The organism is Alishewanella jeotgali KCTC 22429, from assembly GCF_000245735.1.
Lineage (GTDB): Bacteria > Pseudomonadota > Gammaproteobacteria > Enterobacterales > Alteromonadaceae > Alishewanella > Alishewanella jeotgali.
Genome location: NZ_AHTH01000023.1, coordinates 57,672 through 115,342, shown reverse-complemented (window position 1 = coordinate 115,342; position 57,671 = coordinate 57,672). Strand labels below are relative to the sequence as shown.

Here is a 57,671-nt window from a genome sequence, read left to right as displayed (position 1 = left end):
CTGACTGGCTAGCTCATACCAAGATTAATCGTTGCCGGTTAGCCAGATCTCACCGGCACTATTATATGTATCTGCAGCAATCGCGGCCTCTGCTACATCTTCCCAATAAAAGCTATCGGCCTGTACTTGCTGCAAAAAATCCGCGGCGCTCAGTGTCGCAGGTATCGGAATAAAGCAGCGGACTTTTAGTCCCGCCACCAGGCAACTAAAGCTGATAGCCGCTGCGTTGCTGGCAATCGCAAAGTCATTGTTGAAAATTAACTGTTGGTTCATCGCCCGAGCTCCGCGCTTAACGCCTGCAGTACCGGCGCAACCTCCGGTAGCTTGCCACGCCAAATTCGAAATGCTTCCGCTGCTTGCCCGACCAACATACCCAGGCCATCAGCAATCTTTGGTACGCCCTGCTGCTGACACCAAACTAAGAACGGGGTCGGCGTCTTACCGTACAACATATCATAAGCCAACTCACAGCAGGCCAGGTGCTGCGCAGCTATCTCAGGACGTGCACCGGTTAAACCGGATGAGGTGGCATTAATGATCAGTTGATACGCAAGGTCTGGGATCGCCGTTAAGGCACAAGCTATGACCTTTCCCGGGAAACTCGCTGCGATAGCTTGCGCTTTTTCGACTGTACGGTTGGCGAGGATCACCTCACTCGCACCGGCCGCCAATAGCGGACCTATTACACCACGACTGGCCCCACCGGCGCCCAGTAACAGCACCCGCTTTGCCTTTAGCGTTATGCCAAGCCGCTGCAGATCCGTCACCAGACCAATACCATCGGTATTATCGCCCCATAGTTGGCCACTTGCGTCAAAGTATAGAGTATTGACGGCACCGGCTGCGCTGGCTCTTGCGGTTAACTGTTCAGCCAGCTGAAATGCTTGTTCTTTAAAAGGCACGGTAACATTGCCGCCCTTTCCGCCAGCTGCCACAAAAGCGCGCCAGTGTTCGGCAAAGTCGTCGACTGGTGCTAGAATGGCCTCGTATTGCATCGACTCTGCCGTTTGCTGTGCGAACAGGCGGTGGATAAAGGGTGATTTTGAATGCCCTATCGGATTTCCAAACACAGCGTAACGGTCCACTTTATTTATGCCTTTTAAAAAGTTAGTCCAAATGTTCAGTAAAAAAACCTGCAATCAGGATAATACGGCACATCCGACACCCGGGCAAACCCCTTACCAGCTAATGGGAGGGGAAACGGCAGTGCGGGCGCTGGCAAATCGCTTTTACGATATTATGGCAACCGCACCGGAAGCCAAAGAGTTGTACGCCATCCACCCACTGCCGCTGGATGGTATCCGGCAAAAGTTTTTTGAGTTCTTATCCGGCTGGCTTGGCGGCCCGGCCCTGTTCGAGCAGAAATATGGCCATCCGCGGCTGCGTGCCCGCCACCTACCCTTTACAGTCAATCAGCAACTCAGAGATCAGTGGATGTTCTGTATGGAGCAGGCGTTAGATGAGGTGGTAGAAAACAAAATGCTGCGTGATGGTATTCGCCAGTCGATTGGGCAACTGGCGAGCCATATGATTAACTGTTAGTTGGTCAAAATTTGCAGCCAATCCTGCGGTTTTAAATAGCGTTCGTAGAGTAAGGCTTCCGGGCTGCCCGGCTCCGGCTGATAACCATATTGCCAACGTACCAGTGGCGGCATCGACATTAAAATCGACTCGGTACGGCCACCACTTTGTAAGCCAAACAGGGTGCCACGGTCATATACCAGATTAAATTCGACGTAACGGCCACGCCGGTATAGCTGGAACTGCCGCTCGCGCTCGCCATAGGGGATGTCTTTGCGCTTAGCCACTATAGGTAAGTAAGCCTGGCAGAACGCCTCGCCGACCGCTCGCATTAAGGCAAAGCTTTGCTCAAAACCCGGTGCATTAAGATCATCGAAAAATAAACCGCCAACACCACGGGTTTCACCACGATGTTTTAAATAAAAGTAGTCATCACACCATTTTTTATAGTTTGGATAGTAATCAGCCCCAAAGGGCTCCACAGCCTGTTTCGCCGTTTGATGCCAATGCACGACATCTTCTTCAAACGGATAATACGGCGTCAGGTCAAAGCCCCCGCCGAACCACCACACCGGCTCCGCGCCTTCCTTTTCGGCAATAAAAAACCTGACATTGGCATGCGTGGTTGGCAGATAAGGGTTATGCGGGTGGATCACCAAGGATACGCCGCAGGCATTGAAATTACGCCCTGCCAGCTCCGGTCGGTGCGCTGTGGCCGAGGCAGGCATCTGCGCGCCAAAGACGTGCGAGTAATTCACCCCTGCCTGCTCAAAAACCTGACCGCCAGTAAGAACCCGGCTGCGACCTCCGCCGCCTTCCGCGCGCTGCCAGGCATCTTCGACAAAGGCCGCACCACCGTCAGCCTGCTGTAATTGTTGGCAAATCTGATCCTGCAGCGCCATTAAGAATGCCTGCACCTGCGCTAACTGGGTTTGATAGGGTTGCATCAATACTCCTGACTGTCTGAGTCAGCGGGCTGCCTGGCAGCGCTGCTGTACTAAAAATTTTCTTCAGTTGCCGATGACGGGTATAATACCGCTTTACGGCCCGATGTTCATTACGTACAGAGAAGGAAACCACTATGCAGGTTGGTATTATCATGGGTTCAACGTCTGATTGGCCTACCATGAAACTCGCAGCAGATATGCTGGACCGGTTTGGTATTGCCTACGAAACCCGGGTGGTTTCCGCACACCGTACCCCACAGCTACTGGCAGAGTATGCCAGCTCAGCCGCCAGCCGGGGTTTAAAAGTGATTATTGCCGGTGCCGGCGGCGCGGCACACCTGCCGGGTATGGCCGCTGCTTTTACCAGCCTGCCGGTACTGGGTGTGCCGGTACAATCGAAAGCCTTAAAAGGCATTGATTCGCTGCTATCAATAGTCCAGATGCCCAAAGGTGTTGCAGTCGGCACCCTGGCCATCGGCGAAGCCGGTGCTGCCAATGCTGGCTTGCTAGCGGCGCAAATTCTTGCCACCTCAGACGCGGCCTTAATGCAGCAAATTGATGCCTTCCGCGCCGCCCAAACCGAAAGCGTATTAAGCCAAGCGGATCCAGCACAGGTTGCACTATGAAAGTATTAGTTTTAGGCGCCGGGCAGCTGGCCCGGATGATGGCGCTGGCCGGTGCGCCGCTGAATATCAGCATCAGTGCTTATGATGTGAATAGTGACAACATCGTGCATCCATTGACCCAGCAATTACTGGGTAACGGTTTGGCGCAAGCGCTGGCCGATGCCGATGTCGTAACGGCTGAATTTGAGCATATTCCACTGCCGGTGTTAGCACAATGCCAGCAAAGCGGTAAGTTTTTACCCGGTGCGCAGGCCATTCAGGTTGGCGGTGATCGCCGGCTGGAAAAAAGCCTGTTACAAACCGCGGGTGTCGCAACCAGTGCCTTTACTGTGATCAATAACGAAACGGACTTTAACGCCGCTATCGCGCAATTGGGTTTGCCACTGGTGTTTAAAAGTGCGCTGGCCGGCTACGATGGCAAGGGACAGTGGCGGTTAAAAGACGCGGCAGCCGCGCCGGCATTATGGCAAGAATTGGCGGCTTTCTTAGCAGCGGATCCCCAGCAGGCTATAGTTGCCGAGCAGTTTATTCGTTTTGACCGTGAAGTCTCACTGGTCGGTGCCCGTAACCGCCATGGCGAGATCAAGGTTTATCCTTTGACAGAGAACCACCATGTTAATGGCGTACTCAGTGTGTCGCTGGCTCGCCCGGTTGAAACCGCACTACAACAGCAAGCGGAACAAATGTTTACCGCCGTCGCCGAGCAGCTGGACTATGTTGGGGTGTTGGCTATCGAGTTCTTCGATGTACAGGGTAAGCTGCTGGTCAATGAACTGGCACCGCGGGTGCATAACTCCGGCCACTGGACACAGCAAGGCGCTGACTGCTGCCAGTTTGCGAATCATTTACGGGCTGTGTGTGGTTTGCCATTGGGCAGTACGGCTTTGATCCGGCCTACGCTGATGGTTAATATCCTTGGCGAAGATCAGGTCCCGAAAAGTATCCTCGAACTACCGGCGCTGGGCTTACACTGGTACGGTAAAACCAAGCGCGCCGGGCGTAAAATGGGACATATTAATTTATCTGCCAACAGCACCGCAGAGTTAAAGGCCCGCTTCGCCCAGCTGATTGACCTGCTACCCGCCGCCACCTTTCCCGAACTGGAACAGATGCTACAGCAGCTATAGCCGAGAGCACCAGATGGTGCTCTAGTCAGCCTTTGCCGGCTGCTTTTTCTGACAAGCTTTAGCGGCACAATACAGGCCGCTTTTCTTTTGCAGCAACAGTGGAAACTGACAGAACTGACAAGTTCCAAGCTGCGGCGCATCATTAACCAGAAAGCGGCAATCCGGATAACGGTTACAGCCCCAAAAGGTTTTACCAAACTTGCTCAGCCGCTCTGTTAACTGACCTTGCTGGCACTGCGGACAGGCAATGCTGCTACTGGCTGACGCTTCTTCGTGTACCACAAAATGACAATCCGGGTAACGGGTACAACCGATAAACATGCCATAACGGCCGTGCTTCACCGCCAGCGGTGCGGCACATTCAGGGCAGGGTTCATCCTGCAGGATCTTGACCACCGTATTATCATGCTGATGTAGTGGCTTCAGATAGTCGCAGGCCGGATAACTGCTGCAACCCAGAAAGGGGCCGCTTTTACCGGAGCGAATAACTAAAGGCTGCCCGCATTGCGGGCAGGGTTCGGCGTGCTGTGGTAACTGAAACAGCGGGTTATGATCAGACATCCGTCTATATGATCTCTAGATAAGCTTAAAGTGGTGCCTTAGCTCAATGCAGCGGGCCGTCCACTTCGTCAAAGATTAAATCTTCCATCTGGGCGTAGGCAGTTTCTTTACCTGGTACATTGAACAGCACCATCAGCACCACCCACTTTAAATCTTCCAGACTGATACTGGCAGCATCCAAATCCATCACCCGATCGATCACCATTTCCCGGGTGGTCGCATCCAGCACATTGATTTGCTCCAAAAACATCAGGAAACCCTGACCGGCAGTATCGATTTTCCGATATTCTTCTGCCGTATAGATACGGGTCGCAGTACTGACCGCCTTGGTCAGATAGGGCTTGATATGATTTTCCTGCAACGCTGACAGGCGATCCAGCCACTTCAGAGCGCGGAAAATATCATCATCGTGAAAACCGGCTTTACTGAGCTCTTTGGTCAGATCCGCATGGTTCACATAAACATCGGCTTCGTTGTGGATGTAATTTTCGAACAGATAAACGAGGATATCAAACATCTTCAGGCACTCCTCACTCTTATGTAACCACCGGGGACTACTGCTACCCTGCCTGCAAGTTCTAGTTGCAGCAAGGCAATGGATACGTCTGTTACTGACATGCCGGAGCGTTCTGCCAACTGATCAGTGGCAATAGGCTCATCTCCTACGTTAGCTAACAACTGCTGTTCAGACAAGCTGATTTCAGGATTTTTTTCCGTTTTGGCTAAACCGTTATCGGCAAACAGCGCCCGCTCTTCCAGGATATCGGCCACGCAGGTAACAAGTTTAGCGCCCTGTTGGATCAGATAATGGCAACCAGCGGCCTGGGTATTAAACAAAGCGCCCGGCACGGCAAAGACTTCGCGGTTGTACTGCACCGCCAGATGGGCACTGATTAAGGAACCACTGCGCAGCGCCGCCTCCACCACCAGGGTACCGGTACTTAGCCCGACGACAATGCGGTTACGCTGCGGAAAAAACTCTGCCCGGGCACGTACATCCGGAAAATACTCACTGACTAAGGCACCTTGCTGTACTATTCTGCCGGCCAGCGCCCGATTTCCTACCGGATAGATTTGCCGCAGGCCATGACCCAGCACCGCTATGGTCTTGCCACCCGCTTCCAGTGCTCCCAGATGACTCTCACTATCAATTCCCTGCGCCATGCCGCTGGTAATCACCATCCCCTGCGTACTGAGTTCAGCCGCAAACTGGCGGGCAATTTGCCGGCCACCCGGCGTCGGTGAGCGACTGCCGACCATCGCAATTTGTGCCTGTTGTAACAGCTCAGCATCGCCCTTCACAAAGAGCACAGCCGGTGGATGCGGCGTTTCTTTTAACAGCAGAGGATAACGGGGATCATCGAAGCAAAGTAAGTGATGCTGTGGGCTTTCAGCTTGCCACTGCAGCGCTTGTTCGACCCAGGGTTGGCTTTGATAACAAAGCAGCTGGGCTTGTTTCGCTGTTAAGCCCAGTTGTTGCAGGGTGCTGGCCGGCAGCCTGATTAAGGCTGCCAGTTCCAGATGTTGGCACAGCTGTCGAATGCGATGGCCATCTAAGCCATGTACAACGGCTGTGGCCAGCCAGTGTTGTAGCAGTTCCATTTTGTCGCATCATCCCTGAACTACCGTTTACAGGTTGGTAATAATGTCTCCAACCCGGATCGGTTTATCGGTTTGCGTCACCACAGCGAAACTGACGTTATCTGATGTTTTAAACACCATCAGCTCGCCCACTTTTTCTTTTGGCATCTTTAGCACTTCACCGCCAAAGTCGCGCATCACTTTTTGTAATCTGGAGGCATCCTCCAGATATACCGGCTTACCACTACCGTCAACCACAGTCGGCGATTGCCGGTAAATACCCAGCATATGGCCGGCACGCAGCGCGCTCTGGCCCAGATTCAGCACCACCACATCCATCCGCGCAAACTCCCGCAAATCTGACGAGCTGGCAATAATCTTGCCGCTGACCGCCTGCTCGGGTTTCGTCATCACAAACTGAGCCGGTAGGGCCTGCTGATCATAAGCCGGGATCACCTTATCCCCCTGCCGGATTTCGCGGGTCACCGACAACACCCGCATGGCAGCCGGTTCAAAACTTGTGCCCTCGCTGCCCGCCTGGCCTGATCGGAAAGCACGGGTAGTCGCAATCAAACGGGTTTCGTAACCCAGTACTTCGCCACTATCCGGGTCGACATAAGCACGGCCCGGCCGGTAAACTGCGTAGGCCGCACCCTCTACCAGTTCACCTTTCACATAAAGTGTATTGGTCTCATTGGCACTCTTCGCTGCCGAGTTGCTGCCAAGAATATAAGGCAAGGCATCGATTTGCTGTTGTGACATCGCCTGATCGTAACTGAGAAACGGCCGGATAATCCCCAGCGGTAAGGTAGCAATAGCGTCAGGGTTCTTGTGAATTGTCCGCCCCTGAGGTGTTAACCGCATAGCTCTTTTACTGCTAAGCCCCAAACGCGGCCGCCCTTCACTATCAAAGGTGAGAGACAACACGTCGCCGGGATAGATCAGGTGTGGATTATCCACCTGCGGATTCATTTGCCAGAGTTCTGGCCAACGCCAGGGTTGATTCAGATATAAACCCGAGATATCCCAGAGGGTATCTCCCGGCTTTACCACATAGGTTGCAGGCGCATCTGGGCGCACTTGCAATACATCCGCTGTTACCGCCGCAGAAAACCAGCATAACAAGGCCGCCAGTGTCAGTGTTATTTTTTTCAGCATGCCCGCATCCTTAACCCTATACTCATTTTTATTAATTACACGCTAAGCTGTTATTAAAGCGCAATAATGGCTAAAATTAAAACATACCACAGCGAACTAATTAAAGCATATTTTGTAGGTGTTATGGCAGTTTTAAAAGTATTACATTTTCCCGATGAGCGTTTACGCACCATTGCTAAGCCAGTGGCGGAAGTTAACGCCGAAATTCGTCAGCTGGTCAAAGACATGCTAGAGACCATGTATGACGAAAATGGCATTGGTCTGGCCGCAACTCAGGTTAACGTCCACCTGCGGGTGGTGGTGATTGATTTGTCGGAAGAGCGCAATCAACCGCAGGTCTTTATCAACCCGGAAATCATCGCCCATGATGGCGAGACCAGTTATGAAGAAGGCTGTTTATCGGTACCGCAGAACTATGCTTCGGTATCGCGGGCGAAAAATGTCACGGTAAAGGCGCAGGATATCGACGGTAACTGGTTTGAGTTACAAGCCGACGGCTTATTGGCGATCTGTTTGCAGCATGAACTGGATCATTTAATCGGTAAGCTGTTTATCGATTATTTGTCGCCGCTAAAACGTGATCGGATCCGCAAGAAACTGGAAAAAGAAGCCAAACTGGCTGAGCGCCACGCGCTTTAAACAGGATTTAATGTGACCACGCCTTTACGTATTATCTTTGCCGGTACGCCGGATTTTGCTGCCTGTCATTTACAGGCTTTATTAACTGGCCCACACCAGGTGGTGGCGGTTTATACCCAACCTGATCGCCCGGCGGGACGTGGCCAAAAGCTGCAGCCAAGCCCGGTCAAACAACTTGCTCTACAACATGATATTCCGGTTTATCAACCTAAATCGCTGAAAAAAGCTGCAGCGCAACAACAGCTGGCAGCAATAGACGCCGATTTGATGGTTGTCGTTGCCTACGGCCTGATCCTGCCTAAAGCGGTGTTAGACATGCCAAGACTGGGCTGTATTAACGTGCACGGTTCGTTATTACCGCGCTGGCGGGGTGCAGCGCCAATCCAGCGCGCACTCTGGGCTGGCGACAGTGAAACCGGCATCACCATTATGCAGATGGATGAAGGTTTAGATACCGGCGCTATGCTCAGCAAAGTCAGTTGCCCGATTTTAGCTACGGACACCAGCGCCAGCCTGTATCAAAAGTTGGCGCAGCTGGGGCCGCAAGCGCTGTTAGCCGCCGTGGCGGATTTACCGGCACTGCAACAGCAGGCCGAGGCACAAAATGAGCAACTGGCGAACTATGCCGAAAAACTCAGCAAAGATGAAGCCCGGCTCGACTTTAACAAAGACGCCGCCGCACTGGAGCGTGAAATACGCGCCTTTAATCCCTGGCCAGTCAGTTACCTGGAGCTGCCACAAGGCACGGTAAAGGTCTGGCAGGCTCAGGTCGCCAGCAGCCTGTCAGGACCAGTGGGTAGCATTTTAAAAGCCGATAAAACCGGCATCTATATTGGCTGTCAGCAGCAGGTGCTACAGATCACCCAGTTACAGCCACCGGGTAAAAAACCGATGAGTGCAGCTGATTTTCTGAATGGCCGGGCCGAGTGGCTGACCGTGGGCCAGCAATTATGAGTGCTCAGTTACGCGCCCTGGCAGCAGAGATCTGTTATCAGGTGATTGATCAGGGCAAGTCGTTATCCGATGCCCTGCCGAAAGGCCAGCAAAAACTGGCGTTTGCACCGGACAAAGCCCTGCTGCAGGAAATTTGTTTTGGCGTGATGCGCCAGCTACCGCAGCTGGAAACCGTCTGTCAGCAACTGATGGATAAGCCACTGATTAAACAGCTAAGGCCGCTACAGTTTCTGATCTATGTCGGCATCTATCAGCTCAAATTTTTACGCATCCCAGACCATGCCGCCATCAGCGAAACTGTAGAGGCGGCCAGATTATTAAAGGGTCAGAACCTGACCAAGCTGATTAATGCCGTGCTGCGTAATGTGCAGCGCAAGCCGGAGCTGTTTGATTTTAGCCAGGCCAGCAGCGCGGTGCAGTTTAACCATCCGGGCTGGCTGATCAGCGAGCTGCAACAAGCCTACCCACAGCAGTGGCAGGCGGTGTTAACGGCAAACCAGCAAAAGGCGCCACTGTGGCTTAGAGTTAACCAACAGCAAATCAGTGCCGCTGACTACCTGCAGGCATTACAACAGGCCGGTATCAGCGCCAGCCAGCCTTTTGCCTATTTGCCAGTGGCGATCAAGCTGGACCAGGCTTGTGATATCACCACCCTGCCAGGTTATGCCGCAGGCTGGTTTTCAGTACAGGACGCTGCGGCGCAGCATGCCGCGCTCTTTCTGGCGCCAGAGCCCGGTGAGCAGGTATTGGATGCCTGCAGTGCGCCCGGCGGTAAAAGCTGTCATTTGCTGGAGCAAACACCTGGCTTACAGCTAACAGCGCTGGATCGTGATGCCCAGCGTTTACAGCGGGTAACGGAAAATTTGCAGCGTTTGCAGCTGCAGGCACGGGTGGTAGCAGCCGATGTGCTGGATACCGCCAGTTGGTGGCAAGGTGAGTTATTTGACCGGATTTTACTGGATGTGCCCTGCTCTGCAACCGGGGTGATCCGCCGCCATCCGGATATCCGCTGGCTACGCAAAAAAACCGATATCGCGCCACTAACCGAATTACAGCAGCAGATCCTGCAGTGTGCCTGGCGCCTACTTAAACCCGGCGGCACCCTGCTCTATGCCACCTGTAGCGTGTTACCGGCCGAAAACAGCGCTCAGCTGACACAGTTTCTGGCGCAGCAAAACGACGCCAGCTTGCTGCCGTTGCCGGAACTGGGCAGCAGCAGCTGGCAGATTTTACCGGGAGAGCAGGATATGGACGGCTTTTTCTATGCCTTGCTACATAAAGCGGCCTAACAGAGTACCAGTATGAAAATTATCATTCTCGGCGCCGGACAAGTGGGTGCAACCCTGGCAGAAAACCTGGTGGGCGAGCAAAACGACATTACTATTGTCGATACCAACCTCGATAAGCTGCGGGCATTACAAGACCGCTTTGACTTACAGGTGGTGTTTGGTCATGGCTCGCATCCGGATATTTTACGTAAAGCCGGCGCTGAAGATGCGGATATGGTGGTTGCAGTAACCAGCAGCGATGAAGTGAATATCGTGGCCTGTCAGGTGGCATACAGTATGTTTAATACGCCGCTGAAAATTGCCCGCATCCGTACCAACCAGTATCTGAAATACCGCGATGAGCTGTTTCATAAAGACGATATGCCGGTAGACCACTTTATTGCGCCGGAAGCCCTGGTTACCAACTATATCCGCCGCCTGATTGACTATCCGGGCGCCCTGCAGGTGGTAGAGTTTGCTGAAGGCAAAGTCAGCCTGGTGGCAGTACGGGCTTATTATGGTGGCTTATTGGTCGGGCACGCCCTGTCGGCATTAAAAGAACATATGCCGCATATTGAAACCCGGGTAGCGGCCATTTATCGTCGCGGCACGGCGATTAAGCCTTTAGGCACCACCATTATCGAAGCCGACGACGAAGTGTTTTTCGTCGCGGCAACCAAACATATCCGGGCGGTGATGAGCGAGCTGCAAAAACTGGAGCGCAGCTACCGCCGCATTATGATTGCCGGCGGCGGCAATGTCGGCTTTGGTTTGGCACGGGCGCTGGAGAAAACCCACAGTGTGAAACTGATCGAGCGTGGCAAAGAACGGGCTGAATTTTTATCCAGCGGATTGGATAATACGGTGGTTTATGTTGGTGACGCCTCGGATCCCGAATTGCTGGAAGAAGAAAATATCGAGCAAATCGATGTCTTTATCGCGGTAACTAACGATGATGAAGCCAATATTATGTCGGCAATGTTGGCCAAGCGGATGGGTGCGCAGAAAACCATGGTGCTGATTAAACGTGGCGCCTATGTCGATCTGTTACAAGGTGGCGAAGTCGATATCGCCATCTCCCCGCAACAAGCCACCATCTCGGCACTGCTGACCCATATCCGCCGTGGCGATATTGTTAACGTTTACTCTCTGCGCCGTGGTGCTGCCGAAGCCATCGAGGCGATAGCGCATGGCGACAGCAGCACCAGTAAGGTTGTTGGCAAAACCATAGGCGAGATCCGGCTGCCGCCCGGTACAACGATCGGCGCCATAGTGCGTGGTGACGAGGTGTTGATCGCTCACGATAATACGCGGATTGAAACCGACGACCACATTATCCTGTTTATGGTGGATAAAAAGCATATCGTTGAAGTGGAAAAGCTATTCCAGGTCAGCGCTATCTTTATTTAGGGTGTCTAATCTTTCCAAAATGCCGGCGTAAAGAGTACCAGCAAGGTAAAGATCTCCAGCCGGCCAAACACCATGGCAATAATCAGGATCCACTTGCTGGCATCCGGAATATTGCCAAAATGGGCCGCCACTTCACCCAGGCCTGGCCCCAGGTTATTCAGACAAGCCGCTGTAGCCGAAAAGGCGGTAATATTATCCAGCCCGGTAAAGATCAGCGCCAGCATAATCACCACAAATACCAGCGCATAAGCAGCAAAAAAGCCCCAAACCGCCTGTACAATACGATCTTCAACCGGCCGCCGGCCAAGTTTAATGGCATAGATAGCCCGTGGATGCACCAGCCGGTTTAACTCGCGCACCCCTTGCTTAAACAGCAGTAATACCCGAACCACCTTCATCCCGCCGCCGGTCGAACCGGCGCAGCCGCCGATAAAACTGGAGAAAATCAGTAAGATCGGTAAAAACAATGGCCAGGCAGCAAAGCCGTCGGTAGCAAAGCCTGCCGTGGTGGAAATCGACACTGCCTGAAAGGCGGCATGGTTCAGTGCTGTCAGAGCGTCCGGATAAACACTGGTGTGTAATAACACCAGAAAACAAATCAAAATCAGCGCCGCCTGAATGCCAAGAAAGGTTTTAAACTCCGGATCGCGGAAATAGGTCGTGACACTCTTACCTCGGATAGCAGCAAAGTGCAGCGGAAAGTTCACCGCACTGATCAACAGAAACACAATACAGATGGTATTAATCAAGCCACTGTCAAAATGACCAATGCTGGCGTCATAGGTTGAAAAGCCGCCGATAGCTACTGTTGAGAAAGCATGACAAATCGCATCAAACCAGGACATCCCCGCTACATAAAACGCCAACGCACAGGCCAACGTTAGCGCCAGGTAGATATACCACAGATGTTTGGCGGTATCGGCAATCCGCGGCGTCATCTTGTTATCTTTTACCGGCCCAGGCGTTTCCGCGCGGTACAGCTGCATACCACCGACACCTAACAGCGGCAGAATCGCAACCGCCAATACGATGATCCCCATACCACCTAACCATTGCAGCTGCTGCCGGTAGTAAAGAATTGCCTTTGGCAGTAGTTCAATGCCGGTTAATACCGTCGCACCGGTAGTCGTCAGGCCGGAAAAAGCCTCAAACATTGCCGAGGCCAGGTTCATATTGGGCCGCTCTGCCAGTACCAGCGGGATGCCCCCTACCGCACCCAGCACGATCCAGAACAACACCACGATCAGGAAGCCGTCACGGACCTTTAACTCAGCCCGATATTGCCGGTTTGGATACCAGATTAAAAAACCACTGAACAAACAGAGAATAAAAGACAGGATAAAGGGCACACCGGCACCATCCTGGTACCAGTATGCGACCAGTGCCGGCGGCACCATGGTGATGCTGAAAATGGCAATCAGCATCCCCAGGATCCGGATTATCGAACGATATTGCATAGGGTCCTTAATGCGCCCTTGCCACTGCTTATGGCAGCTGCAGCTCGCGGGTCATATTTTCATTACGTTCGCGATGGACAATAATATTGTCCTCAATCCGGATACCACCGTAAACACGGAATTGGTCAACCTTTTGCCAGTTGAGCTGTTTTGCCTCTGGTGTTGCCTGCAGATCGGCCAGCAACGACTCGATAAAATACAGCCCTGGCTCAATGGTAAACACCATTCCTGGCTCAATCAGGCGGGTACAACGTAAAAACGGATGCTCAGCCGGCGCCGCAACATGGGTGCCGCGCTCATCGGCCATAAAGCCACCGACATCATGCACCTGTAACCCCAAATGGTGCCCAACACCATGCGGGAAGAAAGTCCGGCTAATGGCAGTTTCAACAAGGCTGTCAACACTGCCGCGCACAAAATCAAAGTCCAATAACACCTGCGCCAGTAAACGGTGTGTCAACAGCTGTAGCTCAGTATATTTGATACCGGGTTTAATAGTATCAACCACCTGCAGATGCACGGTATTCACCGCCTTAATCAGCTCGGCAAATTCGTCTTGCCGGTTAAAGCTGTAGGTACGGGTAATATCCGCGGCATAGCCATGACAGGAAGCGCCGGCATCAATCAAAAACGACTTATGCTGCGCCGGCTTAGCACGCTCCAGTGCGGTGTAATGTAAAATGGCCGCATGTTCATTCAGGGCGATGATATTGCCGTAAGGCACTTCATTTTCGCCCTGACCTACTGCTGAGAGATAGGCCAGCTGGATCTCAAATTCACTGCCACCAGCGTAAAAGGCATCAGCGGCAGCGCGGTGCCCGGCTACGGCCAGTCGGTTTGCTTCGCGCATCGAAGCCAGCTCATAAGCCGTTTTATAGGCCCGATGATAATGCAGATAGTTTAGTACCGGCTCCGGGTTAATTTCGGTAAAACCCAAAGCGCGGGCTACTTCCAGATACTCCCCGATATAAGCCAAGCGGGCCTTATCATAAGGCAGCAAACTTTCTACCATATTGGCTTTTTCCAGCAGCTGAATATCAAAGTATTCAGCCCAGAAATCTGTCGGTACCGGCGGTACCTTATGCCAGAAATCCTTTGGCCGGTAAAAAATCAGTTTCGGCTTATTAACGCCGTCTACCAACAACCAGCAATGCGGATTATCAACCACCGGCAACCAGGCTTTAAAATGCGGATTGACCTGAAACGGATAGTCCATATCGTCCAGAAACTTACGCTTGGCCTGGCCAGAATGAATAACCAGCGCATCCAGATTTTCGCGCGCCAGCACGTTTCGGGTCCGTTGCTGCAGTTCCTGCACATGCGCCTGATACAGTTGAGGATAATTCGGGTTCATAAATACCTTATGCATTGCTGTAAAGGGAAAACCGATAATAGCATCATTTAGCTGTGCTCCCAATCTGCATGGCGACTAACGGCAGGAACACATCGTTCGGTTCATTTAAACGAATATTATAGATCTGATAATACGCCATTACCGCCTTCACATACTCGCGGGTTTCACGAAACGGAATGGTTTCTACCCAGACATCGACCGGCACGGCCCGGTCACGCGGGATCCACTGTCTGACCCGGCTGTAGCCAGCATTATAAGCTGCCGTGGCCATAATCAGGTTGCCGTCGTTACGGCGCATCAGGTAGTTCAGATAGTCAGTACCAAAATCAATATTGGTGACCGGGTTATACAGCTGGCTCACCTGTACTTTCTTTTTGGCAATATAATTGGCCGTATCCGGCATAATTTGCATAAGACCACGGGCACCAACCGGCGAGTTCGCATCCGGCATAAAGGAACTCTCGCGGCGGGCAATGGCCATGGCCCAGCCGGAGTCCACCTGCGCATTCTTGGCAAAGCGTTGAATTTCTTCTTTAAAGGCCAGAGGGAACCGCAGCTCCACATCATCCCAGTAACCGGCATCGGCCAGTGTAAAAATGGCCCTTTCATGCCACTCTATGTCATTGGCTAACTTGGCCGCCGCCAGTTTCTGCTGGCCATTGGCAGAGCGCTGCAAGAAATTCCACTCCCGCCGCGCTTCGGTTAAACGGCCCAGCGCCAACCATTCCTTGGCCCGTTGTACTGCCGGATGCTGTTGGATCAAAGTTAAATCCTCTGCACTCACGGGTACCGGGTTATGCGCCAGACTGGGCGGCAACCCCAGCTTGGCTGCGGCCATAAAACCATAAAAATGCCGCCGCTGTGCTAACTCACGGAAGATACTGTCGGCTTCAGCCTGCTTACCCTGCTCTTCCAGCGCCCGGGCCCGCCAGTAACGCCAGTTAATATCCGCGGCCAGCTCCGCTGGAAAATTCTCAATCACCTGCTGTACCCGAGGCCAATCCAGCTCACGCAGGGCATGCCCAACCTGCCACTGCGCCAGGGTGCTATCCAATTGTTCCGGTGCGAGTTTGCGCATCCAGTCCGTTGCCCGGCTATCGCCGCGGTGCGCCAGGGCAATCGCAAACTGGCGCTGCACGTCCAACCGCTGCGCTGCAGTGAAATAAGGGTCACTGGTGAAACGCTGCCAGGTTTGTAATGCTAAATCAGGCGAGCGCCATACCAGACGTTTTAAACCGTAGGTCAGAATATCGCGCTCCACTACGTGACGGCCGGGGAAAAAACGTGGCCGGCTGATCACCTGCGGGTCCTGACGAACCTGCTGCCACAGATCAGCCAGATATTGCCGGTCGGCCGGTAACAGGGTTTTCAGATAACGGATCAGGCCAACGTCGCCACCATCTGCGGCTAGCTGGATGCGGCGCAGCACAATTTCCGGCTGTAATTGTCCGGCCTGACGCCACTGGCTGAATAAAGGGTCGCAGGCTTTAGGTTGTGACTTACCTACAGTCCAGAGTGACGTCGTTTCCTGCCAGATGGCGGTCTTGGCGGCAGGCTCGGCTTTCAGGCGTTGTAACAGGGCAATGCAGCTCAGTTCTGCATCATTCGAGCCGGGAAAATGCTGTAAAAAACGCTCGGCCTGCTGGCTATTTGCTAAACTCATCAACCAGGGTCGGCGTAACGGCCAATCCAGCGGCGAACCCTGATGCTGTTGCAAAAAACCAGCTATCTCATCGTGGGCACTAAGGCGTCGCTGCAACCAGCGCTGTTGCAGGTAGGGACGTAACGGATAATCGCTTAATTCGGTCAGCCAGCTTTCAATCTGGGGTACCGGCGCCGATCCCAGCTGCCGCTCGGCCTGTAAAAACAGCTGGCGCTGCTGTTGCAGCACAGCAAGATCCGCGGTGCTGGCCAATAACCAGCCCGGTAGCAGGGTACAACATAAAACAAGCAGGCGTTTCACAACAAGGCTCCAAAATGCTAACTAACTATCGGATGAGAAAATAGGTAGGGTCCTTCAGACTTTGCACCTATCCGGAATTCAAACACCTGTTTAAATAACTATTGATATTTTCATTAAAGCACGACACACTGGATGGGATAACCTCATCGTACCAGTTGCGAATAACCCTATATAGCAAACGCGACCAAGGAGCATATTTATGATTTACCAAAGTAACAGCATCCAGGTGGAGTATCTGAAACCTGGCATTGCCAGGTTTACGTTTAACGCCCAAGGTTCGGTCAACAAATTTGATCAACAGACGCTGGCCGATTGTAAGGCAGCGCTGGCCAAGCTGCACGCGGATCCTGAATTAAAAGGCGTGCTGTTTGTCAGCGGCAAAGACAACTTTATTGTCGGCGCCGATATTACCGAGTTCTTACCCGTATTCGAGCGTCCGGAAGCCGAACTGGTTCCCTGGATTAAAACCGCTTCTGATGTGTTTGATTACTGTGAAGATTTACCTGTGCCTTCGGTGGTCGCGATTAAAGGTTTTGCACTGGGCGGTGGCTGTGAGTGGACCCTGGCCTGTGATTATCGGGTGGCGGATACCACAACCCGTATCGGTTTACCGGAAGTCAAACTGGGCTTGATGCCAGGTTTCGGCGGTACTGTGCGTTTACCGCGCATTATCGGTGCCGATAATGCGATGGAGTGGATCACCACCGGCAAAGAGCGCGGCGCAGAGCAAGCACAGAAAGAAGGCTTAATTGATGCGGTGGTGGCACCGGAAAAACTGGAAGCGGCAGCCCTGAGCATGCTGGAAGATGCCATCGCCGGCAAGCTGAACTGGCAGAAAAAGCGTGCGGTGAAACTGCAACCGCTGAAACTTAACAAGACCGAAGCCACCATGAGCTTTAACACCGCCAAAGGTATGGTGTTCGCTACCGCCGGTAAACACTACCCGGCACCCATGGTAGCCGTGCAGACTATTGAAGCTGCTGCAACTTTAGGCCGTGACGCCGCCGTCGCACTGGAAAACAGCGGCTTTGCCAAACTGGCAAAAACCGATGCCGCAACAGCGCAAATTGGTCTGTTCCTGAATGATCAGGTGATTAAGGGGAAAGCCAAAAAAGCCGCAAAAGTCGCAACCAAGGCGGTGAAAAAAGCGGCTGTACTGGGTGCCGGCATTATGGGTGGCGGCATTGCCTACCAATCCGCGTTAAAGGGTGTACCGGTAGTGATGAAAGACATTGCCGATAAAGCGCTGGAATTGGGGATGGGCGAAGCCACCAAGCTGCTGGCCAAACAGGTGGAGCGCAACAAGCTGGATGCAGTCGGTATGGCGAAAGTGATCTCTGCTATTACACCGACATTAAGCAACGAGCAGGTGAAAGGCGTCGATATCGTGGTGGAAGCCGTGGTCGAAAACCCGAAAATCAAGGGCGCAGTATTAAAAGAGGTTGAAGCCTTGCTGGCCGATGATGCCATCCTGACATCAAATACCTCAACCATCTCAATCAATCAGCTGGCAGCGAATCTGAGCCGGCCACAGAATTTCTGTGGTATGCACTTCTTTAACCCGGTACCGAAGATGCCACTGGTAGAGGTGATCCGCGGTAAAGACACCAGTGAAGAAACCGTAGCCGCTGTCGTCGCTTACGCGGCGAAAATGGGCAAGTCACCGATCGTCGTTAACAATTGTCCGGGCTTCTTTGTCAACCGGGTACTGTTCCCCTACTTCGCCGGTTTTAGCAAACTGGTGTTAGACGGCGCCGACTTCGCTCAGGTTGATAAGGTGATGGAAAAGCAGTTTGGCTGGCCGATGGGCCCGGCGTATCTGCTGGACGTCGTCGGTTTAGATACCGCTTATCACTGCACGGACGTGATGGCAGCCGGCTTCCCAACCCGGATGGCCAAACTGGACAATGATCCTGTTGCCGCCATGTATCAGGCTAACCGTTACGGTCAGAAAAATGGCCTCGGTTTCTATGCTTACAGCAAAGATGCCAAAGGCAAGCCGAAAAAGGATATTGATGCCGCCAGCCTTAACTTACTGTCCGGTATTGCTGCCGCCAAACAGGACTTCAGTGCCGAGGACATTATTGCCCGCCTGATGGTACCCATGATTAATGAAACAATCCGCTGTCTGGAAGAAGGCATTGTTGCCAGTGCGGCCGAAGCGGATATGGGTCTGGTTTATGGCCTGGGCTTCCCTCCGTTCCGTGGTGGTCCACTGCGTTATGTCGATACCCTGGGTCTGGCTAACTTTGTCGCACTGGCCGACAAGTACGCCCACCTGGGCGAGATTTACCAGGTAACCGAACAAACCCGCGCCATGGCCGCTAATGGCCAGCGTTTCTTCCCGGTTTAAGCGCAGGAGCAGCAGAATATGAAAAACGCCGTTATTGTAGATTGTATCCGTACCCCGATGGGCCGCTCTAAAGCTGGCATGTACCGCAATGTTCGCGCTGAACAGCTGTCAGCCCATGTTATGGCCAGCCTGCTGGAGCGCAACCCGGCTTTAAACCCGGCAGATATTGATGATGTGATCTGGGGCTGTGTGCAGCAAACGCTGGAACAAGGCTTTAATATCGCCCGCAATGCTTCTTTACTGGCGGGTATCCCGCACTCAGTACCGGGTGTCACCGTAAACCGCCTCTGCGGCTCTTCAATGCAGGCATTGCATGATGCCGTGCGCGCCATCCAAACCGGTATGGGTGAGGTCTATCTGATTGGTGGCGTCGAGCATATGGGTCATGTACCAATGAACCACGGCGTCGACTTCCACCCTGGCTTAGCCACCTCAGTGGCCAAGGCCGCCGGTATGATGGGCCTGACCGCCGAATTACTGGGCAAGCTGCATGGCATCAGCCGGCAGCAGCAGGATGAGTTTGGTGCCCGCTCGCATCGCCTGGCGCACGAAGCCACCCTGCAGGGCCGCTTTAAAAATGAAATTATTCCGACTGAAGGCCATGACGCCGATGGCGTACTGCGCCTGTTCGATTACGACGAAGTGATCCGCCCGGAAACCACGGTTGAAGCACTAAGCCAGCTGCGGCCGGTATTTGACCCGGCTAACGGTACTGTGACCGCAGGCACCTCTTCCGCCTTATCCGATGGCGCCTCAGGTATGCTGGTGATGAGCGAAGACAAAGCGAAGGCGCTCGGTTTACCGATCCGCGCTTATGTCCGTGGTATGGGTGTGGCTGGTTGTGATCCGTCTATTATGGGTTATGGCCCGGTGCCAGCCTCGAAGAAAGCGTTAAAGGCTGCCGGTATCAGCATTGCCGATATCGATTATGCCGAGCTGAACGAAGCCTTCGCGGCACAAGCCTTGCCGGTTATGAAAGACCTGGGTCTGCTGGAAGTAGCTGAGCAGAAAGTGAACCTGAACGGTGGCGCCATTGCTTTAGGCCACCCACTGGGCTGCTCCGGCTCACGCATCAGCACCACGCTGATTAATGTGATGGAAGCTAAGGGCGGTAAGTTTGGCCTGGCAACCATGTGTATCGGCTTAGGCCAGGGTATCGCTACGGTGTTTGAACGGCCATAAGCTGGCAGCAAAGCTGCGAATCGCGTAAAATAGGGGCCGTTTTTACGGCCCTTATTTACTAAATATATGGGGTCAGAGTACTCTGACCCCATTTTTGCGGAGCAGAGATGAGACAGTTATTTAGCAGCGCAAATCACACCCTTGATGCCTTAGGTATGCGCTGCCCCGAGCCGGTAATGATGATACGGCTGCAAATCCGTAAAATGCAGTTGGGTGAAACCTTATTAATTATTGCCGACGATCCGGCCACCACCCGTGATATTCCTGCCTTTTGCCGTTTTATGGATCATGAGTTAGTGGGCAGCGATACCACTGAACTGCCGTATCGGTATCTGGTAAAGAAAGTGAGTGCCTAACAAACTCCGGACTGCCTGTAAAACGCCATGACAATAGCCGCTTCGGTTTAAACCGGAGCGGATTTATTAACACGTTCTTTTGCTAATCTAGCCCCCCTGCAGCAAAGCTTTCACCACGGCTTCCGCTACATCCGCAATACGGCATTGCTGCTGCATTGCACTTTGCTGTAACTGGCGATAGGCCTGTTCTTCGCTGAGTTTTTTATACTGCATCAGCAGCAGCTTGGCGCGGTCGATCCGTTTTTGCTCGGTAATAGCGCGGCGGGCGTCACATAACTCCGCCTGGATCTGGCGGATATGCTGCGCCTGCTCCGACAACAGCTGATAAAACGAGCGGCCGGGTGCCGTGATGCCGTGCTCGTTGGTCGTTTGCGGTACAACCGAGGCGCCATATAAACCCGGCATGCTGGGATCGATTAATAAAGTTAAACCTGAACCGGCTGGCAAGGCAGTCAGCTCGGTTAGCTTATGCCGGTGCTGCTGCAACTGCTGTTGAGCGGCAGTTACAGTAGCAGCGGTGAGTTGCTGCAAATCAGCTGTCAGCAATGCCATTAACTGGTGCATCGCGTCCATACGATCGGTAGCAAACTGATACCAAAGATCACTGACTGCCGGCACCAGCGTTGCCGTGCCCGGTAGCTGCTGCAGCATAGTTCTCAGTTGTTGCAGCTGTTTAGCTGCGGCGCTTTGCTCCAGCTGTTGCCACTGCTGCTGTTGTGCGCTGCTGGCAAATTCCAGAAAAACAGCAGCGCTGTGTTGCTGGGCCTGTTGCAGTAATAATAAACGCTCAGCCAGCTCTGTACTTACCTTACCGGAGGCAAACCCCATAGCACCCCATGCCCTTTCCTGGCCGGCATATTCTTTGGTTTGCAGTAGGTTAAACAAGGCAACCAGTACGCGGGTAATGCTGGCGTCACAGGCCAGATCAGCCGACTCCAACACCACCGCCAGCCAGGCGGCAATCAAGCGGCTATAGGCTTCGGTGGCTTGTAAGGGGGTTATTTTTTGCTGGTGTATTTGTTCGCGCAGTTCCGCCAGATGATCCATGCCCTGCAATGCCAGTGCAATACCGCTGAGTAAACGGCTGCTGTTACACGGCTGCGGTGCGTGTAAATACTGCTGCTCAAGTGCTGTGCGTAATTGCAGCTCTGCGCTGGTGCTGTGCTGCAATTGCTGCTGGCGTTGGCGGGCAAACAGCTCACAGCCTGAAGCGAGAAAAATATTGCTGATGCCCCGCTCGCGCTGCAGCTGATGCACCAGTTCGCTAATGCTGGTTACCAGCTGACAGTTAGCCGAAAGCTGTAACAGGGCTTTTATTTCTGCCTGTTTTGCAGCCAGCAAAAACTGTGCGGTCGAAGGGTTCATACATTACACAATAGAATGGTCAGTGCTAAGTTCTAGCAATGCCTGTTCCATACCCGCTTTTTGCCTGTGCCAGCTACTGCCAGCCTTGCGTTTCAGCCTGCATAAGCGCTAGCTAATAACAACACCAATACCGGCAAGCGCCCCAAATCAGTGCAAAAAATGCGCTACTATGCACAACTATGGCCCTTAGCACTGCCGCCACGGCAAAGGCATATTATTAAAAACCAAGACAAATTAGACGATTAAGCGAAAATTTCAGGCTGGCATCAAAGTTGCCTAGTTAAATGCGGCGGAGGTGTTAAGCACCTCCGGACAAAAAACAGTTTCAGGACAAAGGCGTCCCGTGATCAGCTGATAACACAGCATGATCCGGACGCCTTTTTTGTTGTGCAAAAAACAGCAGCTGAATAACTAAACATAACGGAAAAAGGTGAACCCATGGCTTATTTAGTTCCAGCCGAGTTTGTGACCAAAATGGTCGATGCCGGCGAAGCAAAAATTTTTATGTCTACCCGCGATACCCTGATCCGCTCTTATATGGCGGGCGCGATTCTGGCATTGGCGGCGGTATTTGCGATAACTGTTGCCGTGCAAACGGGCTCCTTTTTAGTGGGCTCTATGTTGTTCCCGGTCGGTTTTATTATGTTGTACCTGATGGGCTTTGATTTGCTGACCGGTGTTTTTGTACTGACACCGCTGGCCTTACTGGACCGCCGCCCCGGTGTTACGGTAAAGGGGGTGCTACGCAACTGGGGGCTGGTATTTATCGGTAACTTTGTTGGCGCTTTAACAGTGGCAGCCATGATGGCGTTTGTGCTAACGATGGGCTTTAATACCGAGCCGGGGGCTGTGGCTGACAAACTGGCAGATGTCGGTGAGGCGCGCACCTTAGGTTATGCCGAACATGGCACTGCGGGCTGGCTGACCATTTTTCTGGGTGGCATGTTATGTAACTGGATGGTGTCGATGGGGGTGGTTGGCGCGATGATCTCCACCCATGTCAGCGGCAAAGCCATTGCCATGTGGATGCCAATTATGTTGTTCTTTTTTATGGGTTTTGAGCACTCGGTGGTGAATATGTTTTTATTTCCTTTCGCCATGATGATGGGCGGTGATTTCTCCATTATGGATTATATGATCTGGAACGAAATACCTACGGCGCTTGGCAATCTGGTTGGCGGTTTGGCTTTTACCGGCCTGACGCTGTACAGCACGCACTATAAAACTGCGCCTAAACGTAATCTGGTGACGACCGCAGCAAGCCGCAACACTGCAGATCTGGCCAAAGTCTGACCATGTCATTGCAAGTATCCATCGGCCAGTACAGTAGTGCAGGTTGCAAAACGCTGAACCAGGATTGGTTTGGCGCTTGCCTGCCCACAGAACCACAGCTGAGTAACAAAGGCATAGTGCTGGCGGTGGCCGATGGTATCAGCACCAGTACCGTTAGCCAGATTGCCAGCGAAACCGCAGTGAAAAGCTTTCTCAGCGACTACTACTGTACCAGCGATGCCTGGTCGGTGCCGCATGCCGCCTTGCAGGTGTTAAAGGCCAGCCATAACTGGTTATATGCACAAAACCGCAATGGCCCTTTTGCTGCCGATCCGGATAAAGGTTATGTCTGCACTTTTAGTGCGCTGATCCTAAAGCAACGCCATGCACATTTGCTGCATGTTGGTGACAGCCGGATTTATCTGTGGCGTAACCGGCAACTGGAACAACTGACGCGGGATCACCGGGTATGGCGTGGCAGCAGCAGTTTTTTAAGCCAGGCGCTTGGAGCCGGCGCAGTGCTGGAACCCGATTACCACAGCCTGCCATTGCTGGCAGGGGATGTATTTCTGCTGGCGACAGATGGCTTATTTGAAGTGTTACCACAGCCGCAGCTAATGGCGTTACTTGGACCAGAACAAGCAGATTTATCAACGCTGGCACAGCAACTGGCCGACGCCGCTTTAGCCGCTGGCAGCAAAGATAATATTACGCTGCAACTGGTGCGTATTAACGCCCTGCCGGCAGACAGCAGTTTACCGGCTTGTATCGATCAGCAACTGCCATTGCCACCGCTATTGCAACAAGGCGATACCCTTGACGGCCTGCAGATAATACGGCCACTGCAACAAAGCAGCCGCAGCCATGTGTATCTGGTGCAGGACAGCGAAACAGCAAAACTGCTGGTGCTAAAAGCACCGTCGATTGATTTGGCCGAACAGCCCGATTATCTGGAGCGGCTGTTGCGCGAAGAATGGATAGCAAAACGGGTTAACAGTGCTTATGTATTGCGCCCGGCCAGCATCAACAGACCACGCACAGCGCTGTATACGCTATTTGAATATATTGATGGCCAAACCCTGCGCCAATGGCAACTCGACCACCCCAAAGCCACTCTGGAACAAATACGCACGCTGACAGAACAAATTGGCAAAGGCTTACAGGCTTTGCACCGCAGCGAAATATTGCATCAGGATTTACGACCGGAAAATATCATGGTTACGCCACAGGGCAGCGTTAAAATTATCGACTTTGGTGCAGCACGGCTGGCCGGCTTACAGCCAGATGACGAAGTGGCCGGCGATATTCCCGGCACTGCCTTATATTGCGCACCCGAGTATTTTTTAGGTGCACCAGGCAGTGAGCGCTCAGATCTGTACTCACTGGCTGTATTAACCTATCAGTTGCTGTCGGGGCGCTTTCCTTACGGGCCTGAGGTTGCCCGGCGCAGAAGTTTAAAAGCGCAGAAAAAACTACAGTATCAGTCTGTGTTATCTGCCGATAGCGAGCTACCCGCCTGGCTGGACCGGACACTGGAAAAAGCCTTGCAGCCCGACCCCAGCCTGCGTTATCAGGCCCTGTCTGAGTTTTTATATGATTTACGCCATCCCAATGCGAAGTTTCAGGCACCGCAAAGCCTGATAGAACTTCATCCGCTGTGGTTCTGGCAAAGTTGCTGCCTGCTGCAATGCCTGATTATATTATGGTTGCTGGCAAACTAAGCAACAACCTTAGCCTGCAGCAGGCTTAAATCTACCGCCATCCGCTGGTGTAGCACCTCGCCAATCACAATCAATGTCGGCCCGCATAGCGGATTGGCCGCTAAACGCTGGTCAATATCAGCCAGCGTGCCCTGCAGTTGCTGTTGCTGGGCAGTACTGACCTGATCCAGCAGCGCTATAGCGGTATTGTCCGGCCAGCCAACTGACACTAAACCAGCACACAATTGCTGCAAACGGTTTAAGCCCATATAGACCACCAGCGTCGGGTTAGAGCCATTGGCTCTGTACTGATAACCAGACCAGTCCGGCTGTTTGGCAGGGTCGGCAAACTGCGCGGTTAAAAACTGCACTGACGTGGCACTGCCGCGGGCGGTAAGCGGAATACCACAATAGGCCGAAGCCGCGCAGGCACTGGTCACGCCCGGCACTATGGCAAAGGCAATACCGGCTTGTTGCAACGCTGCAGCTTCTTCTGATACCCGGCCAAAAATCGCCGGGTCGCCACCTTTTAACCGCACCACCAAACCACCTTGCTGGCCATACTTTACCAGCAACTGGTTTATGTCGTGCTGCGACATAGCATGGCGGCCCGCTCTTTTACCAACAAATACTTTTTTGCAACGCCGTGGCGCTATCGCCAACAGCTCAGCCGGAACCAAACTATCAAACAACAGCACATCGGCCTGCTGCAATAAACGCTGCGCTTTAACCGTTAACAGCTCAGGATCACCAGGCCCGGCACCAATTAGTACCACCCGGCCTTTGCCTGCGGGTTTTAACTGGCCGGTGTCAGCGTCACGCCAGTTCCAGCCTGATATAACTGAGCGGCCCAGTGGTGAACGCAGAAAGTAGCTTATAACACTCATCATACTTACCCTTATGTTTAGCCTTGTCCTTTACCTTTTTAACCAGCCCTTGCTGTCTGGTTGTTAATCAGGCAGCTGATGCCTGTTGCTTTTGTTGTTGGGCATGCAGCCATACCCTGCCATGCTGCAGTTTCACCGCATAGACAGGCAGCACCACTTCAGGTTGTTCTAAGCACTGGCCTGTGCTCAGGTTAAAGTGCTGTTTATACAAAGGTGAAGCCACTACTATCTGCTCACCGACAGAGCCAACAATGCCCCGCGACAAAACATTAGCGCCGCCGACAGGATCGTAATTGCCAATAGCATACAGTTCCTGCCTGCCCTGCTGTTGCAGCAAAAACACCGCCACCTGGCAGCCATTGAACAAAGCGCAAATACCGCTGTTTTCAACTAAATCTTCATAAGCACAAATATCAGTCCAGGCCATATTATTTCTCCTCTACTAAAGCTGTGGCAGGCAGCTCTGACGTAGAAAGCTGGGTAACAGGAATTTGTTGCTGCCACCGGCGTTTTTCTTCTGCTGTCGCCGGGCGGATCTGCGCCCGTTCTTCGACAAAAACGATATTGGGATCCGGCTGCGGGCTGTTAACAAACTGGCGGAAACGTTTCAGCGCCTGCGGGTCGTCCAGCGTGGCCTGCCATTCGCAGGCATAGGTATTCACCAGCGCAGCCATCTGGTTTTCCAACTCCTGCGCTATACCCAGTTGATCGTCAATAATCACTTGGCGCAGATACTCCAGCCCGCCGTCCAGCTTTTCCAGCCAGACCGAGGTGCGCTGCAAACGGTCGGCAGTTTTGATGTAAAACATCAGAATGCGGTCTATGTAGCGGATTAAAGTGTCGGTATCGAGGTCGGTGGCAAATAAGTCGGCGTGGCGTGGCCTCATACCGCCGTTACCGCAGACATACAGGTTCCAGCCGTTTTCGGTGGCAATAATGCCAATGTCTTTGCTTTGCGCTTCAGCACATTCGCGGGTACAACCCGACACTGCCATTTTGATTTTGTGGGGTGCCCTTAAACCTTTATAGCGGTTTTCGATAGCTATGGCCTGACCGACACTGTCCTGCACACCATAACGACACCAGGTGCTGCCGACACAAGATTTGACTGTACGCAGCGACTTGCCATAGGCATGGCCGGTCTCAAAACCCGCATCAACCAAACGCTGCCAAATGGCAGGCAACTGCTCTAAACGGGCGCCAAATAAGTCGATACGCTGCCCACCAGTAATTTTGGTATAGAGATTAAAATCCAAAGCGACCTGACCTATCACCAGCAGTTTTTCTGCGGTAATTTCGCCACCGGCAATACGCGGCACCACTGAATAAGAACCGTCTTTTTGCATATTGGCGAGAAAGGTATCGTTGGTGTCCTGCAAACCCACATGAGGTTTTTTCAGCACATAATCATTCCAGCTCGACGCCAGAATAGAGCCCACAGTCGGCTTACAGATATCACAGCCCAAACCCTGACCGTGGCGGCTTAACAGTTCGGCAAAGGTTTTAATACCGCCCACCTGAACTAAATGCAGCAATTCCTGACGGGAATAAGCAAAGTGTTCACAGAGGTGATTTTTCACCTCAACCCCACGGCTTTTTAACTCGTCATCCACTACGGATTTGAGCAAAGCAGTGCAACCACCACAACCTGTACTGGCCTTAGTGCAGCTTTTGATACTGGCTAAATCGCAGCAACCACTGTCCATAGCCGCCACTATGTCGCCTTTAGCCACGTTATGGCAGGAACAAATGGTGGCGCTGTTGGGTAAAGTTAAAGCGGCCACAGCTGCGCCGGACGCTGCAGGTAAAATCAGTTGCTCCGGCTGTTTTGGCAGCAACATATCGTTTAAAGCGTATTGCAGCAGACTGTCGTAGTTGCTGGTATCGCCGACCAGCACAGCACCCAGCAGGCGTTTGCCGTCTTTGCTTACCACCATTTTTTTGTAGACCTGAGCACGCGGATCGGTAAACACATAACTTAACGCGCCAGGCGTTCTGGCATGGGCATCGCCAATAGAACCCACTTCCACACCCAGCAGTTTTAGCTTGGTGCTCATATCAGCGCCGGTAAAACTCAGCCCGCCAGCTGTCAGTTGGCTTACCACCACACGCGCCATCTGATAGCCAGGTGCTACCAGACCAAAAATCTTTTGCTGCCATAAGGCACATTCACCTATGGCATAAATATGTGGGTCAGACGTCTGGCACTGATCGTTAACGACTATTCCGCCCCGATCCCCCACAGCTAAACCACAGCTGCGCGCCAACTGGTCATAAGGCCGGATGCCAGCGGAAAACAGCACTAAATCTGTCTCTAAACTTTCACCATCGGCAAACTGCAACTGATAACGGCACTCTGCGCCAGCAACTATCGCCTGAGTGGCTTTGCCGGTATGTACCTGCACACCCAGCTCGGTAATTTTCTGGCTTAACATCTGGCCGCCAGCCTGATCCAGCTGCACAGCCATTAGCTGTGGTGCAAATTCCACCACATGAGTTTGTAAGCCGAGTTGTTTTAGCGCATTTGCTGCTTCCAGCCCGAGCAAACCACCGCCTATCACCACACCGACTTTACTTTGGGCCGCACTTTGCGCTATCGCATCTAAATCCTGCAGCGTACGGTACACCAGACAATGCGGCTGCTCATTACCGGGAATTGGTGGTACAAAAGCATAGGAACCGGTTGCCAGCACCAGCTTGTCATAGTAAAACTGCCCGCCCTGACGGGTTATGACCAACTGCTGGTCACGGTCGATTTGCTCCACCCAGCAATTTAGGCGGTATTGAATATTGGCCGCCTGATAAGCCTCTTCTGTCGTTAAAGCAAGTTGCTCTGCACTGGTGCCGCTGAAGTAGCCGGATAAATGCACCCGGTCGTAGGCCAGCCGCACCTCACCACACAACACGGTAATGTTTGCCTGTGGGTCTTTGGCGCGCAGTTGCTCAACAAAATGGTGCCCCACCATACCATTGCCAATCACCAGAATGTGTTTTGTCTGCTGCATGTCTAAGTCCTTAAAGCCCTTGTTAGCCGAAGCGAACAACAAATTTTGCCGATAAAAAAAGCCCACGACTAAGCTGCCAGCAGGCAGTTTTGTCGTGGGCCTCGTTGCCCGTGCAAAGCAGAGCTTTACACCTCAATTCAAATTAGGTTCAGCACCAGTCTGCGCTGGTGTTGTTGACAAAATAAAAGCACAAACAATGCCATATTATTATCTGATTGATTTTATTATATAAATATCATACTTCGTACCACAGCCAAGCAAAGCTTTGCTTTAAACCGGTGCAAGCCGGCACCGGATTGAGGCAACCACGTTATTTGTGCTATGTTGGGTAACATAATAAAAAAGCCAGCATTACAGCTGGCTTTTTTATTATTTATCAAATATTACTGTAACAGTGAAATATCCGCCACCTGCAAAAACAACTCCCGCAGTTGCTTTAACAGCGCCTGGCGGTTAGCCCGTACGGCAGCGTCATCGGCGTTTACCATTACCTTGTCAAAGAACTGGTCAATAACCTCACGCATTGAGGCCAAGTGCGCCAGGGCTTCGGCATAGCTATGCTGACCGGCCTGATAAGCCTGCTCAGCCGTTATTGCGCTATGCAGTGCCTGTTCGGCCTCTTCCTGCAGTAAAGCGGTATTTACCGTGGTGGCAATATCACCGTCTACTTTGGCCAGGATATTAGCCACCCGTTTATTGGCAGCCGCTAAGGCTGCTGCTGCATCCAGCTTACGGAACTGTGCTACCGCTTTAACCCGGCGATCAAAGTCTGCCGGATTAGTTGGCCGGCGCGCCAGTACCGCCTGAATCACATCAACGCTATAGCCTTCGTCCTGATACCAAGCACGGAAGCGACCCAGCATAAAGTCCAGGACTTCAGTGGCCACCTGTGGGTTGGTCAGTTTGTTGCCGAAGCTTTGCTGACTCACGGCAATCAGGTCGGTTAAATCCAAGGGTAGCTGTTGTTCTACCATAATACGTAAGGCACCAATGGCGGCGCGACGCAGCGCAAACGGGTCCTTGTCTCCTTTCGGGATCTGGCCAATGCCGAAAATACCGACCAGTGTGTCCAGCTTATCTGCGATAGCTACTGCCGCCCCTTCCAGACGACTGGGTAACTGGTCACCGGCAAAACGCGGCATATATTGCTCGTTCAGCGCCAAGGCTACTGCTTCCGCTTCGCCATCCAGCCGGGCATAGTGCATACCCATAATACCTTGCACTTCCGGGAATTCGCCGACCATATTAGTCATCAAATCGGTTTTCGATAATAAGCCGGCACGGGCAGCGGCGGCCTGATCGGCACCAATTTTTGCGGCAATAAAGCCGGCCACCTGGCTGATTCGTTCCGATTTTTCAAACAACGTGCCCAGCTGCTGCTGAAACAGTACTGTCTTTAAACTGTCTAACCGCTCAGCGAGTTTGACCTTGCGGTCTGTATTAAAGAAGAACTGCGCATCTGATAAGCGCGGCCGTACCACCTTCTCATTACCAGAGATAATTTGCTGTGGATCCTTGCTGCTGATATTGGCCACAAAGATAAACTTGTTCAGTAACTTGCCCTGACTATCCCGCAGCGGGAAGTACTTCTGATTATCCTTCATCGTCGAGATTAGCGGCTCAGCCGGCACCTGCAGGAAGCTTTCTTCAAAGCTACCTACCAGTATTACCGGCCATTCGACCAGCGCCGTGACTTCTTCCAGCAGAGCGTCATCCCATTGCGGCTGTGCTTGTAACTGCTGAGCGGTCGCTTGTACCTGCTCCGCGATATAGGCTTTGCGCTTAGCGAAATCAGCCACTACAAAGGCGTGTTCCAGCGTCGGCAGATAGGCATCGGCATCTTTGATACTGACCAGCGCCGGCGCATGAAAACGATGGCCATAGGTCTGATTACTACTCTGCCGGCCAAGAATAGTAGCAGGCACTACCTGCTCACCATACAGCATAATAATGGTATGTACCGGCCGGATAAATTCGGCATCTGAGCTACCCCAGCGCATCGGCTTGGCAATAGGTAGTTTGGCTAAGGCTGTGCTGACCATCTCCGGCAGCAAGCTGACCGTCGCCTGCCCTTGTTGCTGTTGCCGGCATAATAGCCAGGCGCCTTTGTCGGTTTCTAAACGCTCAGCCTGCGCCACCGTAATGCCACAACCCGCGGCCCAACCTTCAGCGGCCTTAGTCGGATTACCATTGGCATCAAAGGCCGCACTCAGCGCTGGCCCGCGCTTTTCTACCACTTTATCGGCCTGGGCTGCGGCTAACTGATTAATCCGCACTGCTAAGCGGCGTGGAGCCGCATACCAGCTAATTTCAGCATGGCTAAGCTCAAGTTTAGCTAATTCGGCTTGCAGATTATCGGCAAAGGCTTGTGCCAAAGTGGTAAGCGATTTTGGTGGTAATTCTTCGGTACCAATTTCAACCAGAAAATCTTGTGAACGCATTAGTTCGCCTCCGACTGCTTGGCGCTCTGATTCTTGCAAAGCGGGAAACCCAGTTTTTCGCGGGCATCATAGTAAGCCTGCGCACAGGCCTTGGCCAGGGTGCGAACCCGCAGAATATAGCGCTGACGCTCAGTTACCGAGATGGCATGACGAGCATCCAGCAAGTTAAAAGCATGTGAGGCTTTCATCACTTTTTCATAGGCTGGCAACGCCAGGCCTTGTTCAATCAGATACTGGCTTTCCTTTTCACACTGGTCGAAGTAGGCAAACAAGGCGGCTACATCGGCATGCTCAAAATTGTAGGTCGATTGCTCGACCTCATTCTGATGGAACACATCGCCATAGGTTACCCGCCCCAAGGGGCCGTCGGTCCATACCAGATCATAGATCGAATCCACACCTTGGATATACATCGCCAGGCGCTCTAAGCCATAGGTAATTTCGCCGGTTACCGGACGGCACTCCAGGCCACCCACTTGCTGGAAGTAGGTAAACTGCGTTACTTCCATGCCATTTAACCACACTTCCCAACCCAGGCCCCAAGCACCCAGTGTCGGTGATTCCCAGTTATCTTCCACAAAGCGGATATCGTGTACCAGGGTATCGATCCCCAGTTCGCGCAGCGAGCCCAGATACAGCTCCTGAATATTGTCTGGTGACGGCTTTAAGATCACCTGAAACTGGTAGTAATGCTGCAGCCGGTTGGGATTTTCGCCATAACGGCCATCAGTTGGCCGGCGACATGGCTGCACGTAAGCGACGTTAGTCGGCTCTGGCCCCAGAGAACGTAAAAAGGTCATCGGATGGAAAGTACCGGCGCCAACTTCTAAATCCAGCGGCTGCACGATAACGCAGCCCTGGCGTGCCCAGTAATCCTGCAGGGCTAAAATTAGCCCCTGAAAGGTTTTAATATCGTACTTATGCATGGCGCAACAGACTCACTTTAAATGACTAAGGGGGCAAAGCTGCCCCCGTTAAATTTTTATCAGACGTCGAGGTTAGCGACGTACAGCGCATTCTCTTCGATAAAGGCGCGCCTTGGTTCAACATGATCCCCCATCAGGGTGGCAAACAATTGATCGGCGCCAATGGCATCTTCAATGGTTACCTGCAACATGCGGCGGTTTTGCGGATCCATGGTGGTTTCCCACAGTTGTTCCGGGTTCATTTCACCCAGCCCTTTATAGCGTTGAATGTAGAGACCACGCTTGGACTCGGTCATTAACCAATCCAGGGCGTCTTTAAAGGTTTCTACCGGCTTCACCTTTTCACCACGGCGGATATAGCCACCCTCTTCAATCAGGTCACGAATTTCATCACCCAGTGCAACTAGACTCAGGTAATCCCGAGAGCTAATAAAGTCGTGATGCAGCAGATATTCATTATCGATACCATGCTGACGGATAATCACCTTCGGCTGGAATAGGTGGCGCTCACGGTCTTCAATCACAGCGTACTTGTAGATTGAACCGTCACCTTCTTTATCATCCAGACGCTTGGCCAGAGTTTTTACCCAGGCTTCAACAGCGGTTTGGTCTTTCATCAGTTCGGCAGTTAAACCGGTAACGTAGATCAGCTCGGTTAACAGGTTAACCGGGATCTTGCGGCTTAAGCGATCGATGACCGCCATCACCTTATGATACTGCTGCACCAGTTTTTCCAGCGCTTCACCACTGATCCCCGGCGCATTCTCGTTCACATGTAATGAGGCTTCATCCAGTGCCAGCGCGGTCAGATACTGCACCAGCGCCGGTTCGTCTTTGATATATTGCTCTTGCTTGCCTTTTTTAACTTTATACAGTGGTGGCTGCGCAATATAGATATAGCCACGCTCAATCAGTTCGGGCATTTGGCGATAGAAGAAGGTCAGTAACAAGGTACGGATGTGTGAACCGTCGACGTCGGCGTCGGTCATCAGTACGATACTGTGATAACGGGTTTTATCCGGGTTATATTCTTCGCGGCCGATGCCACAGCCTAAGGCTGTAATCAAGGTGCCGACTTCCTGCGACGATAGCATCTTATCGAAGCGCGCCTTTTCCACGTTCAGGATCTTACCTTTCAGTGGCAGGATGGCTTGGTTTTTCCGGTTGCGGCCCTGCTTGGCAGAACCACCCGCAGAGTCACCCTCGACGATATAGAGTTCAGATAAGGCAGGGTCTTTTTCCTGACAGTCCGCCAATTTGCCGGGTAAGCCAGCAATATCCAGCGCGCCTTTACGACGCGTCATTTCGCGGGCCTTACGGGCCGCTTCACGGGCACGGGCGGCATCCACTATTTTACCCACGATAATCTTGGCATCACCCGGGTTTTCCAGTAGATATTCGTTCAGCTTTTCCGCCATAACGCTTTCTACTGCCGAGCGTACTTCGCTGGAAACCAGTTTATCTTTAGTTTGTGAGCTGAATTTTGGATCCGGTACCTTAACGCTAATCACTGCGGTTAAGCCTTCACGGGCATCGTCGCCCGAGGCTTGTACCTTCATTTTCTTGGCGTAGCCTTCCTGATCGATATAGGTATTCAGTACCCGCGTCAAAGCACCGCGGAAACCGGCTAAGTGAGTACCACCGTCACGCTGTGGAATATTGTTAGTAAAACAGAATACATTTTCCTGATAGCTATCGTTCCACTGCATTGCCACTTCAACCGCAATGCCGTCTTCGCGCTGATCAGTAAAATAGAACGCCTTAGGGTGAATACTGGTCTTACTGCGGTTTAAGTACTGCACAAAGGCTTCAATACCGCCATCGTACTTAAAGTGGTCTGTCTTATCCGTGCGCTCGTCGGTCAGAATAATGCTGACGCCGGAATTCAGGAATGACAGCTCCCGTAACCGCTTCGCCAGAATGTCATAGTGGAAATTGATATCAGAAAAGATGGTCGGGCTTGGCCAGAAGCGAATTGCCGTGCCACTGCCCTCCGTTTCGCCAATTACGGCTAATGGTGCTTGCGGTACACCCAGATGATAGATCTGGCTGTGTACCTGCCCTTTACGACGGATAGTCAGTTCCAACACATCCGATAGGGCGTTAACCACTGAAACACCGACACCGTGTAAGCCGCCAGACACTTTATAGGAGTTGTCATCAAACTTACCGCCAGCATGCAGTACCGTCATAATAACTTCGGCCGCAGACACGCCTTCTTCGTGCATATCAGTAGGAATGCCACGGCCGTTATCACGTACCGAGACCGAGTTATCACTGTGGATGGTAACCCAGATATCGGTGCAGTAGCCAGCCAGGGCTTCGTCGATAGAGTTATCCACTACCTCGAACACCATATGGTGTAAACCGGTACCATCGTCGGTGTCACCGATGTACATCCCTGGTCTTTTCCGGACGGCGTCCAGACCTTTTAATACTTTAATACTGGAGGAATCGTAGTTATGCTCTTCGGCCATCGTTATCTGTCCGTGCTGGTTATCTGACCATGTTCCACGTGAAACACTTGCCGGCAATCGGCAGCAATAAAGGGTGTCACCTGGTCAGCATTAATTGCAGTTATAAAAACCTGTGAATTAATATTAGTTAAAAAATCAAAAATCTTTTTTGTTGAACCGGGGTCGAGTTCCGACGCCAGATCATCAATCAATAGTATCGGCTGCTTTAGCCCACTCCCTGCGATCAGGTTATTTTGGGCAACTTTAAGCGCAAATAATAACACTTTTAGCTGGCCGCGGGATAATACTTCTTCAACTGAGTGGCCGGCGCTACGCAGTCGCAGATCGGCTTTCTGCGGCCCATACTGGGTAAAACCCAACCGCAAATCTTGCTGAAAACTTTGGCTTAACAACTCCTGCAACTCAGCACTAGTCTTCAGCTTCTCCGGCCAGCCGGCGTAAAGCTGTAAACTTACTGTCGACAGCAAGCTATCCTGATCGGTTAATGCCGCAAAAGCATTTTGCAACAAGCTAATATAATGTTGCCGCAGCGCCTGCAGTTGCCAGGCCAGTTGCACAAACTGCGCATCCCAGTATTCAAATTGCTGGTTATACTGCCGACTTTGCTTTAGCAGCGCGTTACGTTGTTTAAGTACCCGACTAAACTGCAGCCAGACGGCAAAAAAATGTTGTTCCACGTGGAACACACCCATATCAAAAAACTGCCGCCGCTCCTTGGGTCCGCCAAAAAACAACTTAAAACTGTCCGGCGTTAATAACTGCACCGGCAACAACTCAGCAATATCCGCCAGACGACACTGGGCAGAGCCATTTAAGCGCAGCTGTAAATCAGCAGTCCGCTCTCGTTGAATACCGATACTATGTACTTGCTCCGCACTGCTGACTTTGGCATGCAACACAAAGGCCGGCTCATCATGCTGAATTAAGCGCTGATGCCGGCTGGTGCGAAAAGAGCGGCCATGTGCCAGATAATAAATCGCTTCCAGCAAGCTGGTTTTACCGCTGCCGTTTTCACCAACCAACAGGTTAAATTGTGGATGTGGCTGCAAACTGAGTTCCGCAAAATTGCGAAATTGTTGCGCCTGCAGCAATAGCAGCGACATAACGGAGTAAAAATCAGAGACGCATCGGCATCACAACATAGGCCGCGCCATTGTTGCCGACCCCTTCAATCAGAGCACTGGAATTAGAATCGTTCAGATGCAAGATCACCAAATCGGTCGCCAGAGTATTTAATACATCCAGCAAATAGCCGACGTTAAAGCCAATCTCGAGAGTGTCGCCCTGATACTCGACTTCGATTACTTCTTCCGCTTGCTCATGTTCAGGGTTATTGGCAACGATCTGGACTTCGTGATTACTGAGCGTAAAACGCACACCACGGTACTTTTCATTCGATAAAATGGACGCCCGGATACAGGCATCTTTTAACACCGCGCGATGTGCTGTCACCAGCTTAGTGCTGTTACGTGGCAAGACGCGGCGGTAGTCCGGGAAGCGGCCATCGATCAGCTTACTGCTAAAACTAAAGCTGCTGTCGGTTAAACGGATATGATTCTGCCCTAAACTGAGGCTGACTTGCTGCTCGTCATTGGCCAGCAAGCGCATAATCTCCAACACACCTTTGCGTGGGATAATAATTTGCTTCTGTTGCCCGCTAACAGCAGGTAACGCCAGCGTGCTCATCGCCAGCCGGTGACCATCGGTTGCCACTGCGGTCAGGGTGCCGTTGTCGACTTCAAACAACAAGCCATTTAAATAGTAGCGTACGTCCTGATTCGCCATCGAGAACGCGGTGTCTTCTAATAACTTGCGCAATTGCTGCCGGCCGAGGTTAATCTCAACCTCACCTTGCCAGCTCTCTAAATTCGGGTATTCGGCAGCACTAAGGGTCGACAGGGTAAACTTACTTTTACCGCTGGTCAGTACGCAATTCTCGCCTTGTACCGCGACCTGAATATCACTTTGCTCCGGTAAGCTGCGACAAATATCCAGCAGCTTTTTTGCCGGCACGGTAATCCGGCCCGGACTTTGGATCTGCAGCTGCTCGGTGCTGGCCACCAGCTCGACTTCCAGATCGGTTCCGGTCAGCGACAAAGTATCAGCCGTAACGTCCAGCAGCACATTGGATAAGATCGGCAGGTTATGCCGCCGCTCAATGGCACCAGAGACCATTTGTAATGGTTTAAGTAAAGCGTCACGGTTGATCAGAAATTGCATAACAACACCCTGTTAAGAGGACAAAGTACGAATTAAATTTTGGAAATCTTCTTTAATTTCATGAGTTTCTTCTTTCAAAGACTCAATCTTGCGGCAAGCATGTAATACCGTAGTATGGTCACGGCCACCAAAGGCATCGCCAATTTCCGGTAAGCTGTGGTTAGTCAGCTCTTTCGCCAACGCCATCGCCATTTGCCGCGGCCGGGCAACCGAGCGGGAACGGCGCTTGGATAATAGATCCGCCACCCGGATTTTATAATACTCGGCTACCGTTTTCTGAATATTTTCAATGGTGACCAGCTTGTCCTGTAACGCCAGTAAATCACGCAGCGCTTCGCGCACAAAATCGATGGTAATGGGCCGGCCGGTAAAGTTGGCATTGGCTATCACCCGGTTTAAGGCGCCTTCCAATTCCCTAACATTGGAACGAAGCCGTTTCGCGACAAAGAACGCCACTTCTTCCGGCAAGCGGATCTGGTTTTCCTGCGCTTTTCGCATCAGGATCGCGACCCGGGTTTCCAGCTCTGGCGGCTCGATCGCAATCGTCAAACCCCAGCCAAAACGGGATTTCAGCCGATCTTCCACCCCGTCGATCTCTTTTGGATAACGATCGCTGGTCAGAATGATCTGCTGATTACCTTCTAGCAGGGCATTAAAGGTATGGAAGAATTCTTCCTGCGAGCGCTCTTTATTGGCAAAAAACTGGATATCGTCAATCAGTAAGGCATCAACCGAGCGATAGTAACGCTTAAATTCTTCGATAGCGTTATTCTGCAGCGCTTTCACCATATCCTGCACAAAGCGCTCAGAATGCATATAGATCACCTTGGCATCAGGCTTTTTCGCCAGAATACCGTTACCTACCGCATGTAATAAGTGGGTCTTACCCAAACCAGTACCGCCATAAATAAACAGCGGGTTATAGGCTGTACCGGGATTATCTGCCACCTGCGACGCAGCGGCCCGGGCCAGCTGGTTCGACTTACCTTCAACGAAGTTGGCAAAAGTATAGTTAGTGCGCACATTAGAGCGCACTATGCTTTTCGGGGCGGGTTCAGGCACCTCTGGCTCAGCAACCGGCGTTTCGGCTACTACTTTCTGTAGAGCCGGGCCAGGCGCGGTGACTTTATGCTGTTGATTGCTGCTGCCAACATCGAAGCGTAGCCGCGGTGCATTATCACCGCAATAATCGCGGATCAGCTCCAGGATCCGGTTCAGGTACTTTTCCCGAACCCAATCCAGCACAAAACGGTTGGGTGCGTAAAGGGTCAGCGCATCAGCTGAACTGTCGGCCTGTAGTGGGCGGATCCACATACTAAAGTGCTGCGCGGGTAGCTCTGCCTGCAATGCCTGCAAACAATTTTGCCAAACGGACTGGTACACCGTCTCTCCTGAAGCCTGAATTATGATTAATGATATAGGCTGGTGTAAAACGCCAAAACCGCATTATCGTACTATCTTATCCACAACTGCAATATTGACTTTTTAAAAAAAGCCGCGAGAAAAAGAAAACAAACCTAAGCAACTGTATTTTATAAATTTATTAGCCTTATTCTATTTCAGAATAGATCGCATAGACAGCTGTGATTTCTGGTTAAAAACAAAAGTAACTCACAATTTGTTCTATTTAACGACAGCAGCCTGTGGAAAACTTTGGATCGCCAAGGATCTATCAGCCGAAGATCGGATATTTAACTGAGGATCGCATTGACTTTCACCACCGAACTACTTAAAATTCGCGCTCATTTTTGTCAGCTGCGTTTTGGTGTATTTGCTAAAACACAGGTAACCTTAGTAAATATTTCGACCGGACGGATGAAATTATGAGTAAAAGAACGTTTCAACCAAGCGTGTTAAAACGCAAGCGCAACCACGGTTTCCGTGCCCGTATGGCCACTAAAAATGGTCGTCAGGTATTAGCACGTCGTCGTGCTAAAGGCCGCAAACGTTTAACTGCCTAAGCTGGCGGTTAAACGCTGCGTGGTCAGCTACAAATTCGGCCGGGAGTTAAGACTGTTAACTCCCAGTCAGTTTGATAATGTCTTCCAGAACCCATTTCGGGTTGCTTCTCCCCTGTTTACCATCCTTGCTAAGCCAAATCAGTTAACGCAGCCGCGAATTGGCCTTACTATCGCTAAAAAACGTGTTAAATTAGCCGTACAGCGCAACCGTATCAAACGTTGTGTGCGGAATAGCTTTCGTTTGCATCAGCACCAGCTTCCTGCTGTTGATCTGGTACTCATGGTAAAGGGGGATATCAGTAACACCCCGAATGATGAATTACTAAAACAACTGGAACGGCTATGGCAGAAGATCGCTCGCCAATACACCGCTTTGTCATCTGGTTAATGCTGGGTTTAGTGCGTGGCTATCAGTTAGTGATCAGCCCGTTACTGGGGCCACGCTGTCGTTTTCACCCCACCTGTTCGCACTATGCGATCGAGGCGATTCAACGCTTTGGTGCCGTGAAAGGGGCTTGGTTAGCCGGTAAACGCATATTAAAATGCCATCCGCTTCACCCGGGCGGTGAAGATCCCGTTCCTGATAAGCATAATGAGAAAAGCTAACACATGGATTCACAACGCAGTTTTCTAATAATTGCCCTGGCAATCGTCAGTTTTTTCCTCTGGCAGGAATGGCAAAAAGATTATGGCCCTAAACCGGCTGTCCCGCAGGTACAACAGCAGCAACAAGCCGCCGCTGACAGCAGTTCTGCGTCGTTATTTGTTGATAGCAACGAAGGACCACGCCAGACCGTGCAACCGGAAGCCACTGCCCGTCGGGTGAAAGTGCGTACCGACGTGCTGGAGCTGGAAATCGACACCCGTGGCGGCGATATTGTTGGCCTGACTTTACCACAATATGCCCTGACTAAAGGCAGCGCAGAACCTTACGTGTTGATGCGCCAGCTGGGTGGCTTTGAATATGTGGCCCAATCTGGTTTAACCGCCCGTGATGGTCCGGATCGTAGCGGTAGCCGCGCCCTGTACCGTACTGATGCCACTGAGTTTACCTTAAGCGGTGATACCCTGGTGGTGCCTTTATATCTGGACCACAATGGCCTGCAAATTGAAAAACGCTTTATTTTTACCGCTGGCCGTTATGATGTCCGGGTAGAATATTTGCTGGTGAACAACAGCAATGAAGTGAAAACGGTACAACCTTACCAACACCTGCTGCAAAACATCGATAACGGTGAAAGCAGCAGCATGTTTATGCCGATATACCGCGGCGCCGCCTATGGCAGCAGCAGCGAGCGCTACAAAAAGTATGATTTCAGCGATATGCAAAAGACCAACCTGGCAATTAGCACCCAGGGTGGTTGGGTTGCCATGCTGGAACACTATTTCGTTTCTGCCTGGATCCCCGATGCCAATAGCAATAACCAGCTATACAGCCTGGTGCATGGTGGCAACAAGGGCGTGATTGGTGCCCGCGGTGAAGCCGTGGATATCGATCCGGGTCAAACGCTGACCCTTAGCGCCGTGTTCTATGCCGGCCCGAAAGATCAGGATAATCTGGCACAGCTGGCGAATGGTCTGGATCTGACTGTCGACTACGGTTTCCTGTGGTTTATTTCACAACCACTGTTCTGGTTACTGACCTTTATCCAGGGCTTTGTTGGCAACTGGGGTGTCGCCATTATCATCATCACCCTGATTGTGAAGGGCCTGATGTATCCGCTGACCAAGATCCAATACGAGTCCATGGCCAAGATGCGCAACCTGAAGCCGAAGATTGAAGAGCTGCAGGCGCGCTACAAAGATGATCGCCAGAAGATGGGCCCGGCGATGATGGAACTGTATCGCAAAGAAAAAGTAAATCCGATGGGCGGTTGCTTACCGATGCTGATCCAGATGCCAATTTTCCTGGCGTTATACTGGGTATTTGTCGAGAGTGTCGAGTTACGTCACGCCCCCTTTATGCTGTGGATCACTGACCTGTCGGCAAAAGACCCACTGTATGTGTTGCCGGTACTCTTTGGTATCAGTATGTTCCTGATGCAAAAGCTGACGCCGATGCAGGTAACAGATCCGCTGCAACAGAAGCTGATGATGTGGATGCCGGTAGCGTTCTCAATCTTCTTCTTCTGGTTCCCAAGTGGTCTGGTACTGTACTGGTTAGTCAGTAACCTGATTTCGCTGGCTCAGATGCTGTATATCTATAAAGGTATGGAAAAGAAAGGCATACATACCCGTAAAGCCTAATCTGCTCCCACAGCAAACGTAACTCCAGAGCCTTTTAGGGCGTGTTGACGTTTGCTGCTGTTTTTGCAGCTGTTTGGCTGGNGTTTATACAAGGCAGAGCTTGTGATGTGTAGTTATTCTACATGAACAAGCGATAACGCAGTAAAAACGCCAGCCAAACGCTGCCCGAAGGGTTCGCGCTGGCGACACTTTGCTCTTTGGCACTCGTCACTTATTTAGAATGACTAAACTGCGCTCCTCGTTTCGCGATCAAAGCGCCGCCAGTGCGAACAAAATCTAAGCAGAAAACGTCAACACGCCCTGCTATATCTGACAGGCTTTTTTGTTTAACCGAGGTCAAGATGTTTAGTACCGATACCATTGCCGCAGTCGCCACCGCCCCCGGACGGGCCGGCGTTGGCATTATCCGGATCTCCGGCCCGGACTGTAAAACCGTGGCCGCTGCTATCCTAAAACGCCTGCCTAAACCACGCTATGCGGAATACTTGCCGTTTTTCGCAACAGACCAGGTACTGGACCAGGGCATCGCCCTGTACTTCCCCGGCCCAAATTCCTTTACCGGTGAAGATGTGCTGGAGCTGCAGGGCCATGGTGGTCCGGTACTGCTGGATATGTTACTGCGCCAGGTCTTGCAGACGCCAAATGTGCGGATCGCCCGCCCCGGTGAATTTTCTGAGCGCGCCTTTTTAAATGACAAGCTGGATTTGGCACAAGCCGAAGCCATCGCCGATCTGATTGACGCCAGCAGCGAGCAAGCCGCACGCAGCGCCATGCAATCGTTACAGGGTGAGTTTTCCAAGCGCATTCATCAGCTGGTCGAGAAAGTGATTCACCTGCGGATGTATGTCGAAGCCGCCATTGACTTCCCGGATGAAGAAATCGATTTCTTGTCTGACGGCAAGGTTGCCGCCGATCTGGCCGAGATTATCGACGATTTGGCACAGGTCAGAAAACAAGCCACCCAGGGCAGTATTCTGCGCGAAGGCATGAAAGTGGTCATCGCCGGGCGACCCAATGCCGGTAAGTCCAGCTTACTGAATGCCCTCGCCGGCCGCGAAGCGGCTATAGTGACCGAGATTGCCGGCACCACCCGCGATGTACTGCGCGAACATATTCATATCGACGGTATGCCGCTGCATATTATCGATACCGCCGGCTTACGTGATACCGAGGATCAGGTAGAGCAAATCGGCATTGCCCGTGCCTGGCAGGAAATTGCCAAGGCGGATCGGGTGCTGTTTATGGTCGACAGCACCACCACTGCTGATACCGATCCTCATGTTATCTGGCCGGAGTTTATCGATCGCCTGCCGCCAGGTTTAGGCATTACCGTGATCCGCAACAAGGCCGATCTGACCGGCGAAAGTCTGCAACCGGACGAACAGGCCGCCGTGCCTGTCTATCCGCTATCCGCGAAAACCGGTGCCGGTATCGATGCGCTGCGTGAACATCTGAAACGTTGTATTGGCTTTGATGCCAGTACCGAAGGCAGCTTTCTGGCCCGCCGTCGCCATTTAGATGCGCTGAACCGCGCCGCTGAGCATCTGGCAATAGGCCAGGAGCAACTGCATAGCTTTATCGCCGGCGAAATTCTGGCCGAAGAGCTGCGGCTAAGCCAACAGCACCTGAATGAAATTACCGGCGAATTTAGCTCGGATGATTTACTGGGGCGGATATTTTCCAGTTTTTGTATCGGAAAATAGTACGGTAAATAGCATTAAGCCACTACTGCAGCTGCGCTAAGGTCTGGTCAGTGCGTTTTAACCAATACAGCAAGAGTGCAGACAGCGCAACAAAACCAGCCGCCAGCAGCAAACCGGGTTGATAGGAACCAGTGGCTTTGGCCAGAACGCCGGTAATGGCCGGTGCAATAACCTGGGCTAAGCCATAGGCCAGCGTTAATTTTCCCATTAACCGCGCTGGCTTGGTCGGGTATAAACGCCCGGCCATGGTCAGTACTAAGCTGACGACCCCGATAAAGGTCGCGCCAAACAGCGCAGCACTAAATAGTACGGGCCAAAGTCCGGGCACAGTCAGCGGCAAAACGATAGCAAGGGTTTGTAATAGCAGCGCCAGAATAATTGCATTCAGAAAACCGAGACCTCTGGCCAGTAAATCCCACACTAATACCGCTGGCGCCGCCGCCAAGCCCAACAGCACAAAAGCCAGATTGCCGCTGCCTGTGAGTCCCGGCAGTCGTTCAACGATAGTAACAATAAAGGTTGCAGTGACAACATAGCCATAGCCGGCACCAAAATAACTGAATAACATCAGACGGATAAAACGACTGCCCGGCTCAGGCTGCATAGCAGTCTGTTGCTGACTGGTATCGGTCAAAACCGGCGGCGGTAACCAGCGCCAGGCCGGTACCGCCAGCGCTACGCCGAGTAAGGCTAATAAATACCACTGCTGCCGCCAGTCAAAATCCAGCCAGAGCATCAGCTCAACCGCCAGTGCAGCAAGAGCAATCCCCAGCCCCAACCCGGCAAAATGAACCCCAAGCTCGGCTCTTAGCTTATGCTGCAATAACCAGTGCAGGATCAAGCCGGAGGCAATCAGCATCGAACCGGCACTGCTAAGCCCGGCCAGATAGCGCCAGAATGCCCAGAGCCAGATATTTTCCGTTAGTGCCATACCCAAGGTGCTGATAATCGCTAACAGCAAACCAAAGCGATACAGGCGGTCTTTTAGTGCCAGTGAGTTCAGGCTGGCCGCCAATAAGGCACCGCTCATATAACCAAGGTAATTTACCGCGGCCAGATAACCGCCACTGGCGTCATCCAGCATACTTTGTTGCTGCATCAGTGGCAGTAAGGGGGTATAGGCGAAACGTGCCACTCCGAGACAGAGTAACTGACTGAAAAAGCCGGCCAGCAGAACTTTCAGGCGTAATGGCAGCAAAAGGAAGTCGCTAAGATCCTGGTAAACAGGATCTTAGCTTAGGCGATCCAAGATCCGCTGGCTATGCGCCGATAGTCTTAGTGCGGTATCGAATTAACGCGCATAGGTCGCGGTAAGGGTCGCTTTAGCCAATGCCATCGCATTTAGCATAAAGCCGACAACCGCCGCACTGGCGCCATCCGGGGCGGGTAAGGTTTCTTCCGGTAAGGCCCAGACCGTAAACTGATAGCGGTGCATACCATGACCTTCCGGTGGGCAGGCGCCACCAAAGTCTTTACTACCATAATCGTTGGTAAAACTGCGGCTACCCGGCGGTAAGCTGCCTTTACCGGCACCACGCGGCAAACCGGTAGCGGCCGCCGGAATATCGCTAACCAGCCAATGCCAAAAACCCGAACAGGTCGGCGCATCCGGATCAAACACCGTTACCGCAAAACTCTTGGTACCTTCAGGTGCATTCTGCCAGTTCAATGCCGGCGAAATATTGGCGCCGCTACAACCAAAACCATCAAATTCCTGATCTTTTGCCATAAAATGGCCTTCTTGCAGATCCGGACTACTCAGACTAAAACGGATGTTACTCATCATTCTCTCCCAGGTTTAGAGGCTGGCCTTACCTTACGCCGCGACAAGACGCAGATCAAGAGATCCGGCCAACGCCGGTAGTAAGTGGCCACTTACTTTCAACTGTAACGCTGTAGCCATTGATAGAATTGCGCCTTAGGTAAAGCACCAGCTTGCTGTGCCAGCACCTTCCCCTGGTGGATCAGCATAATGGTCGGGATCGAACGAATGGCAAAGCGCGCTGCCAGACTTTGCTGTTGTTCGGTATCGACCTTGCCGAAACGAAAGCGCGGCTCCAACTCTGCAGCGGCAGAAGCAAATACCGGTGCAAAACTGCGGCACGGACCACACCAGCTGGCCCAGAAATCCAGCACCAACGGCAGCTCAGACTTTTCAGCATGGGCGGCAAAATTCGCTGCCGTCAGTTCCAGCGGCTGGCCGCTGAACAAGGCATGTTTACATTTACCACAACGGCCGTCCTGCAGCGGGCGATCGGCAGGTAAGCGGTTGAGCGCATGGCAATGGGGGCAGGCAATAATCATCGGCAGTCTCCGCAACAGGTGATAGTGCAGATATAAGGTGATCGGACACAAATTTAAAGACGCGATAACCTACAACAGGCAGAAAAAAGCCCCGGCAGGCGGGGCTTGAACAGTTAAGTTATCGCAAAGGGATTATTCACGCGGTTTGCGTGGAGCCCGTGGCGCGGCACCCGGACGCGGGCCAGGGCCGGAACGGCGTTCACCAGCCGGTGCAGCACCGGTATCGACGGTAATATTCAGTTTTTGCTTACGCACATACACCTTTTTCAGATGCTGGAAAATCTCATTCGGGATATTCGCCGGCAGCTCAACAGTACTGAAATGGTCAAACAATTTGATATTACCGATAAACTGGCTATCAATATTGGCTTCGTTGGCGATAGCACCCACGATATCACCGGCGCGCACACCGTGCTCTTTACCTACTTCAATGCGGTAAGTGTTGTAATCACCCTGCAGCTCTCGACGCTGACGCGGACCGCGCTCTGGCCGATCACCGGCCGGACGGTCGCCAAAGCTACGCTCCGGACGATCACGGCGCTCACCACCACGATCATTGCGTTCAGCGCGGGCATGCGGCTGACGTAATTCCGGGAACTGTTTAGCCACATTTAACGGCTGATCTTTCTGTGCCAGATATAACAGTGCGGCCGCCATATCAGCATCAGTGGTTTCCAGCTTGTCACGCCAGTCGTTAATTAAATCAACAAAGAAACTCAGATTCTGGGTTTCAATGGTTTGCGCCAGTTGGGCACGGAAGCTTTCAATCCGTTTTTGCTCAATCACCTGACCAGTTGGCAGGTTCATTTGCTCGATCGGCTGCTTGGTCGCATATTCAATAGTGCGCAGTAAACGACGCTCGCGTGGCGACACAAACAAAATCGCCTTACCTTCACGGCCGGCACGACCGGTACGGCCGATACGGTGTACATAGGCTTCGCTGTCATAAGGAATATCGTAGTTCACTACCAGGCTGATACGCTCTACATCTAAACCACGGGCGGCAACGTCAGTGGCGACGATAATATCCAGCTGACCGGCTTTCATGCGGCGGATGGTTTGCTCACGGTGTGCCTGATTCATATCACCATTTAAACAGGCTACCGCATAACCGCGGGCACCCAGTTTTTCAGCAATTTCTTCGGTAGCACTTTTGGTACGCACAAAGACAATACTGGCATCATACTCTTCACCTTCCAGCAGCCGGGTTAACGCATCCAGCTTCTGGTTGGCATCCAGCATCACAAAGCGTTGTTCAATCCGCTCCACTGTGCTGGTTTTCGAGGCGATCTTAATTTCTTCGGCATTGGTTAGATGCTTCTGGGCAATAGCGCGGATCGGGGCTGGCATTGTCGCAGAGAACATCGCCACCTGACGACCGGCAGGCGTCGCATCCATAATGGTTTGCACATCATCGATAAAGCCCATCCGCAACATCTCATCGGCTTCATCCAGCACGATGGCACGTAGCTTATCCAGCTTAAGGGTGCCGCGATCCAGGTGATCCAGGATCCGGCCCGGTGTACCGACAATAACTTGTGAACCGCGTTTCAGCGATTTCAACTGATTGGTATAGCTCTGGCCACCGTATAACGGCAACACATGAAAGGCTGGCATATAGCGGGCATAAGCCTGAAAGGCTTCGGCGACCTGGATCGCCAGCTCGCGGGTTGGCGCCAGTACCAGAATTTGTGGATCATTCTGCGCCGGATCTAACCGGGCTAATAATGGCAGGGCAAAGGCGGCGGTTTTACCGGTACCGGTTTGCGCCTGGCCAAGGACATCCTCGCCAGCTAATAATTTGGGGATGGCAGCCGCCTGAATTGGCGATGCGGTTTCATATCCAAGTTCGGTGACAGCACGTACCAGGGGCTCCGGCAGCATTAGCTGGGAAAATGACATAGAGTCAGACATACTTTGTTTTAACCTCAATAACACGCAGGCTCAGTGGTCGTGCAATTGTCGTTTCTACTATGCCTGCAATGCAGTAAAAACGCGAAATCGAATAAACAGCGCTAGCGTTATTCAATTTTATTCCAGTAGTATAGCCAATCATTTCACTGGCAAGAGGCACAAATGATCGAAATCCTCGTCGGCAGCCAAATGGGCGCAGCGGAATATGTGGCAGAACAAGTTGCTGAAACACTGGTACAAGCGGGCTATGACGTTACAACGCATCTGAAACCCGAACTCAATCAGCTAAACCAGCATGCTATCTGGTTAGTGATTACATCCACCTATGGCGCAGGAGATCTGCCTGATAATATTCAACCCTTTGCGGATCAATTAGCACAAGATCAGGGCGATCTTACCACACTTTCTTATGCTGTGATCACTTTAGGTGATTCCAGTTACGATACTTTTTGTCTGGCAGGGGCGAAAATCGCCGCGCTACTGCAACTAAAGGGCGCACGTTGTCTGTTACCTGGGCTGGATATTGATGCTCAGGATCCAGAGCTACCAGAAGATCAAGCCTTGGTCTGGCTTCCACAATTTATCAACAGCTTATCCGGATCCACAGGCGCAGAAAACGCCTGACGATCCCAACTTAGGATCCGGCAAAACCCTATCAGCCCTGGCTTTGCCGATCTTATGATCCTGTTATCCTCAAATTACCCACAAAGAATACCAATTCGCTAGCCACCTGTTGATAACCGTGCTGTTTACTGCCTAACAAGCTGTATTTATCCAAAATATAACTTTATTTAAAAGCGACTATGTGGATAAGTAAGGATCTTATCCAAGGGTTAGACCCGCTCAGATCCAAGCTTGATCACAGGATCTGATCCTTAATAAGCTACTGATCCTTTTTATAAAAAATGCCTTATCCACCGCAAAGCCCTTAGCTAATAAGAGTAATAACAGAAAAGATCTAAAAAGATCCTATATATATTAATCGGGATCCCGATCCGGTTTTAGCCATTTCACTCCGATGCGGATCAGGCTACAATATGTGCCCTATTTTTTATTGGTAACAGATCGAGGCAAGCATGCTCTATCAGGAATCTTTCGATGTGATCGTCGTTGGCGGTGGCCATGCAGGTACTGAAGCCGCGCTGGCTGCAGCTCGCACCGGTTTGTCTACCTTATTGCTGACACACAATATTGAAACCCTGGGTCAAATGTCCTGTAATCCGGCCATTGGCGGTATTGGTAAAGGCCATCTGGTAAAAGAGATTGATGCCTTAGGTGGCGCTATGGCCATTGCAGCAGATAAAGGCGGGATCCAGTTTCGTACCCTGAACAGCTCAAAAGGCCCGGCAGTCAGAGCCACCCGTGCCCAAGCTGATCGCCAGTTATACCGTGCTGCAATTCGCCAAATGCTGGAAAACCAGCCCAATCTGAAAATCTTCCAGCAAGCCTGTGATGATCTGATCGTAGAGCAGGATCAGGTCAAAGGCGTGGTTACCCAAATGGGTTTACGCTTTGAAGCCAAGTCAGTAGTACTGACAGTCGGTACCTTTTTAGGTGGTCAGATCCATATTGGTTTAGAGCAGTTTGCCGGTGGCCGAGCCGGTGATCCGCCGTCGATCGCCCTGGCCAGACGTTTACGTGAGCTGCCATTTCGGGTAGATCGCTTAAAAACCGGTACCCCACCCAGAATCGATGCCCGTTCCGTGGATTTTTCTGTGATGCAGGCACAACCTGGTGATACCCCTACTCCGGTATTCTCATTTTTAGGCAAGCAAAGCGATCATCCGATACAAATCCCTTGTTTTATTACCTACACCAACGAACAGACGCATCAGGTGATCCGCGATAATCTGGATCGCTCACCTATGTATACCGGTGTTATTGAAGGCATAGGGCCACGTTATTGCCCATCGATTGAAGATAAGGTCATGCGTTTTGCTGATAAAGATAAACATCAGATCTTTATCGAGCCAGAGGGCCTGACGACCCACGAATTGTATCCAAACGGTATCTCCACCAGTTTGCCTTTTGATGTACAGCTGTCGATCGTGCGTTCAATCAAGGGTATGGAAAATGCCTACATTACCCGGCCAGGCTATGCCATTGAGTATGACTTCTTTGATCCACGCGATCTGAAAGCGACGCTGGAAACCAAATTTATTAAAGGATTATTCTTTGCCGGCCAGATCAATGGCACAACCGGCTATGAAGAAGCTGGCGCGCAGGGTCTGCTGGCTGGTGTTAATGCCGCCCTCTATGGCAAAGAACAGGAGGGTTGGTCACCCAGCCGCGATCAGGCGTATCTCGGCGTACTAGTTGACGATCTGACCACCTTGGGTACCAAAGAACCGTACCGGATGTTTACCAGCCGTGCTGAGTACCGGCTGATGTTACGTGAAGATAATGCCGATGCCCGCTTAACTGCCAAGGGCCGCGAACTGGGCTTGGTTGATGATATCCGCTGGACAGCCTTTAACCAGAAAATGGAACAGATCGAACTGGAGCGGCAGCGCTTACGGCAAAGTTGGATCCATCCGCAACATCCAGCCTTAGCAGAGGTTAATACGTTACTGAAAACACCTCTGACCCGAGAAGCCAGCCTGGAAGAATTGATCCGTCGCCCGGAAGTCACCTATCAGCAGCTACTGGCCATTGATAGCTTAGGCCCGGTACTGGCGGATCCGGTAGCGGCAGAGCAGGTTGAGATCCAGATCAAGTACGAAGGCTATATCAACCGGCAACAGGATGAGATCGCCAAACAACAGCGTAATGAAGAAACGCGGCTACCGGCTAAGTTTGATTACAGCCAGGTAAAAGGGTTATCAAACGAAGTGGTCACCAAATTAAATCAAACCCAGCCGGAGACGGTAGGGCAAGCATCACGGATCTCCGGTATTACCCCGGCGGCGATTTCGTTATTACTGGTTTATCTGAAAAAGCAGGGTTTACTGCGTAAAACCGCTTAAGCGGAATTAAGGATCTATGGCTGAGTTGTTATCTAGGTTGCGCACTCTGGTCGCGCAAAGTGATTTAACCTTATCAGAGACACAGTTAGCGCAATGTATTCAGTATGTTACGCTATTAGATAAGTGGAATAGCGCCTATAACCTGACATCAGTCCGGGATCCGGAAGAGATGCTGATCAAACATGTGTTGGATAGTCTGGTAGTAGCCCCTTTTCTGATTGGCCAGCATTTTATCGATGTCGGTACCGGACCGGGGTTACCCGGGGTGTTGTTGGCAATCTATTACCCGGAAAAGCAATTTACCTTGCTGGATAGTCTGGGTAAGCGGATCCGATTTTTAAATCAGGTGAAAATGCAGTTGCAGCTGCAGAATATCCACCCGCTGCAAAGCCGGGTTGAAGATCATCAACCGCTGCAGGGTTATGACGGTGTGATCAGCCGGGCATTTGCCTCTTTGAATGATATGCTGAATTGGTGCCGGCATTTACCGACACCAGACGGCCGCTTTTTCGCAATGAAAGGGGCAGCGGTGCAAGAAGAAATTGCAGCTTTGCCGGATTTTGTTAAAGTAGACGCCATCCATCCGTTGCAGGTACCGCAACTGGATGCGCAGCGGCATCTTGTGGTGCTGAGCAAAGCCTAGCAAGCAAAGTCTGAACAGCAAGAGGGAAGCCGTGGGCAAAGTCATCGCAATCGCAAACCAAAAAGGTGGAGTGGGTAAAACAACCACTGCGGTGAATCTGGCTGCCTCAATGGCGGCCACCAAGCGCCGGGTGTTGTTGATCGATCTGGATCCGCAGGGTAACGCCACCATGGGCAGTGGTGTTGATAAATACGAACTGGCTGCCACCGCCTATGAATTACTGATTGATGAAAAACCGCTGGCGGAAGTCGTGGTAAAAGACACCAGCGGCGGCTATCACCTGGTTGGCGCTAACTCCGATGTCACTGCGGCTGAAGTCCGGCTAATGGATGTGTTTGCCCGCGAATTACGTTTGCGTAACGCCCTGAAAGCTTACAAAAACAGTTACGACTATATTTTTATCGACTGTCCGCCCTCGCTGAATATGTTAACCGTGAATGCAATGTCAGCCGCTGACAGTGTGTTAGTACCGATGCAATGCGAATACTTTGCACTGGAAGGCTTAACGGCGCTGGTCGATACCATCAACAAACTGGCCTCAGTGGTTAATCCGGAACTGAAAATCGAAGGCATACTGCGCACCATGTACGATCCGCGCAACCGGCTCGCCAACGATGTTTCCGAGCAGTTAAAGCAGCATTTTGGTGACAAAGTCTACCGCGCGGTGATCCCGCGTAATGTGCGGCTGGCCGAGGCGCCCAGTTTTGGCGCGCCGGTGATGTATTACGATAAAAGCTCTACCGGTGCCAAAGCATATCTGGCGCTGGCCGGTGAAATTCTGCGTCGTTCCGAAAAGAAAAAGCCTGTTGCCGGTGCGGTCGCTCAGTAACAGCATATAAGGATTATTTAATCGCATGTCTTTGAAAAAACGTGGTTTAGGTCGTGGACTTGATGCGCTGCTGACTGCCAGTAAACCTGCCGCTGCCGCCCCTGCCCGCGAACATTCGGAGCTTCAAAAGATCCCGGTTGAGTTTTTACAGCCCGGTAAATATCAGCCTCGCAAAGATATGTCGCAGGATGCGCTGGAAGATCTGGCCAATTCAATTAAAGCCCAGGGTGTTATCCAACCGATAGTGGTGCGGCCCTTGGCTGAAAACCGCTATGAAATTATTGCCGGTGAACGGCGCTGGCGGGCATCGCAGCTGGCGCAACTGGCCGAGGTGCCTTGTTTGATCAAGGATGTGCCGGATGAAGCCGCAGTCGCCATAGCGCTGATTGAAAATATCCAGCGTGAAGATCTGAACGCCATGGAAGAAGCCGTGGCGCTGCAGCGCTTACTGACCGAATTTGAATTAACCCACCAACAAGTCGCTGATGCGGTCGGTAAATCCCGCGCCGCAGTGAGTAATCTGTTACGGCTAAATCAGTTAAACGACGATGTGAAACTACTGCTGGAGCATGGCGATATCGAGATGGGGCATGCCCGTGCGCTGTTAGCACTGGACGGTGATGCCCAGTCTGACGCTGCCAGATTGGTGGCAGCAAAGCAGCTGACAGTGCGCGATACCGAAAATCTGGTGCGCCGCATTCTGGAGCCGGCACCGGCGAAAACGCCGCGTGAAAAGGATCCGGATGTTGCCGCGCTGGAGCTGAAACTGAGTGAACATTTTGCGGCACCGGTACAAATTGATTACAACAAGAAAGGTAAAGGCAGTTTACTGATCAGCTATAACAGTCTGGATGAACTGGACGGCATTTTGCAGAAACTGAAAGCCCAGCAAAACGACTAGTGGCGTTCTGTTTACAAATCAGCGACAGGACTATAGTTGTAGCCGCTTTTTGTTGCAAAACAAGGCCAGTTCAGTATACTTGCCGCAGTTTTTTTGCCCTGATTAAATGGCAAATTGTGAAACTGGAGTTGTAATGCAACCAGAACCGCAACAAGTTAGACTTGCTGCTTACAAGCTAGTCCTTTTTCAATTTGTTGTAGCGGCTTTTGCGGCTCTGCTTTTTGCGTTATACAGTGATGCTCTCGCTGCTTTATCTGCCTTGAAAGGTGGTATTATTGCAGCAGTAACAAATTTAGTTTTTGCGTTGATTGCCTTTAGCAAATTTGCACTGAGCAACGCACAACAAGCGAAAATGGCTCTGGTAAAAGGGCATTCGTTTAAACTTATTTTAACCATTGTCTTGTTTGTCATTGTATTAAAACAAGAGGTTGCAGCCAGTGCTTTTATCATTGGCTTTAGCTTAGCAACCGTGGCGCAATGGTCCGCAGCAGTTTTTTTTAAACATTAAAGTTAGGATGAAAAATGGCTGATAGCAACATTTCCGTCCAAGGGTATATTAATCACCACCTTAGTGATTTAACTATCGGTGAAGGCTTTTGGGCCGTCAACGTTGGTTCACTTGGATGGTCAATTATCCTAGGTACGATATTTATTATTTCATTCGCTTGGGTGGGCCGTCGGGCTACTGCAGGTGTACCTGGTAAATTCCAATGTTTTGTAGAGATGATCGTTGAGTTCGTCGGCAAAAACGTTAAGGAAACCTTTCATGTAAAAGACAAGTTAATAGCACCTATCGCATTAACTATCTTCATGTGGATATTCTTAATGAACCTGATGAAACTAGTACCAGTGGATTGGTTTCCAGTTGTCGCGGGTTTCTTCGGTGTGATGTTTTACACTCCGGGTTTACCTGAATATGCTGCTGATTACAGCTTTTTAGAGCAAATTATGGCACATAAGTGGAGCTACATGAAAATTGCTCCTACGACAGACGTGAATATCACCTTAGGTTTAGCTCTAGGCGTATTTATTCTAATTCTTGGTTACTCAATCTATTACAAAGGTTTAGGTGGTTTTGCCAAAGAATTATCTTTTACACCATTTAATCACTGGTCGTTAATTCCTTTTAACCTAGTATTAGAGTTAGTAACCTTATTGGCTAAGCCCATTTCCTTAGGTTTACGTTTATTCGGAAACCTATATGCTGGCGAAGTTATTTTCTTACTTATCGCTTTAGTAGGCTTAGCACAATTACCGTTACACTTTGTATGGGCTGTGTTCCATATCTTAGTAATTGTTTTACAAGCCTTTATCTTTATGATGCTCACGATAGTTTACTTGAGCATGGCAGCAGAAAAGCATTAATAATTTTTGTTTTAACCTTTAACATTAAACTTGGAGATACAACATGACAATTGAAATCGCAACCTTGTTCGCTGTAGCCATTATCCTGTCTACTGCTGCCATCGGTACTGCAATTGGTTTCGCCTTAATGGGTGGCCGTTTTCTGGAAGCTTCTGCTCGTCAACCAGAAATGGCTCCACAGTTACAAACTAAAATGTTCATCCTTGCAGGTCTGATCGATGCGATCTCTATGATCGGCGTTGGTGTTGCCTTATTACTGTTATTCGCAAACCCGTTCGTAGGTTAATTTGAGTCCCCAATAACGTAATTTTTAAGGAGGCTCGTTGTGGATATTAACGCAACCCTATTAGGTCAGTCGATTGCAATGGCCGTATTTGTGTGGTTTACACTGAAATTTGTGTGGCCACCAATCAATGCAGCGATTGAAGAGCGCCAGAAAAAAATAGCAGATGGTTTAGCCGCGACTGATCGTGCAGAAAAAGATCTGCACTTAGCGCAAGATAAAGCTAAAGAATATCTGCGTGAGGCAAAAGAACAGGCTTCAGCCATTATCGAACAAGCGCGTAAGCGTGAAAGCAAGATGATTGATGAAGCGGTTGCCAAAGCCAATGCTGAGCGTGAGCAAATTCTTGAACAAGCTCGTGCTGAAGTTGAAGCGGACCGTAGCCGTTTACGCGAAGAATTGCGTAAACAAGTTGCCTCTCTGGCGGTAGCAGGTGCTGAACGCATTCTGCAACGCGAAATTGATGACGCTGCTCACAGCGACATTTTGGAAAAATTGGTTCAGGAATTGTAATAGGAGCGGGCTATGTCTGATATGACGAATATTGCTCGTCCTTATGCAAAGGCGGCTTTTGAGTATGCTGTTGAACAGAATACTCTAGCCGCTTGGCAACAGATGTTAGCCTTTGCAGCAGAAGTTGCAAGCGACGCTAATATGGTTGCCTTCTTGCGTAGCAACACTACCGCAACTGCTCAAGCTGAGCTTATGAAGGAAATTTGTGGTGAGTACTTAGACAGTGCTGCCCATAATCTAATTCATGTAATGGCTGAAAATCAGAGATTGCTCGCTTTACCAGCAGTGTTTGCTAGATTCACTGAACTGAAAAGTGAATATGAGCGTGAAGCAGTTGTAGAAGTCACGTCTGGCACTGAATTGAATGCAGCGCAACAAGAAAAACTTGTTGCGGCGTTGTCTAAACGTCTTGATCGTAAAGTTAAATTACTTTGCAGTGTAGATGCTTCAGTCGTGAGCGGTATGATAATTAAAGCGGGTGACATGGTTATTGATGGTACGGTCCGAGGTAAATTGGATCGTCTTGTTACCGCGCTACAGTCCTAATTGGGGAATAGAGTATGCAACTGAATTCCACTGAAATATCCGAACTGATCAAACAACGTATTGCTCAGTTTGATGTGGTCAGCGAAGCTCGTAATGAAGGTACTATCGTTCAGGTAACTGACGGTATCATTCGCATCAATGGCCTGGCAGACTGTATGCAAGGCGAGATGATTGAGCTTCCTGGCAGCCGTTATGCTATCGCACTGAACTTAGAACGTAACTCAGTGGGCGCGGTAGTAATGGGTCCGTATGCGGATCTGACGGAAGGCACTAAAGTTAAAAGCACTGGCCGGATCCTGGAAGTTCCAGTAGGTCCTGGTCTGTTAGGCCGCGTAGTAAATACGCTGGGTGCCCCTATTGATGGTAAAGGCCCAATCGATGCTGCTGGCTATGAGCCGGTAGAAAAGATTGCACCGGGCGTAATCGACCGTCAATCGGTAGACCAGCCAATGCAAACCGGTTACAAATCGGTTGATGCGATGATTCCAATCGGCCGTGGTCAACGTGAATTGTTGATCGGTGACCGTCAGACCGGTAAAACGGCACTGGCGATCGATGCCATCATCAACCAGAAAGGTACAGGCGTTAAGTGTGTTTATGTCGCTGTAGGTCAAAAGGCTTCTACCATCGCTAACGTAGTACGTAAGCTGGAAGAGCACGGCGCCCTGGCCCACACTATCGTTGTGGTTGCGTCAGCGTCTGAAGCTGCTGCCCTGCAGTTCCTGGCACCCTACTCTGGCTGTACCATGGGTGAATACTTCCGTGACAACGGTCAAGACGCTCTGATCGTATACGATGACCTGTCGAAGCAAGCTGTAGCTTACCGTCAGATCTCGTTACTGTTACGTCGTCCACCAGGCCGTGAAGCTTACCCAGGTGACGTATTCTATCTTCACTCTCGTCTGCTGGAGCGCGCATCACGCGTTAATGCTGACTACGTAGAGCGCTACACCAAAGGTGCGGTAACAGGTAAAACCGGTTCATTAACCGCGCTGCCAATTATCGAAACCCAAGCCGGTGACGTTTCTGCGTTCGTACCTACTAACGTAATTTCGATTACTGACGGTCAGATCTTCTTAGAAACTGACTTGTTCAACGCCGGTATCCGTCCAGCGGTTAACGCCGGTATTTCGGTATCACGGGTAGGTGGTGCAGCCCAAACTAAGATCATCAAAAAGCTGGGTGGCGGTATCCGTCTGGCCCTGGCCCAGTACTCAGAACTGGCTGCGTTCGCGCAGTTCGCCTCTGACCTGGATGATGCAACCCGTGCCCAGTTAGAGCACGGTCAGAAGGTTACTGAGCTGATGAAACAGCTGCAGTACAGCCCGATGTCAGTTGCTGAGATGGGCGTGTCTATTTTCGCTATCGAAAAAGGTTTTATGAAAGACGTCGACGTGGCTAAAGTCCTGGACTTTGAAGCCGGTTTGATTGCCTTTATGAAAGCCGAACACGCTGAGCTGATGGCTGAGATCGACAAAACCGGTAACTACAACGACCAAATCGAGTCTACGTTTAAAGCCGCTATTGAGAAATTCAAGGCAACGCAGACCTGGTAAGCAATGTGGGTGGCCTGTGCCACCCCATTCGTTGAATAAATCGGAGATACAGTCATGGCCGGTGGTAAAGAGATAAAAAGTAAGATCGGGAGTATTAACAATACTCGCAAGATCACCAGTGCTATGGAAAAAGTTGCGGTCAGTAAAATGCGCAAAGCGCAGGACCGCGTGGCTGCAACTCGCCCATACGCTGAAGGTATGCGCAAAGTGATCGGTAACGTGGCACAAGGCTCGCTGGAATATCGCCATCCGTATTTAGCGGAGCGCGAAGTTAAGCGGGTTGGTTACATCGTTATTTCAACCGACCGTGGTCTTTGCGGTGGCCTGAACACCAACGAGTTTAAGAAAGTTGCTATTGAGCTGAAAAGCTGGAAAGAAAAAGGCGTGGATACCGAGTTTGCCATCATTGGTAACAAGGCTGCGGCGTTCTTTAAGCGGTTTGGTGGTAAGGTAGTAGCTGCCCAGGCCGGTTCAGGTGATGTACCACGGCTGGCGGACGTGATTGGTTCGGTACAGGTCATGCTGAAAGCATTTGACGAAGGCCGGATTGACCGCTTATTCCTGGTGTACAACAAGTTTGTTAACACCATGAAGCAAGAGCCAGTGATCGATCAACTGTTACCTCTGCCAAAAACAGACCTCGCGAAGCGTGAGCACAGCTGGGATTATATTTACGAGCCGGATCCAAAACCTATCCTGGATATGTTGCTGTCTCGTTATATTGAATCGCAAGTGTACCAAGGCGTTGTAGAAAATTCTGCCAGTGAACAGGCAGCACGGATGGTGGCGATGAAGGCCGCAACCGATAACGCCGGAAACCTGATGGATGACCTGAAGTTGGTTTACAACAAGGCACGTCAGGCTGCGATTACCCAAGAGCTCAGTGAAATCGTCGCGGGCGCGGCTGCTGTAGGCTAAGGTAAAGAGTTTTGCAAAATTGAGGAAACATCATGAGTCAAGGTAAGGTCGTCCAAATCATTGGCGCCGTTGTGGATATCGATTTTCCACAAGACGCGGTACCTGGTATCTATGACGCGTTAAACGTTACCGACGGTGACCTGCAAGGTCTGGTGCTGGAAGTTCAGCAGCAGCTGGGTGGCGGTACGGTGCGTGCAATCGCGCTGGGTTCTACTGACGGTTTACGTCGTGGCACTTCAGTTACCAATACTGGTAAAGCAATTCAGGTTCCG

At 51.5% G+C, this 57,671-nt stretch carries 55 protein-coding genes and 1 pseudogene (2 of these 56 cut by a window edge); 31 read left to right on the top strand and 25 right to left on the bottom strand.

The genetic code is table 11. The features are described 5' to 3' along the window. Nucleotides 1-12 carry the 3' end of a gamma carbonic anhydrase family protein gene (locus tag AJE_RS09255; RefSeq protein ID WP_008950634.1) on the top strand. It extends 519 nt beyond the left edge of the window, so the window shows 12 of its 531 coding nt (coding positions 520-531); the start codon falls outside the window, past its left edge; it ends in the stop codon at nt 10-12. 12 nt (nt 13-24) lie between these two features. On the opposite strand, the gene AJE_RS09250 is transcribed toward AJE_RS09255, so the two are convergent. Together AJE_RS09250 and aroE are read right to left on the bottom strand one after the other, a co-directional pair. Beyond that, the gene (locus AJE_RS09250; protein WP_008950633.1) at nt 25-273 is read right to left on the bottom strand and encodes a DUF1488 family protein; all 249 of its coding nucleotides are present in this window, start codon (nt 271-273) and stop codon (nt 25-27) included. Continuing rightward, nucleotides 270-1,085: a shikimate dehydrogenase gene (gene aroE, locus AJE_RS09245; RefSeq protein WP_008950632.1), complete on the bottom strand. Its 816-nt coding sequence runs from the start codon at nt 1,083-1,085 to the stop codon at nt 270-272. Before aroE ends, AJE_RS09250 begins: the two co-directional genes overlap by 4 nt. Before the next feature lie 31 nt (nt 1,086-1,116). Between aroE and AJE_RS09240 the strand changes: the two genes are divergently transcribed. Further along, nucleotides 1,117-1,542 (top strand): group II truncated hemoglobin, encoded by a 426-nt coding sequence (locus AJE_RS09240; protein ID WP_039928430.1) that lies wholly within the window; start codon nt 1,117-1,119, stop codon nt 1,540-1,542. Here the strand turns inward: AJE_RS09240 and hemF are convergent. Beyond that, the gene (gene hemF / locus AJE_RS09235; protein WP_008950630.1) at nt 1,539-2,468 is read right to left on the bottom strand and encodes an oxygen-dependent coproporphyrinogen oxidase; all 930 of its coding nucleotides are present in this window, start codon (nt 2,466-2,468) and stop codon (nt 1,539-1,541) included. The two genes, AJE_RS09240 and hemF, sit on opposite strands and share 4 nt — an antisense overlap. Nucleotides 2,469-2,602: 134 nt before the next feature. On the opposite strand from hemF, the gene purE reads away from it, so the two are divergent. Next, entirely contained in the window at nt 2,603-3,094 is a 492-nt protein-coding gene (gene purE, locus AJE_RS09230) for a 5-(carboxyamino)imidazole ribonucleotide mutase (protein WP_008950629.1), read from the top strand. Beyond that, nucleotides 3,091-4,221: a 5-(carboxyamino)imidazole ribonucleotide synthase gene (locus tag AJE_RS09225; protein ID WP_008950628.1), complete on the top strand. Its 1,131-nt coding sequence runs from the start codon at nt 3,091-3,093 to the stop codon at nt 4,219-4,221. The genes purE and AJE_RS09225 overlap by 4 nt, the downstream gene beginning before the upstream one ends. Before the next feature lie 21 nt (nt 4,222-4,242). Here the strand turns inward: AJE_RS09225 and AJE_RS19015 are convergent, their stop codons facing one another. The 5 genes and pseudogenes from AJE_RS19015 to AJE_RS09205 form a co-directional block, all read right to left on the bottom strand. Beyond that, on the bottom strand, nt 4,243-4,428 hold the full coding sequence (locus tag AJE_RS19015; protein ID WP_420167173.1) for a hypothetical protein: 186 nt from the start codon (nt 4,426-4,428) through the stop codon (nt 4,243-4,245). A 75-nt stretch (nt 4,429-4,503) separates the two neighbouring features. Then, nucleotides 4,504-4,782 (bottom strand): annotated as a pseudogene (locus AJE_RS19010) (DNA topoisomerase family protein); the annotation flags it as partial. 43 nt (nt 4,783-4,825) lie between these two features. After that, on the bottom strand, nt 4,826-5,299 hold the full coding sequence (locus AJE_RS09215) for a DUF494 family protein (protein ID WP_008606152.1): 474 nt from the start codon (nt 5,297-5,299) through the stop codon (nt 4,826-4,828). A 2-nt stretch (nt 5,300-5,301) separates the two neighbouring features. After that, nucleotides 5,302-6,384: a DNA-processing protein DprA gene (dprA, locus tag AJE_RS09210; protein ID WP_008950626.1), complete on the bottom strand. Its 1,083-nt coding sequence runs from the start codon at nt 6,382-6,384 to the stop codon at nt 5,302-5,304. Nucleotides 6,385-6,411: 27 nt separating this feature from the next. Beyond that, on the bottom strand, nt 6,412-7,521 hold the full coding sequence (locus AJE_RS09205; RefSeq protein WP_008950625.1) for a LysM peptidoglycan-binding domain-containing protein: 1,110 nt from the start codon (nt 7,519-7,521) through the stop codon (nt 6,412-6,414). A gap of 123 nt (nt 7,522-7,644) precedes the next feature. On the opposite strand from AJE_RS09205, the gene def reads away from it, so the two are divergent. The 4 genes from def to trkA are packed head-to-tail and all read left to right on the top strand — an operon-like array spanning nt 7,645 to nt 11,792. Continuing rightward, nucleotides 7,645-8,160 carry a peptide deformylase gene (gene def, locus AJE_RS09200; RefSeq protein ID WP_008606155.1) on the top strand — a complete coding sequence of 172 codons (516 nt, stop codon included), beginning with the start codon at nt 7,645-7,647 and terminating at the stop codon, nt 8,158-8,160. A gap of 12 nt (nt 8,161-8,172) precedes the next feature. Beyond that, nucleotides 8,173-9,114 carry a methionyl-tRNA formyltransferase gene (fmt, locus tag AJE_RS09195; RefSeq protein WP_008950624.1) on the top strand — a complete coding sequence of 314 codons (942 nt, stop codon included), beginning with the start codon at nt 8,173-8,175 and terminating at the stop codon, nt 9,112-9,114. Further along, nucleotides 9,111-10,403 carry a 16S rRNA (cytosine(967)-C(5))-methyltransferase RsmB gene (gene rsmB / locus AJE_RS09190; RefSeq protein ID WP_008950623.1) on the top strand — a complete coding sequence of 431 codons (1,293 nt, stop codon included), beginning with the start codon at nt 9,111-9,113 and terminating at the stop codon, nt 10,401-10,403. The genes fmt and rsmB overlap by 4 nt, the downstream gene beginning before the upstream one ends. Before the next feature lie 12 nt (nt 10,404-10,415). Further along, complete coding sequence (gene trkA / locus AJE_RS09185) at nt 10,416-11,792, top strand: Trk system potassium transporter TrkA (protein WP_008950622.1); 1,377 nt, start codon at nt 10,416-10,418, stop codon at nt 11,790-11,792. Between the two features lie 5 nt (nt 11,793-11,797). Here trkA and AJE_RS09180 read toward each other — a convergent pair whose 3' ends face one another. Genes AJE_RS09180 through AJE_RS09170 form a run of 3 tightly spaced genes read right to left on the bottom strand, consistent with a single transcriptional unit; the run spans nt 11,798 to nt 16,566 of the window. Then, nucleotides 11,798-13,249, bottom strand: coding sequence for a TrkH family potassium uptake protein (locus tag AJE_RS09180; protein WP_008950621.1), 1,452 nt, complete (start codon nt 13,247-13,249; stop codon nt 11,798-11,800). 28 nt (nt 13,250-13,277) lie between these two features. Beyond that, complete coding sequence (gene pepQ, locus AJE_RS09175) at nt 13,278-14,603, bottom strand: Xaa-Pro dipeptidase (protein WP_008950620.1); 1,326 nt, start codon at nt 14,601-14,603, stop codon at nt 13,278-13,280. A 43-nt stretch (nt 14,604-14,646) separates the two neighbouring features. Then, nucleotides 14,647-16,566 carry a transglycosylase SLT domain-containing protein gene (locus AJE_RS09170; protein ID WP_008950619.1) on the bottom strand — a complete coding sequence of 640 codons (1,920 nt, stop codon included), beginning with the start codon at nt 16,564-16,566 and terminating at the stop codon, nt 14,647-14,649. A gap of 199 nt (nt 16,567-16,765) precedes the next feature. Here AJE_RS09170 and fadB point away from each other — a divergent pair, with 199 nt between their 5' ends. The 3 genes from fadB (at nt 16,766) to tusA (ending at nt 20,457) form a co-directional block, all read left to right on the top strand. Then, on the top strand, nt 16,766-18,919 hold the full coding sequence (gene fadB / locus AJE_RS09165) for a fatty acid oxidation complex subunit alpha FadB (RefSeq protein WP_008950618.1): 2,154 nt from the start codon (nt 16,766-16,768) through the stop codon (nt 18,917-18,919). Between the two features lie 18 nt (nt 18,920-18,937). Beyond that, nucleotides 18,938-20,101, top strand: a complete 1,164-nt coding sequence (gene fadA, locus AJE_RS09160; protein ID WP_008950617.1) for an acetyl-CoA C-acyltransferase FadA — start codon at nt 18,938-18,940, stop codon at nt 20,099-20,101. Nucleotides 20,102-20,208: 107 nt separating this feature from the next. Continuing rightward, a complete protein-coding gene (gene tusA / locus AJE_RS09155; protein WP_008606167.1) occupies nt 20,209-20,457 on the top strand; it encodes a sulfurtransferase TusA in 249 nt (82 codons plus the stop codon). A gap of 87 nt (nt 20,458-20,544) precedes the next feature. Here the strand turns inward: tusA and AJE_RS09150 are convergent, their stop codons facing one another. Beyond that, on the bottom strand, nt 20,545-21,822 hold the full coding sequence (locus AJE_RS09150) for a nitrate regulatory protein (RefSeq protein WP_008950616.1): 1,278 nt from the start codon (nt 21,820-21,822) through the stop codon (nt 20,545-20,547). A 438-nt stretch (nt 21,823-22,260) separates the two neighbouring features. Here AJE_RS09150 and AJE_RS09145 point away from each other — a divergent pair, with 438 nt between their 5' ends. Both AJE_RS09145 and AJE_RS09140 read left to right on the top strand, forming a co-directional pair. Then, nucleotides 22,261-23,115, top strand: coding sequence for a formate/nitrite transporter family protein (locus tag AJE_RS09145; protein ID WP_008950615.1), 855 nt, complete (start codon nt 22,261-22,263; stop codon nt 23,113-23,115). Between the two features lie 2 nt (nt 23,116-23,117). After that, entirely contained in the window at nt 23,118-24,815 is a 1,698-nt protein-coding gene (locus tag AJE_RS09140) for a bifunctional protein-serine/threonine kinase/phosphatase (RefSeq protein WP_008950614.1), read from the top strand. Here AJE_RS09140 and cobA read toward each other — a convergent pair. From cobA to dnaA, 9 genes are all read right to left on the bottom strand, one after another. After that, nucleotides 24,812-25,681 (bottom strand): uroporphyrinogen-III C-methyltransferase, encoded by an 870-nt coding sequence (gene cobA / locus AJE_RS09135; protein ID WP_008950613.1) that lies wholly within the window; start codon nt 25,679-25,681, stop codon nt 24,812-24,814. The genes AJE_RS09140 and cobA overlap by 4 nt on opposite strands. A 67-nt stretch (nt 25,682-25,748) precedes the next feature. Continuing rightward, nucleotides 25,749-26,108 (bottom strand): nitrite reductase small subunit NirD, encoded by a 360-nt coding sequence (gene nirD, locus AJE_RS09130; protein ID WP_008606173.1) that lies wholly within the window; start codon nt 26,106-26,108, stop codon nt 25,749-25,751. A gap of 1 nt (nt 26,109) precedes the next feature. Continuing rightward, the gene (gene nirB / locus AJE_RS09125; RefSeq protein ID WP_008950612.1) at nt 26,110-28,686 is read right to left on the bottom strand and encodes a nitrite reductase large subunit NirB; all 2,577 of its coding nucleotides are present in this window, start codon (nt 28,684-28,686) and stop codon (nt 26,110-26,112) included. Nucleotides 28,687-29,069: 383 nt separating this feature from the next. After that, on the bottom strand, nt 29,070-31,127 hold the full coding sequence (gene glyS / locus AJE_RS09120; RefSeq protein WP_008950611.1) for a glycine--tRNA ligase subunit beta: 2,058 nt from the start codon (nt 31,125-31,127) through the stop codon (nt 29,070-29,072). Then, the gene (gene glyQ, locus AJE_RS09115) at nt 31,127-32,053 is read right to left on the bottom strand and encodes a glycine--tRNA ligase subunit alpha (protein WP_008606182.1); all 927 of its coding nucleotides are present in this window, start codon (nt 32,051-32,053) and stop codon (nt 31,127-31,129) included. Before glyQ ends, glyS begins: the two co-directional genes overlap by 1 nt. Before the next feature lie 59 nt (nt 32,054-32,112). Then, the gene (gyrB, locus tag AJE_RS09110) at nt 32,113-34,530 is read right to left on the bottom strand and encodes a DNA topoisomerase (ATP-hydrolyzing) subunit B (RefSeq protein ID WP_008606183.1); all 2,418 of its coding nucleotides are present in this window, start codon (nt 34,528-34,530) and stop codon (nt 32,113-32,115) included. Nucleotides 34,531-34,532: 2 nt separating this feature from the next. Next, nucleotides 34,533-35,633, bottom strand: coding sequence for a DNA replication/repair protein RecF (gene recF / locus AJE_RS09105; protein WP_008950610.1), 1,101 nt, complete (start codon nt 35,631-35,633; stop codon nt 34,533-34,535). A 13-nt stretch (nt 35,634-35,646) separates the two neighbouring features. Beyond that, a complete protein-coding gene (gene dnaN, locus AJE_RS09100) occupies nt 35,647-36,750 on the bottom strand; it encodes a DNA polymerase III subunit beta (RefSeq protein WP_008950609.1) in 1,104 nt (367 codons plus the stop codon). A 12-nt stretch (nt 36,751-36,762) separates the two neighbouring features. Beyond that, the gene (dnaA, locus tag AJE_RS09095) at nt 36,763-38,133 is read right to left on the bottom strand and encodes a chromosomal replication initiator protein DnaA (RefSeq protein WP_008606186.1); all 1,371 of its coding nucleotides are present in this window, start codon (nt 38,131-38,133) and stop codon (nt 36,763-36,765) included. Nucleotides 38,134-38,573: 440 nt separating this feature from the next. Here dnaA and rpmH point away from each other — a divergent pair, with 440 nt between their 5' ends. The 5 genes from rpmH to mnmE all read left to right on the top strand — a co-directional run bounded on the left by rpmH (nt 38,574) and on the right by mnmE (nt 42,661). After that, nucleotides 38,574-38,711, top strand: a complete 138-nt coding sequence (rpmH, locus tag AJE_RS09090) for a 50S ribosomal protein L34 (protein WP_008222343.1) — start codon at nt 38,574-38,576, stop codon at nt 38,709-38,711. A 19-nt stretch (nt 38,712-38,730) separates the two neighbouring features. Further along, nucleotides 38,731-39,099: a ribonuclease P protein component gene (rnpA, locus tag AJE_RS09085; RefSeq protein ID WP_008606188.1), complete on the top strand. Its 369-nt coding sequence runs from the start codon at nt 38,731-38,733 to the stop codon at nt 39,097-39,099. Then, nucleotides 39,054-39,317 carry a membrane protein insertion efficiency factor YidD gene (yidD, locus tag AJE_RS09080; protein WP_008606189.1) on the top strand — a complete coding sequence of 88 codons (264 nt, stop codon included), beginning with the start codon at nt 39,054-39,056 and terminating at the stop codon, nt 39,315-39,317. The genes rnpA and yidD overlap by 46 nt, the downstream gene beginning before the upstream one ends. Nucleotides 39,318-39,320: 3 nt before the next feature. Beyond that, nucleotides 39,321-40,958, top strand: coding sequence for a membrane protein insertase YidC (gene yidC, locus AJE_RS09075; RefSeq protein WP_008606190.1), 1,638 nt, complete (start codon nt 39,321-39,323; stop codon nt 40,956-40,958). 341 nt (nt 40,959-41,299) lie between these two features. Then, nucleotides 41,300-42,661: a tRNA uridine-5-carboxymethylaminomethyl(34) synthesis GTPase MnmE gene (mnmE, locus tag AJE_RS09070; protein ID WP_008950607.1), complete on the top strand. Its 1,362-nt coding sequence runs from the start codon at nt 41,300-41,302 to the stop codon at nt 42,659-42,661. Nucleotides 42,662-42,683: 22 nt separating this feature from the next. Here the strand turns inward: mnmE and AJE_RS09065 are convergent, their stop codons facing one another. The 4 genes from AJE_RS09065 to AJE_RS09050 form a co-directional block, all read right to left on the bottom strand. Beyond that, nucleotides 42,684-43,859, bottom strand: a complete 1,176-nt coding sequence (locus tag AJE_RS09065) for a YbfB/YjiJ family MFS transporter (protein ID WP_008950606.1) — start codon at nt 43,857-43,859, stop codon at nt 42,684-42,686. Between the two features lie 93 nt (nt 43,860-43,952). Further along, nucleotides 43,953-44,444, bottom strand: coding sequence for a YbhB/YbcL family Raf kinase inhibitor-like protein (locus tag AJE_RS09060; RefSeq protein ID WP_008950605.1), 492 nt, complete (start codon nt 44,442-44,444; stop codon nt 43,953-43,955). A 98-nt stretch (nt 44,445-44,542) separates the two neighbouring features. Then, nucleotides 44,543-44,965 (bottom strand): thioredoxin TrxC, encoded by a 423-nt coding sequence (trxC, locus tag AJE_RS09055; RefSeq protein ID WP_008950604.1) that lies wholly within the window; start codon nt 44,963-44,965, stop codon nt 44,543-44,545. 132 nt (nt 44,966-45,097) lie between these two features. Next, nucleotides 45,098-46,879 carry a DEAD/DEAH box helicase gene (locus AJE_RS09050; protein WP_176714605.1) on the bottom strand — a complete coding sequence of 594 codons (1,782 nt, stop codon included), beginning with the start codon at nt 46,877-46,879 and terminating at the stop codon, nt 45,098-45,100. 162 nt (nt 46,880-47,041) lie between these two features. On the opposite strand from AJE_RS09050, the gene mioC reads away from it, so the two are divergent. The 13 genes from mioC to atpD form a co-directional block, all read left to right on the top strand. After that, nucleotides 47,042-47,503, top strand: coding sequence for an FMN-binding protein MioC (gene mioC / locus AJE_RS09045; RefSeq protein ID WP_008950602.1), 462 nt, complete (start codon nt 47,042-47,044; stop codon nt 47,501-47,503). 452 nt (nt 47,504-47,955) lie between these two features. Beyond that, nucleotides 47,956-49,845 (top strand): tRNA uridine-5-carboxymethylaminomethyl(34) synthesis enzyme MnmG, encoded by a 1,890-nt coding sequence (gene mnmG, locus AJE_RS09040; protein WP_008950601.1) that lies wholly within the window; start codon nt 47,956-47,958, stop codon nt 49,843-49,845. Between the two features lie 16 nt (nt 49,846-49,861). After that, nucleotides 49,862-50,488, top strand: a complete 627-nt coding sequence (gene rsmG / locus AJE_RS09035; RefSeq protein WP_008606208.1) for a 16S rRNA (guanine(527)-N(7))-methyltransferase RsmG — start codon at nt 49,862-49,864, stop codon at nt 50,486-50,488. A 31-nt stretch (nt 50,489-50,519) separates the two neighbouring features. Then, entirely contained in the window at nt 50,520-51,317 is a 798-nt protein-coding gene (locus AJE_RS09030; protein ID WP_008950599.1) for a ParA family protein, read from the top strand. 25 nt (nt 51,318-51,342) lie between these two features. After that, nucleotides 51,343-52,218, top strand: a complete 876-nt coding sequence (locus AJE_RS09025; RefSeq protein WP_008606210.1) for a ParB/RepB/Spo0J family partition protein — start codon at nt 51,343-51,345, stop codon at nt 52,216-52,218. A 133-nt stretch (nt 52,219-52,351) separates the two neighbouring features. Then, entirely contained in the window at nt 52,352-52,726 is a 375-nt protein-coding gene (locus AJE_RS09020; RefSeq protein WP_008950598.1) for an ATP synthase subunit I, read from the top strand. Between the two features lie 14 nt (nt 52,727-52,740). Further along, nucleotides 52,741-53,583, top strand: coding sequence for a F0F1 ATP synthase subunit A (atpB, locus tag AJE_RS09015; protein WP_008950597.1), 843 nt, complete (start codon nt 52,741-52,743; stop codon nt 53,581-53,583). A gap of 43 nt (nt 53,584-53,626) precedes the next feature. After that, entirely contained in the window at nt 53,627-53,869 is a 243-nt protein-coding gene (atpE, locus tag AJE_RS09010) for a F0F1 ATP synthase subunit C (RefSeq protein ID WP_008606215.1), read from the top strand. 39 nt (nt 53,870-53,908) lie between these two features. Next, the gene (atpF, locus tag AJE_RS09005; RefSeq protein WP_008950596.1) at nt 53,909-54,379 is read left to right on the top strand and encodes a F0F1 ATP synthase subunit B; all 471 of its coding nucleotides are present in this window, start codon (nt 53,909-53,911) and stop codon (nt 54,377-54,379) included. A 12-nt stretch (nt 54,380-54,391) separates the two neighbouring features. Continuing rightward, on the top strand, nt 54,392-54,925 hold the full coding sequence (gene atpH / locus AJE_RS09000) for a F0F1 ATP synthase subunit delta (protein WP_008606217.1): 534 nt from the start codon (nt 54,392-54,394) through the stop codon (nt 54,923-54,925). A 14-nt stretch (nt 54,926-54,939) separates the two neighbouring features. Further along, the gene (gene atpA, locus AJE_RS08995; RefSeq protein WP_008950595.1) at nt 54,940-56,481 is read left to right on the top strand and encodes a F0F1 ATP synthase subunit alpha; all 1,542 of its coding nucleotides are present in this window, start codon (nt 54,940-54,942) and stop codon (nt 56,479-56,481) included. A 54-nt stretch (nt 56,482-56,535) separates the two neighbouring features. Further along, a complete protein-coding gene (gene atpG / locus AJE_RS08990) occupies nt 56,536-57,399 on the top strand; it encodes a F0F1 ATP synthase subunit gamma (RefSeq protein ID WP_008950594.1) in 864 nt (287 codons plus the stop codon). A 32-nt stretch (nt 57,400-57,431) separates the two neighbouring features. Further along, a protein-coding gene (gene atpD, locus AJE_RS08985; protein WP_008950593.1) for a F0F1 ATP synthase subunit beta crosses the window boundary here: on the top strand, nt 57,432-57,671 show its 5' end (the start). Its footprint extends 1,146 nt past the window's final position; only the first 240 of its 1,386 coding nucleotides appear in the window; the start codon lies at nt 57,432-57,434; its stop codon lies beyond the right edge, outside the window.

What these genes read in the sequence shown, in the direction of transcription:
- AJE_RS09250 (WP_008950633.1), bottom strand. Translation starts at nt 273, where the DNA reads ATGAACCAACAGTTAATTTTCAACAATGACTTTGCGATTGCCAGCAAC.
- AJE_RS09240 (WP_039928430.1), top strand. Translation starts at nt 1,117, where the DNA reads ATGTTCAGTAAAAAAACCTGCAATCAGGATAATACGGCACATCCGACA.
- hemF (WP_008950630.1), bottom strand. Translation starts at nt 2,468, where the DNA reads ATGCAACCCTATCAAACCCAGTTAGCGCAGGTGCAGGCATTCTTAATG.
- purE (WP_008950629.1), top strand. Translation starts at nt 2,603, where the DNA reads ATGCAGGTTGGTATTATCATGGGTTCAACGTCTGATTGGCCTACCATG.
- AJE_RS09225 (WP_008950628.1), top strand. Translation starts at nt 3,091, where the DNA reads ATGAAAGTATTAGTTTTAGGCGCCGGGCAGCTGGCCCGGATGATGGCG.
- AJE_RS09215 (WP_008606152.1), bottom strand. Translation starts at nt 5,299, where the DNA reads ATGTTTGATATCCTCGTTTATCTGTTCGAAAATTACATCCACAACGAA.
- dprA (WP_008950626.1), bottom strand. Translation starts at nt 6,384, where the DNA reads ATGGAACTGCTACAACACTGGCTGGCCACAGCCGTTGTACATGGCTTA.
- AJE_RS09205 (WP_008950625.1), bottom strand. Translation starts at nt 7,521, where the DNA reads ATGCTGAAAAAAATAACACTGACACTGGCGGCCTTGTTATGCTGGTTT.
- def (WP_008606155.1), top strand. Translation starts at nt 7,645, where the DNA reads ATGGCAGTTTTAAAAGTATTACATTTTCCCGATGAGCGTTTACGCACC.
- rsmB (WP_008950623.1), top strand. Translation starts at nt 9,111, where the DNA reads ATGAGTGCTCAGTTACGCGCCCTGGCAGCAGAGATCTGTTATCAGGTG.
- trkA (WP_008950622.1), top strand. Translation starts at nt 10,416, where the DNA reads ATGAAAATTATCATTCTCGGCGCCGGACAAGTGGGTGCAACCCTGGCA.
- AJE_RS09180 (WP_008950621.1), bottom strand. Translation starts at nt 13,249, where the DNA reads ATGCAATATCGTTCGATAATCCGGATCCTGGGGATGCTGATTGCCATT.
- pepQ (WP_008950620.1), bottom strand. Translation starts at nt 14,603, where the DNA reads ATGAACCCGAATTATCCTCAACTGTATCAGGCGCATGTGCAGGAACTG.
- fadB (WP_008950618.1), top strand. Translation starts at nt 16,766, where the DNA reads ATGATTTACCAAAGTAACAGCATCCAGGTGGAGTATCTGAAACCTGGC.
- fadA (WP_008950617.1), top strand. Translation starts at nt 18,938, where the DNA reads ATGAAAAACGCCGTTATTGTAGATTGTATCCGTACCCCGATGGGCCGC.
- tusA (WP_008606167.1), top strand. Translation starts at nt 20,209, where the DNA reads ATGAGACAGTTATTTAGCAGCGCAAATCACACCCTTGATGCCTTAGGT.
- AJE_RS09150 (WP_008950616.1), bottom strand. Translation starts at nt 21,822, where the DNA reads ATGAACCCTTCGACCGCACAGTTTTTGCTGGCTGCAAAACAGGCAGAA.
- AJE_RS09145 (WP_008950615.1), top strand. Translation starts at nt 22,261, where the DNA reads ATGGCTTATTTAGTTCCAGCCGAGTTTGTGACCAAAATGGTCGATGCC.
- AJE_RS09140 (WP_008950614.1), top strand. Translation starts at nt 23,118, where the DNA reads ATGTCATTGCAAGTATCCATCGGCCAGTACAGTAGTGCAGGTTGCAAA.
- cobA (WP_008950613.1), bottom strand. Translation starts at nt 25,681, where the DNA reads ATGAGTGTTATAAGCTACTTTCTGCGTTCACCACTGGGCCGCTCAGTT.
- nirD (WP_008606173.1), bottom strand. Translation starts at nt 26,108, where the DNA reads ATGGCCTGGACTGATATTTGTGCTTATGAAGATTTAGTTGAAAACAGC.
- nirB (WP_008950612.1), bottom strand. Translation starts at nt 28,686, where the DNA reads ATGCAGCAGACAAAACACATTCTGGTGATTGGCAATGGTATGGTGGGG.
- glyS (WP_008950611.1), bottom strand. Translation starts at nt 31,127, where the DNA reads ATGCGTTCACAAGATTTTCTGGTTGAAATTGGTACCGAAGAATTACCA.
- glyQ (WP_008606182.1), bottom strand. Translation starts at nt 32,053, where the DNA reads ATGCATAAGTACGATATTAAAACCTTTCAGGGGCTAATTTTAGCCCTG.
- gyrB (WP_008606183.1), bottom strand. Translation starts at nt 34,530, where the DNA reads ATGGCCGAAGAGCATAACTACGATTCCTCCAGTATTAAAGTATTAAAA.
- recF (WP_008950610.1), bottom strand. Translation starts at nt 35,633, where the DNA reads ATGTCGCTGCTATTGCTGCAGGCGCAACAATTTCGCAATTTTGCGGAA.
- dnaN (WP_008950609.1), bottom strand. Translation starts at nt 36,750, where the DNA reads ATGCAATTTCTGATCAACCGTGACGCTTTACTTAAACCATTACAAATG.
- rpmH (WP_008222343.1), top strand. Translation starts at nt 38,574, where the DNA reads ATGAGTAAAAGAACGTTTCAACCAAGCGTGTTAAAACGCAAGCGCAAC.
- yidD (WP_008606189.1), top strand. Translation starts at nt 39,054, where the DNA reads ATGGCAGAAGATCGCTCGCCAATACACCGCTTTGTCATCTGGTTAATG.
- yidC (WP_008606190.1), top strand. Translation starts at nt 39,321, where the DNA reads ATGGATTCACAACGCAGTTTTCTAATAATTGCCCTGGCAATCGTCAGT.
- mnmE (WP_008950607.1), top strand. Translation starts at nt 41,300, where the DNA reads ATGTTTAGTACCGATACCATTGCCGCAGTCGCCACCGCCCCCGGACGG.
- AJE_RS09060 (WP_008950605.1), bottom strand. Translation starts at nt 44,444, where the DNA reads ATGAGTAACATCCGTTTTAGTCTGAGTAGTCCGGATCTGCAAGAAGGC.
- trxC (WP_008950604.1), bottom strand. Translation starts at nt 44,965, where the DNA reads ATGATTATTGCCTGCCCCCATTGCCATGCGCTCAACCGCTTACCTGCC.
- AJE_RS09050 (WP_176714605.1), bottom strand. Translation starts at nt 46,879, where the DNA reads ATGTCTGACTCTATGTCATTTTCCCAGCTAATGCTGCCGGAGCCCCTG.
- mioC (WP_008950602.1), top strand. Translation starts at nt 47,042, where the DNA reads ATGATCGAAATCCTCGTCGGCAGCCAAATGGGCGCAGCGGAATATGTG.
- mnmG (WP_008950601.1), top strand. Translation starts at nt 47,956, where the DNA reads ATGCTCTATCAGGAATCTTTCGATGTGATCGTCGTTGGCGGTGGCCAT.
- rsmG (WP_008606208.1), top strand. Translation starts at nt 49,862, where the DNA reads ATGGCTGAGTTGTTATCTAGGTTGCGCACTCTGGTCGCGCAAAGTGAT.
- AJE_RS09025 (WP_008606210.1), top strand. Translation starts at nt 51,343, where the DNA reads ATGTCTTTGAAAAAACGTGGTTTAGGTCGTGGACTTGATGCGCTGCTG.
- AJE_RS09020 (WP_008950598.1), top strand. Translation starts at nt 52,352, where the DNA reads ATGCAACCAGAACCGCAACAAGTTAGACTTGCTGCTTACAAGCTAGTC.
- atpB (WP_008950597.1), top strand. Translation starts at nt 52,741, where the DNA reads ATGGCTGATAGCAACATTTCCGTCCAAGGGTATATTAATCACCACCTT.
- atpE (WP_008606215.1), top strand. Translation starts at nt 53,627, where the DNA reads ATGACAATTGAAATCGCAACCTTGTTCGCTGTAGCCATTATCCTGTCT.
- atpH (WP_008606217.1), top strand. Translation starts at nt 54,392, where the DNA reads ATGTCTGATATGACGAATATTGCTCGTCCTTATGCAAAGGCGGCTTTT.
- atpA (WP_008950595.1), top strand. Translation starts at nt 54,940, where the DNA reads ATGCAACTGAATTCCACTGAAATATCCGAACTGATCAAACAACGTATT.
- atpG (WP_008950594.1), top strand. Translation starts at nt 56,536, where the DNA reads ATGGCCGGTGGTAAAGAGATAAAAAGTAAGATCGGGAGTATTAACAAT.